This window comes from Citricoccus zhacaiensis, from assembly GCF_014645315.1.
GTDB classification, from domain to species: Bacteria; Actinomycetota; Actinomycetes; order Actinomycetales; family Micrococcaceae; genus Citricoccus; species Citricoccus zhacaiensis.
The window spans coordinates 113160-169773 of the sequence record NZ_BMLQ01000005.1 but is presented as its reverse complement, the minus strand read 5'-3'; the positions used below and the strand labels follow the sequence as shown (position 1 = coordinate 169773).

50 protein-coding genes and 3 tRNA genes (2 of these 53 only partly in view) are annotated in these 56614 nt (G+C 70.4%); 26 read left to right on the top strand and 27 right to left on the bottom strand.

All coding sequences use genetic code 11. The features are described from left to right. The 6 genes in view from IEX49_RS09900 to asd are tightly spaced (at most 38 nt apart) and all read left to right on the top strand, a layout consistent with a single transcriptional unit that may run on beyond the window. Nucleotides 1-1491, top strand: the 3' portion of a protein-coding gene (locus tag IEX49_RS09900) for a hypothetical protein (protein ID WP_188806003.1). 381 nt of this gene lie to the left of the window's left edge; 1491 of the gene's 1872 nt are visible here — the last part of the coding sequence; its start codon lies off the left edge, out of view; the stop codon is at nucleotides 1489-1491. After that, nucleotides 1488-1892 (top strand): GntR family transcriptional regulator, encoded by a 405-nt coding sequence (locus IEX49_RS09895; protein ID WP_188806002.1) that lies wholly within the window; start codon nucleotides 1488-1490, stop codon nucleotides 1890-1892. Before IEX49_RS09900 ends, IEX49_RS09895 begins: the two co-directional genes overlap by 4 nt. A 38-nt stretch (nucleotides 1893-1930) precedes the next feature. Continuing rightward, nucleotides 1931-2707 (top strand): thymidylate synthase, encoded by a 777-nt coding sequence (locus IEX49_RS09890; RefSeq protein ID WP_229672541.1) that lies wholly within the window; start codon nucleotides 1931-1933, stop codon nucleotides 2705-2707. Between the two features lie 22 nt (nucleotides 2708-2729). Further along, nucleotides 2730-3248: a dihydrofolate reductase gene (locus tag IEX49_RS09885; protein ID WP_188806140.1), complete on the top strand. Its 519-nt coding sequence runs from the start codon at nucleotides 2730-2732 to the stop codon at nucleotides 3246-3248. Then, nucleotides 3245-3466 (top strand): NF038396 family protein, encoded by a 222-nt coding sequence (locus IEX49_RS09880; RefSeq protein WP_188806000.1) that lies wholly within the window; start codon nucleotides 3245-3247, stop codon nucleotides 3464-3466. The genes IEX49_RS09885 and IEX49_RS09880 overlap by 4 nt, the downstream gene beginning before the upstream one ends. A gap of 10 nt (nucleotides 3467-3476) precedes the next feature. Further along, complete coding sequence (asd, locus tag IEX49_RS09875; protein WP_188805999.1) at nucleotides 3477-4634, top strand: aspartate-semialdehyde dehydrogenase; 1158 nt, start codon at nucleotides 3477-3479, stop codon at nucleotides 4632-4634. Here asd and IEX49_RS09870 read toward each other — a convergent pair. From IEX49_RS09870 to nirD, 9 genes are all read right to left on the bottom strand, one after another. Continuing rightward, entirely contained in the window at nucleotides 4631-5434 is an 804-nt protein-coding gene (locus IEX49_RS09870) for an SGNH/GDSL hydrolase family protein (protein ID WP_188805998.1), read from the bottom strand. The genes asd and IEX49_RS09870 overlap by 4 nt on opposite strands. A gap of 89 nt (nucleotides 5435-5523) precedes the next feature. After that, nucleotides 5524-6498: an NAD(P)/FAD-dependent oxidoreductase gene (locus IEX49_RS09865; protein ID WP_188805997.1), complete on the bottom strand. Its 975-nt coding sequence runs from the start codon at nucleotides 6496-6498 to the stop codon at nucleotides 5524-5526. Between the two features lie 70 nt (nucleotides 6499-6568). Next, on the bottom strand, nucleotides 6569-7690 hold the full coding sequence (locus IEX49_RS09860) for a UDP-N-acetylmuramate dehydrogenase (protein ID WP_229672514.1): 1122 nt from the start codon (nucleotides 7688-7690) through the stop codon (nucleotides 6569-6571). Further along, nucleotides 7687-8121 carry a MaoC family dehydratase gene (locus tag IEX49_RS09855; protein ID WP_188805996.1) on the bottom strand — a complete coding sequence of 145 codons (435 nt, stop codon included), beginning with the start codon at nucleotides 8119-8121 and terminating at the stop codon, nucleotides 7687-7689. The genes IEX49_RS09860 and IEX49_RS09855 overlap by 4 nt, the downstream gene beginning before the upstream one ends. Next, entirely contained in the window at nucleotides 8121-8570 is a 450-nt protein-coding gene (locus tag IEX49_RS09850) for an FAS1-like dehydratase domain-containing protein (RefSeq protein WP_188806138.1), read from the bottom strand. The genes IEX49_RS09855 and IEX49_RS09850 overlap by 1 nt, the downstream gene beginning before the upstream one ends. Before the next feature lie 68 nt (nucleotides 8571-8638). After that, the gene (locus tag IEX49_RS09845; RefSeq protein ID WP_188805995.1) at nucleotides 8639-11554 is read right to left on the bottom strand and encodes an esterase-like activity of phytase family protein; all 2916 of its coding nucleotides are present in this window, start codon (nucleotides 11552-11554) and stop codon (nucleotides 8639-8641) included. Between the two features lie 120 nt (nucleotides 11555-11674). Beyond that, nucleotides 11675-11914, bottom strand: coding sequence for a hypothetical protein (locus IEX49_RS09840; RefSeq protein ID WP_159552438.1), 240 nt, complete (start codon nucleotides 11912-11914; stop codon nucleotides 11675-11677). After that, nucleotides 11863-12639: a sirohydrochlorin chelatase gene (locus tag IEX49_RS09835; RefSeq protein WP_188805994.1), complete on the bottom strand. Its 777-nt coding sequence runs from the start codon at nucleotides 12637-12639 to the stop codon at nucleotides 11863-11865. Before IEX49_RS09835 ends, IEX49_RS09840 begins: the two co-directional genes overlap by 52 nt. Further along, complete coding sequence (gene nirD, locus IEX49_RS09830; protein WP_188805993.1) at nucleotides 12636-13022, bottom strand: nitrite reductase small subunit NirD; 387 nt, start codon at nucleotides 13020-13022, stop codon at nucleotides 12636-12638. The genes IEX49_RS09835 and nirD overlap by 4 nt, the downstream gene beginning before the upstream one ends. 185 nt (nucleotides 13023-13207) lie before the next feature. On the opposite strand from nirD, the gene nirB reads away from it, so the two are divergent. The 3 genes from nirB to IEX49_RS09815 are packed head-to-tail and all read left to right on the top strand — an operon-like array spanning nucleotide 13208 to nucleotide 17786. Beyond that, nucleotides 13208-15814, top strand: coding sequence for a nitrite reductase large subunit NirB (gene nirB / locus IEX49_RS09825; protein ID WP_188805992.1), 2607 nt, complete (start codon nucleotides 13208-13210; stop codon nucleotides 15812-15814). Continuing rightward, a complete protein-coding gene (gene cobA / locus IEX49_RS09820) occupies nucleotides 15811-16647 on the top strand; it encodes a uroporphyrinogen-III C-methyltransferase (RefSeq protein ID WP_188805991.1) in 837 nt (278 codons plus the stop codon). Before nirB ends, cobA begins: the two co-directional genes overlap by 4 nt. Further along, on the top strand, nucleotides 16644-17786 hold the full coding sequence (locus IEX49_RS09815) for a uroporphyrinogen-III synthase (RefSeq protein ID WP_188805990.1): 1143 nt from the start codon (nucleotides 16644-16646) through the stop codon (nucleotides 17784-17786). The genes cobA and IEX49_RS09815 overlap by 4 nt, the downstream gene beginning before the upstream one ends. Here IEX49_RS09815 and IEX49_RS09810 read toward each other — a convergent pair. The 6 genes from IEX49_RS09810 to IEX49_RS09785 all read right to left on the bottom strand — a co-directional run bounded on the left by IEX49_RS09810 (nucleotide 17758) and on the right by IEX49_RS09785 (nucleotide 25377). Then, nucleotides 17758-19368, bottom strand: coding sequence for an FAD-dependent oxidoreductase (locus tag IEX49_RS09810; RefSeq protein ID WP_188805989.1), 1611 nt, complete (start codon nucleotides 19366-19368; stop codon nucleotides 17758-17760). The two genes, IEX49_RS09815 and IEX49_RS09810, sit on opposite strands and share 29 nt — an antisense overlap. Further along, nucleotides 19365-21626 (bottom strand): molybdopterin oxidoreductase family protein, encoded by a 2262-nt coding sequence (locus IEX49_RS09805; protein ID WP_188805988.1) that lies wholly within the window; start codon nucleotides 21624-21626, stop codon nucleotides 19365-19367. The genes IEX49_RS09810 and IEX49_RS09805 overlap by 4 nt, the downstream gene beginning before the upstream one ends. Continuing rightward, the gene (locus IEX49_RS09800) at nucleotides 21619-23028 is read right to left on the bottom strand and encodes an MFS transporter (protein WP_188805987.1); all 1410 of its coding nucleotides are present in this window, start codon (nucleotides 23026-23028) and stop codon (nucleotides 21619-21621) included. The genes IEX49_RS09805 and IEX49_RS09800 overlap by 8 nt, the downstream gene beginning before the upstream one ends. Nucleotides 23029-23181: 153 nt before the next feature. Continuing rightward, nucleotides 23182-23255, bottom strand: a tRNA-Met gene (locus tag IEX49_RS09795). 56 nt (nucleotides 23256-23311) lie between these two features. Continuing rightward, nucleotides 23312-23383 (bottom strand) — tRNA-Thr (locus tag IEX49_RS09790). A 101-nt stretch (nucleotides 23384-23484) separates the two neighbouring features. Continuing rightward, the gene (locus IEX49_RS09785) at nucleotides 23485-25377 is read right to left on the bottom strand and encodes a DEAD/DEAH box helicase (protein ID WP_373286714.1); all 1893 of its coding nucleotides are present in this window, start codon (nucleotides 25375-25377) and stop codon (nucleotides 23485-23487) included. A 373-nt stretch (nucleotides 25378-25750) separates the two neighbouring features. Between IEX49_RS09785 and IEX49_RS09780 the strand changes: the two genes are divergently transcribed. Beyond that, nucleotides 25751-26332 (top strand): hypothetical protein, encoded by a 582-nt coding sequence (locus tag IEX49_RS09780; protein ID WP_188805986.1) that lies wholly within the window; start codon nucleotides 25751-25753, stop codon nucleotides 26330-26332. A gap of 43 nt (nucleotides 26333-26375) precedes the next feature. On the opposite strand, the gene IEX49_RS09775 is transcribed toward IEX49_RS09780, so the two are convergent. Further along, nucleotides 26376-27089: a FadR/GntR family transcriptional regulator gene (locus IEX49_RS09775; protein WP_188805985.1), complete on the bottom strand. Its 714-nt coding sequence runs from the start codon at nucleotides 27087-27089 to the stop codon at nucleotides 26376-26378. A gap of 123 nt (nucleotides 27090-27212) precedes the next feature. Here IEX49_RS09775 and IEX49_RS09770 point away from each other — a divergent pair, with 123 nt between their 5' ends. Genes IEX49_RS09770 through IEX49_RS09755 form a run of 4 tightly spaced genes read left to right on the top strand, consistent with a single transcriptional unit; the run spans nucleotide 27213 to nucleotide 32121 of the window. Further along, nucleotides 27213-28583, top strand: coding sequence for an SLC13 family permease (locus IEX49_RS09770; protein ID WP_188805984.1), 1371 nt, complete (start codon nucleotides 27213-27215; stop codon nucleotides 28581-28583). A gap of 29 nt (nucleotides 28584-28612) precedes the next feature. After that, nucleotides 28613-29788, top strand: a complete 1176-nt coding sequence (locus IEX49_RS09765) for a CaiB/BaiF CoA transferase family protein (protein ID WP_188805983.1) — start codon at nucleotides 28613-28615, stop codon at nucleotides 29786-29788. Beyond that, entirely contained in the window at nucleotides 29785-31317 is a 1533-nt protein-coding gene (locus IEX49_RS09760) for a carboxyl transferase domain-containing protein (RefSeq protein WP_188805982.1), read from the top strand. The genes IEX49_RS09765 and IEX49_RS09760 overlap by 4 nt, the downstream gene beginning before the upstream one ends. Nucleotides 31318-31338: 21 nt before the next feature. After that, the gene (locus IEX49_RS09755) at nucleotides 31339-32121 is read left to right on the top strand and encodes a sulfite exporter TauE/SafE family protein (RefSeq protein WP_188805981.1); all 783 of its coding nucleotides are present in this window, start codon (nucleotides 31339-31341) and stop codon (nucleotides 32119-32121) included. Here IEX49_RS09755 and IEX49_RS09750 read toward each other — a convergent pair. Both IEX49_RS09750 and IEX49_RS09745 read right to left on the bottom strand, forming a co-directional pair. After that, the gene (locus IEX49_RS09750) at nucleotides 32118-33305 is read right to left on the bottom strand and encodes a cystathionine gamma-synthase (protein WP_188805980.1); all 1188 of its coding nucleotides are present in this window, start codon (nucleotides 33303-33305) and stop codon (nucleotides 32118-32120) included. The two genes, IEX49_RS09755 and IEX49_RS09750, sit on opposite strands and share 4 nt — an antisense overlap. Nucleotides 33306-33316: 11 nt before the next feature. Further along, nucleotides 33317-34795, bottom strand: coding sequence for a cystathionine beta-synthase (locus IEX49_RS09745; protein ID WP_188806137.1), 1479 nt, complete (start codon nucleotides 34793-34795; stop codon nucleotides 33317-33319). Nucleotides 34796-34936: 141 nt separating this feature from the next. Between IEX49_RS09745 and IEX49_RS09740 the strand changes: the two genes are divergently transcribed. Continuing rightward, nucleotides 34937-35923: a DNA-3-methyladenine glycosylase family protein gene (locus tag IEX49_RS09740; RefSeq protein ID WP_229672512.1), complete on the top strand. Its 987-nt coding sequence runs from the start codon at nucleotides 34937-34939 to the stop codon at nucleotides 35921-35923. Here IEX49_RS09740 and IEX49_RS09735 read toward each other — a convergent pair whose 3' ends face one another. Then, entirely contained in the window at nucleotides 35924-36322 is a 399-nt protein-coding gene (locus tag IEX49_RS09735; protein WP_188805978.1) for a thioredoxin family protein, read from the bottom strand. It abuts the gene before it with no gap. A gap of 232 nt (nucleotides 36323-36554) precedes the next feature. Between IEX49_RS09735 and IEX49_RS09730 the strand changes: the two genes are divergently transcribed. Next, the gene (locus tag IEX49_RS09730) at nucleotides 36555-37052 is read left to right on the top strand and encodes a hypothetical protein (protein ID WP_188805977.1); all 498 of its coding nucleotides are present in this window, start codon (nucleotides 36555-36557) and stop codon (nucleotides 37050-37052) included. A gap of 44 nt (nucleotides 37053-37096) precedes the next feature. On the opposite strand, the gene IEX49_RS09725 is transcribed toward IEX49_RS09730, so the two are convergent. After that, nucleotides 37097-39355: a tannase/feruloyl esterase family alpha/beta hydrolase gene (locus IEX49_RS09725; RefSeq protein WP_188805976.1), complete on the bottom strand. Its 2259-nt coding sequence runs from the start codon at nucleotides 39353-39355 to the stop codon at nucleotides 37097-37099. 345 nt (nucleotides 39356-39700) lie between these two features. On the opposite strand from IEX49_RS09725, the gene IEX49_RS09720 reads away from it, so the two are divergent. Further along, nucleotides 39701-40633 carry an NADP-dependent oxidoreductase gene (locus IEX49_RS09720; RefSeq protein ID WP_188805975.1) on the top strand — a complete coding sequence of 311 codons (933 nt, stop codon included), beginning with the start codon at nucleotides 39701-39703 and terminating at the stop codon, nucleotides 40631-40633. Nucleotides 40634-40691: 58 nt separating this feature from the next. Here the strand turns inward: IEX49_RS09720 and IEX49_RS09715 are convergent. Then, a tRNA-Tyr gene (locus IEX49_RS09715) sits at nucleotides 40692-40773 on the bottom strand. 284 nt (nucleotides 40774-41057) lie between these two features. Here IEX49_RS09715 and IEX49_RS09710 point away from each other — a divergent pair. Next, on the top strand, nucleotides 41058-41546 hold the full coding sequence (locus IEX49_RS09710) for a YajQ family cyclic di-GMP-binding protein (RefSeq protein ID WP_115931970.1): 489 nt from the start codon (nucleotides 41058-41060) through the stop codon (nucleotides 41544-41546). Nucleotides 41547-41574: 28 nt separating this feature from the next. After that, nucleotides 41575-42063, top strand: coding sequence for a hypothetical protein (locus tag IEX49_RS09705; protein WP_188805974.1), 489 nt, complete (start codon nucleotides 41575-41577; stop codon nucleotides 42061-42063). 53 nt (nucleotides 42064-42116) lie between these two features. Here the strand turns inward: IEX49_RS09705 and htpX are convergent, their stop codons facing one another. From htpX to IEX49_RS09680, 5 genes are all read right to left on the bottom strand, one after another. Continuing rightward, nucleotides 42117-42986 carry a zinc metalloprotease HtpX gene (htpX, locus tag IEX49_RS09700; protein ID WP_188805973.1) on the bottom strand — a complete coding sequence of 290 codons (870 nt, stop codon included), beginning with the start codon at nucleotides 42984-42986 and terminating at the stop codon, nucleotides 42117-42119. Between the two features lie 103 nt (nucleotides 42987-43089). Next, nucleotides 43090-44391 (bottom strand): MFS transporter, encoded by a 1302-nt coding sequence (locus IEX49_RS09695; protein WP_188805972.1) that lies wholly within the window; start codon nucleotides 44389-44391, stop codon nucleotides 43090-43092. Further along, a complete protein-coding gene (locus IEX49_RS09690; protein ID WP_229672510.1) occupies nucleotides 44391-45788 on the bottom strand; it encodes an FAD-dependent oxidoreductase in 1398 nt (465 codons plus the stop codon). Before IEX49_RS09690 ends, IEX49_RS09695 begins: the two co-directional genes overlap by 1 nt. Nucleotides 45789-46007: 219 nt before the next feature. After that, the gene (locus tag IEX49_RS09685) at nucleotides 46008-46307 is read right to left on the bottom strand and encodes a hypothetical protein (RefSeq protein WP_188805970.1); all 300 of its coding nucleotides are present in this window, start codon (nucleotides 46305-46307) and stop codon (nucleotides 46008-46010) included. 120 nt (nucleotides 46308-46427) lie between these two features. After that, nucleotides 46428-46793 (bottom strand): hypothetical protein, encoded by a 366-nt coding sequence (locus IEX49_RS09680; RefSeq protein ID WP_188805969.1) that lies wholly within the window; start codon nucleotides 46791-46793, stop codon nucleotides 46428-46430. 276 nt (nucleotides 46794-47069) lie between these two features. On the opposite strand from IEX49_RS09680, the gene IEX49_RS09675 reads away from it, so the two are divergent. Genes IEX49_RS09675 through IEX49_RS09645 form a run of 7 tightly spaced genes read left to right on the top strand, consistent with a single transcriptional unit; the run spans nucleotide 47070 to nucleotide 55983 of the window. Further along, nucleotides 47070-47495 carry a hypothetical protein gene (locus tag IEX49_RS09675; RefSeq protein WP_188805968.1) on the top strand — a complete coding sequence of 142 codons (426 nt, stop codon included), beginning with the start codon at nucleotides 47070-47072 and terminating at the stop codon, nucleotides 47493-47495. A gap of 1 nt (nucleotide 47496) precedes the next feature. Beyond that, nucleotides 47497-48849, top strand: a complete 1353-nt coding sequence (eccD, locus tag IEX49_RS09670; protein WP_188805967.1) for a type VII secretion integral membrane protein EccD — start codon at nucleotides 47497-47499, stop codon at nucleotides 48847-48849. Further along, on the top strand, nucleotides 48849-49946 hold the full coding sequence (locus IEX49_RS09665; protein ID WP_188805966.1) for a CpaE/TadZ family protein: 1098 nt from the start codon (nucleotides 48849-48851) through the stop codon (nucleotides 49944-49946). The genes eccD and IEX49_RS09665 overlap by 1 nt, the downstream gene beginning before the upstream one ends. Beyond that, a complete protein-coding gene (eccCa, locus tag IEX49_RS09660) occupies nucleotides 49943-54013 on the top strand; it encodes a type VII secretion protein EccCa (RefSeq protein ID WP_188805965.1) in 4071 nt (1356 codons plus the stop codon). The genes IEX49_RS09665 and eccCa overlap by 4 nt, the downstream gene beginning before the upstream one ends. Beyond that, nucleotides 54010-54951, top strand: a complete 942-nt coding sequence (gene rarD, locus IEX49_RS09655; RefSeq protein ID WP_188805964.1) for an EamA family transporter RarD — start codon at nucleotides 54010-54012, stop codon at nucleotides 54949-54951. Before eccCa ends, rarD begins: the two co-directional genes overlap by 4 nt. 22 nt (nucleotides 54952-54973) lie before the next feature. Beyond that, nucleotides 54974-55501: a hypothetical protein gene (locus tag IEX49_RS09650; RefSeq protein WP_188805963.1), complete on the top strand. Its 528-nt coding sequence runs from the start codon at nucleotides 54974-54976 to the stop codon at nucleotides 55499-55501. Continuing rightward, nucleotides 55498-55983 (top strand): HIT family protein, encoded by a 486-nt coding sequence (locus IEX49_RS09645; protein WP_188805962.1) that lies wholly within the window; start codon nucleotides 55498-55500, stop codon nucleotides 55981-55983. The genes IEX49_RS09650 and IEX49_RS09645 overlap by 4 nt, the downstream gene beginning before the upstream one ends. Nucleotides 55984-55999: 16 nt before the next feature. Here IEX49_RS09645 and IEX49_RS09640 read toward each other — a convergent pair whose 3' ends face one another. Further along, nucleotides 56000-56614, bottom strand: partial view of a polyprenyl synthetase family protein gene (locus tag IEX49_RS09640; RefSeq protein ID WP_229672538.1) — the 3' portion only. 417 nt of this gene lie beyond the right edge of the window; only the last 615 of its 1032 coding nucleotides appear in the window; its start codon lies beyond the right edge, outside the window; the stop codon is at nucleotides 56000-56002.

Sequence of the window (56614 nt, the reverse complement as noted above, 5' to 3'; positions counted from 1 at the left end):
GCGCAGTACACGTGGCCCCGGCAGACCGGCGCCGTGCGCATGGCCCGTCTGAGCGACCGCCGCGCCACCGACCTCCTCCCCCGCTACCTGACCGGCGCCACCGCCGTCATCATGCTGGCCTCCGCCGGGTTGGTGGCGCTGGCCTGGCAGACCCCGGCGGTGGAGGCGCGAGAGATCACGGAGACGTGGAGTGAGACGTGGAGCGACGAGTACGGCGGCTCGGAGAGCAGCTGGTTCGAGCCGGGATCCCGCGGCGGTGAGGACATCGCCCCCTGGCTGCTGCTGGCCCTGGTCCTGGCCGCCGTCGGCTTCGTGATCGTGCTGCGGATCATCGCCCGGCGCCCCACGCTGACGGGCCTGCATCCCCTCGACGACGACCTCGTGCGGCGCATCGCCGTCAACCGCGCCCTGCGCACCGTGGCGGTCATGATGCTGGGCATCGGCGCCGCGGGGTTCAACGCCTGGGCGAATGCTGACGCATCCCTGGCCCGCCAGGCTGAGGATCGCTACTCCACCCCCTTCATGCCCTGGCTCGGTCTGGGCTCGATTCTCGTGATGCTGGTCCTGCTCTTCTGGCGGTCACCATTCGTCTCCGAGCTCGGCTCCCACACGGTGCAGCACCCGGAAGCGTACGACGCCGGCCCGTCGCCTCGGCCCGCTCGCGCACCGTCCCCTCCGGGTACCGCCCGCGCCGTGCTGCGCCTGCGCCTGGACGGGGCCACCCTGGCCTGGATGGTAGCGGCACCGATCGCGGCGCTGGTCGCGTTCTTCCAGTGGGCCATTCCCCACACCGGCTCGTCCATGGACGGGTCTGCCGGTCCAGCCTGGGGGTCCGCGTGGGACACGTGGTCGATGCTGCTGTGGTCCGCCGTGCCGTGCGCGGCAGCCCTGGTCATCCTGGGCTTCACCGAATTCGGCGTCCGCCGGGGGCACAGCCCGTCTCGGGAGCCGGCCACCACCGGCAGGCCGTCCCGCTGGCCGGTCTACGCCCTCGGCGTGTCCGTGCTCCTGGCGGCGGTGTGGTGCGTGCTCTGCCTGACCACGACGTGGCAGCAGACCGAACTGGCCATCGCCCTGGCCATGACGACCGCCGTCTTCACGCTGACCGCCGTAGCCCTGGCCCGGATGGCCCTGCACCGCCCGCCCCTCGGCCATGCCACGCCCGAGCAGGATGCCGCAATCCGTGCCGGCGGGGCCAACCGACTGCTGGCCGTCGGCGCCGCGGGCGTTTTGTCCGTCACCGGTGCCGCCCTCCTCGCGGGCGTCCAAGTCTGGCACGGCTTTATCAGCACCAGCATCGTCAACCTCGCCGTCCATGACCTGCCGGGCGGCCTGCTCCTGATCCGCACCCTCATCGTCTTCGCCCTGTTCGGGCTCATCACGGCCTGCGTGATGGCCCCGGCCCCCGACGTGCCCGGGGTCCGGCTCCGGCCCCGCCAGGCCGAGCGGGAGGCCGAGCGGGAAGTGACCTCCGAGATCCCCCGCACATGAGCGCTGAGATCGTCCTCGACCTGTCCTCACCGGTGCCGCCGTTCGAGCAGTTGCGGGCGCGCATCGCCGCCCTGGTCGATGACGGATCCCTCACCCCCGGCTCCCGACTCCCCTCGGTCCGGGCGCTGGCCGCGGACTTGGGGATCGCCGTCGGGACCGTGGCCCGGGCCTACCGGGAATTGGAGGCGGCCGGGTACGTGGTGTCCCGGCGCCGGCACGGCACCACCGTGGCAGAGTCGCCCCCGGGGCAGGACGTCAGGGAGGCGCGGACACAGCGGGACTGGCCGGCCGACGTCGTGCAGGCTGCCGAGGACCTCGCGCGCCGGGCGAGGGCGGCGGGACTCAGCCCAGAGCAGACCGTGGAGCTGGTCCAGGACGCGCACCGTAGACTGGGGCAGTGAGCATCTCCACCCCGTATGAGGACCTGCTGGCCGATGTCATGGCCACCGGCGCCGCCAAGGCAGACCGCACCGGCACCGGGACGCGTAGCGTGTTCGGCCGGCAGCTGCGGTTCGACCTCAGCGCATCGTTCCCACTGATCACCACCAAGCGCGTGCACTTCAAGTCCGTGGCGCTGGAGCTGCTGTGGTTCCTGCGCGGCGACTCCAACGTCCGCTGGCTGCAGGAGCGCGGCGTGAAGATCTGGGACGAGTGGGCGGACGAGGACGGTGAGCTGGGCCCGGTGTACGGCGTGCAGTGGCGGTCCTGGCCCACTCCGGACGGCGGGCAGATCGACCAGATCGCGAAGGTCGTGGACTCCCTCCAGACCGCCCCGGACTCGCGCCGCCACCTGGTCACCGCGTGGAATCCGGCAGAGGTGGACCAGATGGCCCTGCCCCCGTGCCACGCGATGTTCCAGTTCTACGTGGCCCCGCAGGAGAACGGCCCCGGCAAGCTCTCCTGCCAGCTGTACCAGCGCTCGGCGGACCTGTTCCTCGGGGTGCCGTTCAACATCGCCTCCTACGCCCTGCTGACCGTCATGATGGCGCAGCAGACCGGGCTGGAACCGGGCGATTTCGTCTGGACCGGCGGCGACTGCCACATCTATGACAACCACGTGGACCAGGTCACCGAGCAGCTCTCCCGGGAGCCGTTCCCCTACCCGCAGCTGAGGCTCCGCCGGACCCCGGAGGACATCTTCAGCTACGCCCTCGAGGACTTCGAGCTGGTCGACTACCAGCACCACCCGACGATCAAGGCCCCCATTGCCGTCTGACAGTACCCCCACCCGCATCGGCATGATCTGGGCCCAGACCCCGGATCGTGTCATCGGCGCCGACGGCTCCATGCCGTGGCACCTGCCCGAGGACCTCGCCCACTTCAGGGACCGCACCCACGGCCACCCGGTCATCATGGGCCGGCGCACCTGGGACTCGTTCCCGGAGAGGTTCCGGCCCCTGCCGGGACGGACGAACATCGTCGTCTCCCGTCGCCAGCAGTCGGCGGACGCCATGCGGGCGGCGGGCGCCGTCGTCGTCCCCGGGTTCCAGGAGGCCCTCGAGGCCGCGAGCGAGGCAGACGGACTGGACCTGATCTGGGTGATCGGCGGGGCCACGCTGTACGAGCAGGCGCTCGATGTGGCGACCCTGGCCGAGATCACCGTGATCGAGACCGACGCCGCCGGTGACACGTACGCCCCCGCACTGGACGGCCAATGGACGCGGACCTCTCTCGAGGAACACCGCACCGACTCCGGCACCGGGTACCGCTTCGAACGGTGGGAACGCGCCCAGGACGACCACGAGGACCACTCATGAACCAGCTGCTGAACAAGACCACCCTGACGTTCATCGCCTTCGTCGCCTGCCCGATCCTGGGCCTGGTGACCGCCGTGATGGGCCTGGTCATGATCTTCACGGACAATGTGGTGATGGGGGTCGTCTTCCTGGTGGTGCTCACCCAGGTGTTCATCTTCGGCGGGCTGTGGGCCACCCTGAAACGCAAGTCACTGACCGAGGACAGCTCCGGCCAGTAGACTGGGGGGCATGCTTTCCCCAGATTCAGCACTCCAGACCGCTTCCGACTCCGCCGCCAACCCCACGGTCGGCCTCATCGGCTGGCGCGGCATGGTCGGCTCCGTCCTCCTGCAGCGGATGGCCGAGGAGGGCGACTTCGACCGCCTGAACCCGGTGTTCTTCTCCACCTCTGCCGCCGGTCAGGCGGCGCCCCGCGACTCCGGCACCCTGCAGGACGCCTATGACATCGAGACGCTGGCCAAGCTGCCCGTCATCCTCACCACCCAGGGCGGCGGCTACACCTCCGAGGTCTACCCGAAGCTGCGCGCCGCCGGCTGGGACGGGATCTGGATCGACGCCGCCTCGACGCTGCGCATGGAGGACTCCTCCATCATCGTGCTCGACCCGGTGAACCGGAACGTCATCGACGCCGGCCTGGCCGCGGGCGTCAAGGACTTCGTGGGCGGCAACTGCACCGTCTCCTGCATGCTCATGGGCCTGGGCGGACTGTTCAAGGCCGGCCTCGTGGAGTGGGGCACCGCCATGACCTACCAGGCGGCCTCCGGCGGCGGTGCCCGCCACATGCGTGAGCTGCTCACCCAGTTCGGCGACCTCCACGGCGTGGTGGCGAACGAGCTGGCCGATCCCGCCTCCGCCATCCTCGAGATCGACCGCAAGGTCACCGCCGCCCAGCGTGACGGCTCCCTGGACGCCTCCCAGTTCGGCACGCCGCTGGCCGGGTCCCTCATCCCCTGGATCGACGCGGACCTCGGCAACGGCATGTCCAAGGAGGAGAAGAAGGCCGGGGACGAGACGAACAAGATCCTGGGTCACTCGGCAGCCCAGCGGGTGCCCTTCGACTCCCTCTGCGTGCGCATCGGCACCCTGCGCTCGCACTCCCAGGCCCTGACCCTGAAGCTGACGCGGGACGTCCCGCTGGACGAGATCGAGCAGATCATCGCCGCAGACAACGAGTGGGTCTCCGTGGTGCCGAACACCAAGGAGGCCTCCATGGCGGACCTGACTCCGATCGCCGCCTCCGGCGCCATGACCATCCCGGTGGGCCGCCTGCGCAAGATGGAGATGGGCCCCGAGTACCTCTCCGCGTTCACCGTGGGCGACCAGCTGCTGTGGGGCGCCGCCGAGCCGGTGCGCCGCATGCTGGCGATCGCCACCGGGAACCTCTAGGGTTTACGTCGCTTGCGGTACGTCTTCTTCATGCCGTCCGCCGGCAGGAAGGGCTCGGGCCATTTGGGCTGCAGCTCGTCGCCGAGAGTGATCCCCCGGATCCGGCGGCCGAACATGGGCAGCACCCACTGGCGCAGCCACTCCACGTCCCGGTTGACGGAGTGGAGCAGCCCCACCCGCTCGCTGGGCCCGAAGGGCTCGAACTCCAGCTGGTGCCGCACTCCCAGGATGTTGAGGATCTGGATGGCCATGTAGCGGTGCCCGGCGCGGTTCATGTGGAGCTTGTCGATGTCCCACATGCGGCGATCACCATAGGCGTCCCACGCCCAGTAGTCCACGAGCGTGACGGAGTCCGGGTACTGGCGGGCGAGCCGGCGCACGTTGTCGTTGAAGGCCCAGTTCCGGCGCTTGAACGGTTCCAGCAGGGGATGCAACGGGACGTCGAACCCCGTGAAGAGGAGCACCTGCGCCCCGGAGGACACGAGGCGCTCGACCGCCCGCGTGTAGTTCGCCAGGACCAGGCCGAGGTCCTGGCGCACCTCGAGGAGGTCGTTTCCGCCCGCATAGAAGCTGATGAGGTCTGGATGCATGTCCAGGGCCGGCTCGATCTGCTCCTCGACGACACCGGCGAGGCGCCGGCTACGGATCGCCAGGTTCGCGTAGCGGCTGCTCGGATCCGCCTTGGACAACTGCTTGGCCACCCGGTCCGCCCAGCCGCGCACCCCGTTGGGGTGCCGGGGCTCCCAGTCCCCGACCCCTTCGGTGAAGGAGTCGCCGATGGCCACAAACAATCCGCCCATGGTCGGTGACGATAGGCACGCCACCGGTCAGCACCGTGACCAGCCGGTGACGGCCACGTGAAGCGCGGCCGAAGGTTGCCACACACGTCCTACAGCCGCTCCATCACCAGTTCCGCGTTGAGCCGGGCCGCGGCCATGGTCCCGGCGGCCGCCGCAGCGCCGACCTGGGCCGAGAGGTCCGCTACGTTGCCGGCGGCCCAGACGCCGGGAACACCCGTCCAGCCAGTGGCGTCCACCGAGATGAAGCGGCCCATCGGGTTCTGATCCATCCGGAGCCCCAGGTCCTCGAAGACCTCGCTCCGGGCCAGCATCCGTGGCGCCACCACGATCACCTCGGCCGGGACCACGGTGCCGTCCGCCAGCCGGATCCCGGCCACCCGTCCCTCCCGGACCTCGACGCCGGCAGCATGCCCCTCCACGACCTCGATACCCAGGGTCTGCAGCGTCCGGGCGCCCTCCGCGTCCACGGGGCCGGAGTGGGCCAGGAACGTCACGTCGTCACTGAGCTGGCTGAACAGCATGGCCTGATGCACCGAGTTGGGGCTGGTCCCCAGCACCAGAATCGAATGGTCCCGGACCTCCCATCCGTGGCAGTAGGGGCAGTGGATCACGTCCCGGCCCCAGTGCTCGGCCAGGCCCGGGACCTCCGGCAGCTCGTCCACGAGACCCGTGGCGATGAGCAGGTTGTTGGCCGTGAGGACCATCCCCGCTGAACCCGCTGGTCCCGCCGACCCCGCCAGAGTCGCCTCGAAACGTCCGTCCTCCAGCCGGCGCACCGCGGCAATCTCCCCGTCCAGGACCTGTCCCCCGTATCCGGTGACCTCCTGGCGCCCTGCGGCGAGCAGCTCGGCAGGGCTGACGCCCTCGCGGCCCAGCAGGGCATGCACGCCGTCAGCGGGGGCGTTGCGCGGGTGGCCGCCGTCCACCACGGTGACGGAGCGCCGGGACCGGGCCAGGGTCACGGCGGCGGCGAGGCCGGCCGCACCGCCGCCGGCGATGAGGACGTCCAGGGTTTGAGGACTGCGACGGGTATCAGGGATATCAAAGGTCTGGTTCTGGTTCATGACACCATGATCGAACCCATGCCCCGATTGGCAATCATTCTTGCCGAATGGCAAATCCGCCGAGAGCGAGTTAGAGCTCACACCCCACGAGCACCGGCTCGGGGTGCAGGCGTACGCCCCATTGGGCCTCGACGCCGTCCCGCACCGTGCGCGCGATGGCCAACAGGTCCGCCGTGCTCGCAGTGCCCCGATTGGTCACGGCGAGCGTGTGCTTCGTGGACAACGACGCGCGGGCGCCGGCGATGCCCTGCTCGTCCGGTCCCAGCCCGAAGCCCTTGCCGAAACCGGCGCGGTCGATGAGCCATGCGGCGGAGAGCTTGACCAGCTTCTCTCCGTCCTCGTCCTGCCCGGCGCCGTAGGCCGGGGCGTCGGCGGGCAGGTGCGCCCGGACGGACGCGGGGACGATGGGATTGGTGAAGAAGGAACCCGTGGACCAGGTGTCCTGGTCCTGAGCGTCCAGGACCATGCCCTTGCCGGCCCGTAACCGCAGCACCTGGTGGCGGACCGTCTCCAGTGGGGCGGACTCCCCCTCGTCCACGCCGAGGGCCTGGGCCAGCTGGGCGAAGCGGACCGGGGCGATGCTGCCCGAGCGGTGCAGCCGGAAGTCCACGGAGAGCACCACCCAGCGGGGAGTGGAGTCCAGCATGCTCCGCTTGATGACGGAGTCCCGGTATCCGAACCGCAGGTCCTCGTGGCTCAACTCGACCAGCTCGTCCGCCTGGCGGTCCCAGGCCTGGACGGACACCAGGGTGCGGGAGACATCCGAGCCATAGGCGCCGACGTTCTGCACCGGGGTGGCACCGGCGGAGCCCGGGATGCCGGAGAGCGCCTCGAGCCCCGTCAGGCCCTGGGCCACCGTCCAGGCGACGGCTTCATCCCAGTCCTGACCGGCGGCCATCCGAACAACGACTGAATCTCCTGTCTCTTCCACAACCTGGACCCCGTGGAAGGCGAGCTGGACCACGGTGCCGGGGAAGCCGGCGTCGGCCATCAGGGTGTTCGAGCCGCCGCCCAGGATCAACAGGGGCGTGCCGGCAGCGTCGACGGCCCGGATGGCCTCGGTGGCCTCCTCAGCCGACCCGGCCGCGACCCACCCGGCGGCGGGGCCTCCGACCCGGCTCGTGGTGTACTCGGCCAGGCGGACGCCCGCCTCGATCTCCGCAGGCCCCGAGGTGGCCACCCGCCCACTCACGCGGCGGTCCCCTCCGAGACCCGGACGACGGCCTGCGCCTTGGTCAGGACCTTGGCGTCCCCGTGCCCGGCATCGGTGACGCTGAGGTCGATCCGGACCGTGCCGGCGTCGTCATCGATCTTGCCGACCTTGCCGGAGACGGTCAGGGTGGCGCCCCCGGCCTCGTCCACGGGGACCATGGCGGAGAAGCGGGTCTGATAGTCGAGGATGGCGCCGGGGTCCCCGCACCAGTCGGTGACGAGCTGGACGGCGGCGCCCATGGTCAGCATGCCGTGGGCGATCACGCCCGGCAGGTCCACCGAGCGGGCGGTGGACTCAGACCAGTGGATCGGATTGAAGTCGCCCGAGGCCCCCGCATAGCGGACCAGGTCGGCACGGGTGAGGGTGACGGTGGTGGAGCCGATCGAATCGCCCTTGCTGAGCTCGGTCATCAGGCGTCCTCTCCGCGGACCAGCAGGGTGGACCGCACGGTGGAGACGGCTTCGCCGCCGGTGGTGGTGATCTCGGTGGCGGTCGTGACCATGGTGTGGCCGCCCAGCGACTTGACCGATTCGACCGTGGTGGCCCCGAGAAGCTCGTCGCCGGCCACGGCCGGGCGCCGGTGGGTGAAGCGCTCGTCCGCGTGGACCACCCTCGAGAAGTCGATGCCGGCGTCCGGATCGGCCACGACGGCTGCCTCGGCCCTCTGCGCGAGCGTCACCAGGAAGGTGGGCGGGGCCACCAGGTCGGCGTAGCCGAGGTCCCGGGCGGCGGCGAGGTCCGTGTGCGCGGGGTGCGTGGCCTGGACGGCCGCGGCGAACTCGCGGATCTTCTCCCGCCCGACGACGTAGGGCTCGGTGGGTGGATAGGTCCGCCCCTGCAGGTCCGGGTTCACGCCCACTGCGGTACTCCTCAGGTCCGGTGACATCGACTGACAGCCTACCGTCCGGCGCCCCTCACCCAGGCCCTTCAGTCCTCCTGCACGAGGTCGTGCTGGTACATGACCTTGGCGACCTCGCCGCGGCTGATCGGCTCGTACGGGCGGTAGTCACCGTCCCGGTAGCCGTTGACCAGTCCCTCGGCGGCGGCCCAGGAGATCGCCTCGTAGTACGAGCCGGTCGCCGGCACGTCCGGGAACACCGAGGCCTCGGGAGCGGTGAAGCCCTCAGGATCCACTGCCCGGTAGAGGAAGGTCACGAACTCCGCCCGCGTCACGTCCTGGCCGGGGCGGAAGTTGCCGTCCGTGTAGCCCTTGGAGACCGGGGCGCCGTCGGAGTCGTCAGCGGCCCAGGCGATCGGGGTGAAGTGCGGGGCGCCGGCGGGCACGTCCGGGAACACTGCTTCCGCCGGGTCGGTGGTGTAGTCCGGGGCCAGGTAGCGCTGCAGGAAGGCCACGGACTCCCCACGGGTGATCTCGGCCGCCTTGCGGTAGGTGCCATCGGTGTAGCCGGTGGTCACCCCGGCGGCCTGCATCCACCGCACCGGTGCGTAGTACACCGAACCGGGCTGATTGTCCGAGAAGTCCGCCACCGGCTCCCCGGAGTCGCCGAAGACGTCCGCGGCCGGGCCGAGGTTCAGGAAGACGGTCTCGCCGGTGGCGTCCTCCACCCCGTCGTTGTCCGTGACGGCGTAGACGTTCCCGTTGCCAGCGATCGCCAGCCCCTCCAGCTTCTCCTGGGTCCAGCCGTTGAGGTCCTGCAGTTGGGGCAGCACGTCGACGGCCTCGGTCTTCTCGAGCACGGGAATCTCCTCGGCCGCAGCGCCGCCCTCCGGCACGTCCACGGTGAACACCTTCTTCAGGGCCGCGTCCGGGCCGTTGAGCTTGTCCCGCTCGATGACGGCCAGGGTGTCCTCGTCCACCGCGGTGATCTCACTGAGGCCAATCCAGTCACCCTCGACGTCGGTGGACTCGAGCTCGTAGCCGAACCACTCCCACTCACCGGTGGCCACCGTGAAGCGGCCGATGCGGGCGAAGTCCTCGCCGGCGGCCTCGCGCTGGACGGCGGTGTAGAGCACGGCGTCCTCACCGGAACCGAGGCCGGTGACGCCCTCGAGGCCTTGGCCCCTCAATCCTGCGGCAATCTCGGCGGGCAGGTCGACCGAGGTGAGTTCCTGGCCCTCGGCGTCCACGTGGACCAGCCGGTTGCCCTCGGAGCCGACCTCACCGTCGGCGATCGCGGTGCCCTCGACGGCCAGCCAGAACGTGCCGTCCGCATCGGCCCACAGGCCTTCGATGTCGTACCCGTGCTCCAGGGTGAGCTCGGAGGTGATGGTGGCCGGGCCGCCGTCGTCAGCGGTGGTGGTGTCCACCGTGTAGATCCGGGACGGGGACAGGAAGTCATCCGGTGCCGCATAGAGCTGGTCCTCCTCGCCCGGCACGGCGGACAGGGCGCCCAGGGCGGACCAGGTGATGGGTTGACCCTCCGTTCCGGCCGGCCCGGCCGCATCGGCGGACTTCAGGGTCGGGACCGCCGCGGGACCGTCCCCGAGTTCGAAGACCTGGACGGTGGCGCGGACGCCCACCTCGGCGTCGTCCTCCTCGGAGGAGACCACCATGAGGTTGCGCTTTGGGATGGCCAGCAGGCCCTCGGGGCCGTTGGTGGAGGGCATCAGCTGGGTGAAGACGGGGTTGGCCGGGTCGTTGACGTTGTACACGGCCACGAAGTTGCCGCGCTCGGAGCCGACGAAGGCGTAGGTGGTGTCCCCGTAGGTCTCCACGGTCAGGCCCTCGGGCTCGGAGCCCTTATTCTCGGAGCGGTGCTCGGGGAACTGGCCGTAGCGGTGGGCGAGGTTCTCGAAGGAGTTGCCGGCATCCCAGACCACATCGCCGAACTCCGCGGACTCCGGATCGGCGTTGAAGACGGTCCAGCCGCGGCTGCCGCCCTTCCAGTCGCCCTCGTTGGCGGTGGCCACGTGGTCGTCGCCGATCCAGCCGATGGCGTCCGGCTCTCGCACGGCGTCCGTGATCGAACCGTCCAGGGACAGGTTGCCGTCCTCGGCGGTGTCGATGCCCTCCACGGAGACGGCGCCGGCGCTGAAGTGGTCGATGACCTCGCCCGTGGACGCATCCAGGATGACGACGCCGTTGTTCTCCTGCAGGGTCAGGGCGGCCTTGGTGCCGTCCGGGGAGAACTTGATGTACTCCGGCTCCGGGTCCTCGGGGGTGTCCAGGCCGGCCAACCCGGTCAGGTCCGTGTACTGGATCGTCTCGGCGGTCAGTGCGGTGATGTCCTGGGCGGACAGGTCTATCACGGCCAACTCGCCGGCGGGCAGCTGCGGCAGCCCGCCGTCCACGTCCTCCCGGTCCTCGTCGCGCTGGTTCTCCACGGCGATCATCGCGGTGGTGCCATCGGGCGAGACGTCGATCGAGTCGGGCTGGCCCTTCAGCTGAACGCCGTGGATCAGTTCGAGGGTCTCCGGGTCCCAGTACTCGACCTTGCCACTCGGGTGGGTGAAGTCCTCGGAGGTGTCCGTGACCACGATGATGAAGGCCTCGGTGGCGTACACGGAGGTCGGGGATCCGTCGGTGGCCTTGAACCCGGCCGCCTGCGGGTTCTCCGGGTCGGTGATGTCCACGAAGCCGATGCCCCCGGCCTCGGCATCGGTGTGGATCACGGTGTTGCCGTCCGCGGTGACGGTGGAGATCTCGGCGACCGTGGGGGCGGACGGGTCCGCCTCGGGGTCCGCGGCCAGCTGGTTCTCGAAGGCCGGCAGGGTGGCCAAGCGGTGGAAGGACTGGCCCTCAGCGGTCTCGCCGGCGGGCGCAGCGGCTTCTGCTGGGGCCGCGTCTGCAGACGCGGCGAAGGTCGGGGCGGCAAAAGCGCCGGTCAGCACGGCGGAGAGGCCGAGTGCCACGGCACCGGACAGGCGGCGGTGAGTGCTCATGTCGGGGATACCCTTTCGGGGGACGGGAGGGGACCTCACCATCCAATCCCCCGCGCCCCCTCCTTCCGTGGCCGCCAGGAGTCCACCGGGTGAACGCTGGGCCAGCGGACGGTGACGGGACTAGCGTCCGGCCTGCCGCGCCTGCCGGTGGCGGCGCTGGGCGTCCCGCGCGCGCAGCACCTGCGCCACGAGGTGGGTGACGAGTCCGAAGCCGATGAGGCCGATCGCGGCCCACTGGATGGGCTGGACCTGCACCCCGCCGCCGATCAGCGCCAGCACGATGCCGAGCAGGATGAGTCCCGTGCCGGTCAGCAGGGTGATGCGATAGGCCTTCGAGCCGTTGTCCCAGGGATTGAACACCGGTCCACCGTATCCCTGAATCGCCTCAACACGAGATCCACGAGCTCTTCGGGCACCGGGCCGGCCTGCCCCAGCAGCGGAATCGTGGTGGCCTCGGCCCCTGCAGCGGCGGCCTCGGAGACCAGCAGCGACTGGAAGTATCCGGGCGCCATGAGGTAGCTCAGCACCAGAACCGGCCGTCGAGGTTCCCGAACACACAGGTTCCCGACGGCGGCCGCGACCCGGGGCTGCGCGGCCGAGAGGTAGGCCTCGGCCACGGGCGTGCCGAGCCGTTCGGCCAGGCGGTACGCGACGTCGCGGCAGTCGGCGACGGCGCCGGCGTCGGTGGATCCGGCCGCGCCGAGGACCACCTGGTGGTACCCGCGCACGAAGCCGGCGTCCACGGCCCGGCGCGCGAGCAGGTCGACGAGGAGCTCGTCCGGACCCAGCGCGGGGGCCACGGGAATCCCCTGGGCGGCCTCCCGGAGGTCCACCTTGACGTGGTAGCCGCCGGACAACAGCAGGGGCACGACGACGGCGCTCCGGTCCGCCGGCAGGCCCACCAGGACCTCCCCCACCTGCGGCGTCTGGACGTCCACGTGCGTCAGCAGGACCTCGACCTCGGCTTCGGCCTGCTGCCGGACGGCCCGGGCGAGGGCGGCGATCCGCGCCTGTCCCACCGGGTCCGCGGTCCCGTGCGAGACGGCGACGAGGGTGAGGGGTTGGTCATGACTCTGCTCCGTCATGCGGCCTGCTCATGGCATCCGACGGCGACGATCCCGTCCCGCACCCGCACGGGAAAAGTGGCCAGTCTCAGCGCCGGATCGGTGAGGCACTCCCCCGTGGCCAGGTCGTAGACCTGCTTGTGCAGGGGCGAGGTCAGGGTGGGACGGCCGCCCCGCGAGCCGACGATCCCGCGGGCCATCACGTGTGCCTTCGCGTACGGATCCCAATGTGAGACGGCGACAACCTCGTCCGAGGGCAACCGCACCACGGCGACCTGCTCGTGGTCCACGAGGGCCGCCTCCGCCCACAGGGGCTCGAGCGCCTCGAGCAGGCAGACCGGCTGCCAGTTCGTAGCGGAGTCAGTGGAGGCGTGAATTTCGGGGTACACAGCGGTGAGTGTCATGGACCCACCGTAGGAATCGGTTGTTTCCATGAGTCTCGCGGGATGTTTCGCGCGTGCAACGTTGTGCTCTCCCCGCCCCCGGCCACCGGTGTGAGACCCACGTCATGCAGCCGTTACACGAGGGACACGGCCGGGAAACCGCTGGCTCCTAGCGTGAATGGCCTACGACGCAAGGGGATGGACTCATGACCGTGCAACCCGACCAGCAACCCTCTGGGCGAACCACCGGGCGATCCACTGAGCGGCCGACCGCCAGGACGATCGCCGTGATCGGCGGCGGCCCGGCTGCCCATCGGCTGGTCGAGGCCCTGTTGGCCCGCAGCGGGGATGACCTCCGGATCGAGGTCTTCGCCGAGGAGCCCTGGGCACCCTATGACCGGGTGGCGCTGTCCCGGCGGTTCACGGATCCCCAGGACGCACTGGCCCTGGAGCCCCTGCCCACCGGGGACGCCCGCCTCGAGCTGCATATCGGCTGCCGGGTCACCGGGATCGACCCCGAGGCGCGGACCCTCACGGCCCTCACGGTCGGCAGCACCGGGAAGGCCGCCGGAGACGAATCCGTCCTCTCCTGGGACGAGCTCGTCCTGGCCACCGGCAGTGACGCCGCCCGGCCGGCGATCCGCGGAGCCGAGGACATGACCGTCTACCGGACCATCGAGGACGTGGACCGGTTGCGGGAGCACGTGGCGGACCTGGCCGAGCGGCTCGGGCGCACGCCACGCGCGGCGGTGATCGGCGGCGGCCTGTTGGGCCTGGAGGCCGCCGGCGGGTTGCGGGTGCTCGGCGCGGACGTCACCGTGGTCCACTCCCGGACCTGGGTCATGAACGCCCAGCTGGACGAGTTCGGCGGACGGACGCTGAACCGGCTGCTGCGCGGTCAGGGATACGTCCTGAGGCTCGGCGAACGCCCAAGCGCCCTCGAGAGGACGACCCGGGGAGAGCTCCTGCGCTTCCCCTCCGGCGAGGACCTGGAGGTGGACCTGGTGGTGGCGGCCACGGGGATCACGGCGCGGGACGAGCTCGGGGCAGGGATCCTCGAGCTCGGTCCACGGGGCGGGTTCGCCATCGACGAGCGGTGCGCCACCTCGGCGCCGCACGTATGGGCCATCGGCGAGGCCGCCAGTTTCGAAGGCGAGTGCATGGGCCTGGTGGCACCGGCCAACACGATGGCTGAGGTGGTCGCCGATCGGCTGTGCGGCGGGACCGGCACGTTTCCCGGCTTCGACACGGCGGCCAAGCTCAAGCTCTCCGGGCTGGACGTGGCCAGCTTCGGCGACGGCTTCGCTTCAGCCCCCGGCGCCCTCGAGGTCGTCTACGCGGACCCCACCGGTGGCCTCTACCAGAAGCTCGTGGTCTCCGAGGATGCCCGCACGCTGCTCGGGGGGATCTTCGTGGGCGATGCGGCCCCCTACGCGTCCTTGCGGCCGCTGCTGGGGCGGGAGCTTCCCGGGGAGGCCGGGGCCTTCCTGTCCGCCGCCGGTAACGGGGCGCCCGTGGACCTGCAGATGCCGGACGACGCCCAGATCTGCTCCTGCCGGGACGTCAGTGCCGGCGATCTGCGCGCCGCCGTGTGCGGCGGGTGTCCGGACCTCGGGGCACTCAAGGCGTGTACCGGCGTCGGGACCCAGTGTGGTTCCTGTCTTCCTGCGGCCCAGAAGGTCATGGAGCAGCAGATGGCCGAGCTGGGCATGGAGGTCTCCACGGCGCTGTGTGAGCACTTCGCCCTGTCCCGGTCCGAGATGTTCGAGGCCGTCCGCACCACGCGGCTGACCACGTTCAGCGAGATCGTCGCCCGTTTCGGCACCCCGGCGGACCCGTCCGTGAACCTCGGCTGTGACCTCTGCAAGCCAGTGGCGGCCTCGGTACTGGCCACGCTCCATGGGGAGTACATCCTCGGCGGGGACCGCGGCGGCCTGCAGGACACCAATGACCGCGCCCTGGCGAACATGCAGAAGGACGGTACCTACTCGGTGGTTCCCCGCATCCCGGCCGGCGAGATCACGCCCGCCAAGCTCGCCGTGATCGCCGAGGTCGCCGGGGACTACGGGCTCTACACCAAGATCACCGGCGCCCAGCGGATCGACCTGTTCGGGGCCCGCCTGGATCAGCTGCCGGGCATCTGGGAGCGCCTGGTGGCGGCCGGGTTCGAGTCCGGCCAGGCCTACGGCAAGGCATTGCGCAACGTGAAGTCCTGCGTGGGCTCCACGTGGTGCCGCTTCGGCGTGCAGGACTCGGTAGCCATGGCCATCACGCTCGAGGAGCGGTACCGGGGCCTGCGCTCCCCCCACAAGATGAAGTTCGGGGTCTCCGGCTGCGCCCGCGAGTGTGCCGAGGCGCGCGGCAAGGACGTCGGCGTCATCGCCACGAGTGAGGGCTGGAACATGTACGTGGGCGGCAATGGCGGCGCCACCCCGGCCCACGCCCAGCTGCTGGCCAAGGACCTCGACGATGAGACGCTGCTGCGGTATATCGACCGGTACGTGGTCTACTACATCCGCACCGCCGAACGGCTCCAGCGCACCGCCCGGTGGATGGAGGAACTGCCCGGGGGTCTCGACCACGTCCACGATGTGGTGGTCAAGGACACCCTTGGGATCGCCGCTGACCTGGAGCAGGTCGTGGCCGAGCACCTGGAGACCTACCGGGACGAGTGGGCGGCGACCCTCGAGGACCCCGAACGGCTGCGCCGGTTCCGCGGCTTCGTCAACGCGCCGGACGCACCGGGCGAACCAGAGGCCGGCCCCGTCGTGGTGGCCGGCCCCCGGATCCCGGTGCGGGGAGGCCAGCGATGAGCCCGGCAACGGGTACGGCGACGGAGACGGAGTTCGCCCCCGGCAGCGTGGCCCTCGTCGGCGGTGGCCCGGGTGCGGCCGACCTGCTGACGGTGCGGGCGTTGCGCCTGCTGCGGCAGGCCGACGTCGTGTACTTCGACCGGCTGGCCCCGACCGAGGACCTGGCCGTCTGGGCCCCCCGGGCCCGGCTGGAGGACGTCGGCAAGCGGCCCGGGCACCACAAGGTGCCGCAGCCGGAGATCAACCGGCTGCTCGTGGCCTCGGCGCTGGCCGGGCTGCGCGTGGTCCGCCTCAAGGGCGGGGACCCCTTCGTGTTCGGCCGCGGCAGCGAGGAGGCCGCCGCCTGTGAGCAGGCCGGGGTGCCCGTGACCGTGGTCCCCGGCATCACGTCCGCCGTGTCCGTGCCGGCCGCGGCGGGGATCCCCGTCACGGCCCGCGGGATCAGCAAGTCCTTCACGGTCGTCTCCGGCCACGATCCCCTCAGCGAGGAGGAATTGGCCGGGCTGGCCCAGCTGGGCAGGCAAGGCGGGACGGTGGTGGTGCTCATGGGCATCGGCACCCTGGGCCACACCGCCGCCGGCCTGATGCGGCACGGGTTGGATGCCCGGACCCCGGCAGGTCTTGTGGAACGTGGCTGCACCCCTCAGCAGCGGGTCTGTCTGGCTCCGATAGACCAGATCCTGCTGGCCTCGGCGGTGGAGGGCATCGCCTCACCGGCCGTGCTGGTCATCGGCGAGGTGGTGCGGCTGGCCGCCGGGGCGGAACTGCCTTGGTCCGGGCTGACAGGTTTGGCGGGGTTCACTGGGCTGACCGACCTTGTGGACAACGCATGAGCGAGCCGGCCACCGTGACCTCCGTGGCGCCGGTCCTGCCCCCGACGCTCGCCGGCTTCCGGATCGGCGTCACCTCGGACCGTCGCAGCGAGGAGCTCATCAGCGCCTTCGAGCGCCGTGGGGCCGAGGTGATGCACGCCCCGGCCCTGCGGATCGCCCCGCTGACCGAGTCCGTGACCCTGCACCGGGACACCCGCCGTGTCATCGGGGCCCTGCCGGACTACGCCGTCATCACCACGGCGTACGGGATGCGCCGGTGGATGGAGGCCGCGGACGCCTACGGCCTCGGCACGGACCTGCACCGCACCCTCGCAGCCGCCGCCATCCTCGTCCGGGGTGCCAAGGCCCGCGGTGCCGTCCGAGCCGCCGGGCTCGACGACGTCGGCTCACCCGAGGACGAGCGAACGGCATCCGTGGTGGACCTGCTCCTGGCCCGGAACCTGTCCGGTCGCACCGTGGCGTTCCAGCTGCACGGGATGCTGGACCATCACCAGGTCGCCCGGCTGGAGAGGGCCGGTGCCCGCGTGCTGACGGTGATGCCCTACACGTGGGCCCGGCCCGCGGAGGACTCGGCGCTCCTGCGGATGATCGAGGCCGCCATCGACCGCCAGCTCGATGTGCTCACCTTCACCGCGGCCCCGGCAGTGGAGGCCTTCCTCGCCGTCGCGCAGCAGTACGGCCGGCTGGACCCCCTCCTCGAGGCGTTGCGGACGGATGTGGCGACGGCCGTCGTCGGGAAGGTCACCGCCGGGCCGCTGCACGAGGCCGGACTCCAACCGCTGATTCCCTCACGGTGGCGCCTCGGGGCGATGATCCGGTTGGTGTGCGATCACTTGGAGCAGCAACAGGTCCTGCGCATCCGGACCCAGTGGGGGCCCGTGGAGATCCGCGGTGCGCAGGTGCACCTGGTGGATCACGCGGCCGATCCCGTTCAGCTTGCCCCGGGGCCGATGGCCCTGCTCCGTGAACTGGTGGACGCCCAGGGAGCGGTCCTCTCTCGCGGGCACCTGCTGGAGGCCCTGCGCCAGTGCGAATCCGAGCATGCCCTGGAGATGCTGGTCTGGCGGCTGCGCCAGCAGTTGCCGGTTCCGGGGCTGGTGGCCACCGTGGTCAAGCGAGGCTACCGGCTGGCTGTCTGACCGGCGGTCCCGCCAGCAGCTCCTCGATCCGGCCCCGGCACGTCCCGCAGCCGGTTCCCGCACCGCAGCGGCCGCCGACCTCGTCCACGGTGGCGCACTCCACGGCCGCCTCGTGGACCTGTCCGGCCGTGGCCCCCGAACACCGGCACAGTACGTCCTCCGGTCCCAGCTCGCGGTCCGCGGCGGCGTGCTCCATTGCCAGCAACGCGGAGCGGTCCGCCACGGGCAGGGTTCCGGTGAGGGCGTGCCTCGAGAGTTCCGCCGCCGAGCGGGGCAGGCCGATGGACACGAACCCCAGCAACCGGGTCCCCTGCGTGACGATACGCAGGTACTGTCCCGCCTCCGGGTCCGCCCAGGTGGACACGCTCGGGCCCTGCGGGTCCCACGGGTCTGCCGTGAGATCACCCGCGCAGGCCACGGACAGCGTGTGGGACTTCACCACGATGGGGTCCAGGCGGCCGGTGGGGGCGGGAGTGGGGGTTGGAGTGGGCGTGAGGACGGGACGGCCAGCGGCATCGCGTTCCACCGCGGCCGGGACGCCAGCCTCGGCCAGGAAGGCGCCGGCGGCGGCACGGGCCTGGTCCCACCCAGGCCCGATGAGTCCACTCGGCCGGGACCCCAGGACCGCGGCGCAATCGCCCACCGCGAAGACGGAGGGATCATCCGGGCAGCGTCCGTTCCGGTCCACCACGATCCCGCCGCGGGGCAGTGTGTCCAGTCCGGCGGCCGCGGCGAGCTCGTCACGGGGGCGAACCCCCGTGCACGCCACCAGCAATGCGGCCGGGATCCGGCGCCCCTGGGTGGTGCGGATCGCGGTGAGGTGGGGGACGCCGTCGTGCACTGTGGCCCGGTCCTGTGCGCGGGCGGCGACCACGAGTTCCTGCACCCCGCAGTCCGGCCGGACCTGGATGCCGGCGGCGAGGAGCTGGCGCAGCAGCAGCCGGCCGGAGTCGGGATCGAGTTGACCTCCCAGGGGGACGTGGCCGCGGTGCAGCAGGGTGACCGCGGCACCGACTTCGGCGAGCGCCAGGGCCGCCTCCACACCGAGGACGCCGCCACCGAGCACCACCACCGGCTCGGCGTCCCGGACCGCCTGGTGCAGGCGCCGGGCCTCGCCCAGGTCCCGCAGCGCCATGACGCCGACCGGATGGTCTCCGTCGCCGTGGGCCGGGACGGAGATGCCCCGTCCCACGGTGCCGGAGACCGGGAAGTCCGGGATGACGGCGTGGGCGCCGGTCGCCAGCACCAGCCGGTCATAGGGAACTGAGGGGCCAGGGGTTCCCGAGGTTCTGTCGAGAAGCACCGTCTTCCGGTCACGGTCGAGGGCCACCACCCTGACCCCACAACGGACCACGACGCCGGCCAGCTCCTCGTCCTGCACGTCGAGCAGGGCCAGCGCGGCACCATCGACCCGGCCGCTGGCCACGTCCCCCAGGCGGATCCGCTGGTACGCCGGGACGGGCTCCTCCCCCAGGACGGTCACGTGGGCCGCACCCGCCTCCAGGGCTGGGCGCAACTCCTGGATGAGCCGGGCCGCCACCGGCCCGCCACCCACCACGACGATCCGCAGGGGCCCGCTCATGACCGTGCCCCGTCCACGGATGGCGCAGGGTGCAGGGTCACGGGGGTGTTCTTGAACTCCGGCATCTGGCTCAGGGGATCCAAGAGACCGGCCGTCAGCCGGTTCGCGGCGCCCCGGCCGGCGAAGTGGAAGGGGACGAACACCGTGTCGGTGCGCAGGCCGGAATCGAACACCACGCGGGCCTGCATGCTCCCCGACGTACTGCGCAGCTCGGCGTGGGCGCCCTCGACGAGCCGGAGCCCGACGGCCGTGGCGGGGTGGACGCTGACGGTGGCCTCGGGGTGCATGCCGAGCAGGTCCGGCACCCGGCGCGTCTGGGCCCCAGACTGGTAGTGCTCCATCAGCCGCCCGGTGGTCAGGGTGAGCCCCTGGGCCGAGGGAGGCTGCGGATCTCGGACATGGATCGGCCCCAGATGGGCCCGGCCGTCCGGGTGGCCGAAGGACTCCGTGAAGACCCGGGGGGTGCCGATCACCGGTTCGCCGCTGACGGTGATCTCCGGTGGGCCGGGGTGGGTGCCGGGGGCGTGTTCGTCCAGGGGCCAGTAGGCGGCGACCTCGCCGAGACGGTCCCAGGCCACGCCGGCGTAATCCGCCCGGGCGCCGGCCGTGACCCGGCGGATCTCCTCGAAGACCTCGGCGGGTTCCGAAACCAGCGGCACGGTGCTGCCCAGGCGGCGGGCGAGCTCCGCGAGGATCCAGAGCTCCGAGCGGGCCCCCCTCGGTCCGTCCACGGCCCGGGAGCGGCGCAGCAGGCGGCCCTCGAGGTTGGTCAGGGTGCCGTCCTCCTCCGCCCACTGCAGGACCGGCAGGACGACGTCCGCGAACTCCGCCGTCTCGGACCGGAAGAAGTCGCAGACCACCAGCAGGTCCAGGGCCCGCAGCCCCTCCTCGACGTGCTGGACGTCCGGGGCAGAGACCGCCACGTTGGCACCGTGTACCAGCAGGGCCTTCACGCCGTGCTCCGTCCCGAGGGTATGGAGCAGCTGGGTGGCCGGCAGGCCGGGTCCGGGCAAGGCGTCCGCCGGGATGCCCCAGTGCCGGGCCGTGGCCTCGCGGTCGGCCGGGTCGGTGATGGAGCGCAGGCCGGGCAGCTGGTCCGCCTTCTGGCCCATCTCCCGTCCGCCCTGGCCGTTGCCCTGACCCGTGAGGGTGCCGTAGCCGCCGTGCCGGGTTCCGGGCAGGCCGAGGAGCAGGGCCAGACTGATGGCTGCCTTGGCGGTGTCCGTCCCGTCCCGGTGCTGTTCCACGCCGCGGCCGGTAAGGATGAAGACCGGGTCCCCACCTGCCTTCGACGCGCGGGCGGCCGCCGCCAGGTGCCTCGCCAGCCAGCGGATGCGCCCGGCCGAGATCCCGGAGACGCTCTGGCTCCGTTCCGGCCACCAGTCGGCGACGGACCGGCGGAACGACGCCAGTCCGGTGGTCCGGCGGGACAGGTAGTCCTCGTCCGCGAGTCCCTCGGCGAGGAGGACGTGGGCCACGGACAGCAAAAGCGGCAGATCCCCGCCGGGAGCCGGGGCGAGGTGGTGCCCGGCGCCGTCCCCGGTGAGCTGCGCGGTGGCCGAGCGGCGGGGGTCCACCACGATCAGTCCGCCGTGACTTCGGGCTCTCTCCAGGTGCTGGACGAAGGGCGGCATGGTGTCCGCCACGTTGGATCCCAGGAGCAGCACGGTGCAGGCCGCGTCCAGGTCCGTCAGCGGGAACGGCAGGCCCCGGTCCAAGCCGAGGACCTCGGTGGCGGCCTTGGCGGCGGAGGCCATGCAGAACCGCCCGTTGTAGTCGATCCGGGAGGTGCGCAGCGCGGTCCGGGCGAACTTGCCCAGCGTGTAGGCCTTCTCGTTGGTCAACGAGCCCGAGCCGAAGACCCCGATGGCGTCCCGGCCGTGGCTCTGCTGGAGGGCCGTGATCCGGGAGGCCACGAGGTCTAGAGCCTCGTCCCAGGTGGCTTCGCGCAGGGGTGCACTGTCCCGGTTCGCTCTGCCAAGAGAGGCGCCGTCCCGGATCAGCGGGGTGGTGAGCCGGTCCGGGCGGTCCCCCAGCAGGGCGGCGGAGGTGGCGCCCTTGCGGCAGAGCCGGCCACGGTTGGTCGGGAACTCGGCGCCCGTGACGGTGACGGGATTGGTGGAGGGGCTGGTGGCGGGGCTGGGCTCGAGCGTCAGGGTCATCGCGCACTGGAGCGCGCAGTACGGGCAGTGGGTGCGGGTGGCTGTGGCTGCAGGGGTCGGCGCGGAGATGGGCGCGGGGGTGGCCAGCTCAGACATTGGCGCGGGCCAGTGCCGTGCCGGGGCGGCGGTAGACGAGGTAGGTGAACACGGCCAGTCCCAGGTACAGGGCGGCGAGGACCCAGAAGGCCGCGTCGAAGGACCCGTTCGCGCTGTGCGAGGCCCTGAGCACCTGCGGGATCAGGAAGCCGCCGAAGCCCCCGACGGCCCCGATCAGGCCCAGGGCGGCGGAGGCTTTGCGTTCATGGCCGACCGGGTCCCCGGTGGGGACGGTCAGGCGGAAGACCAGCGGGATCATCCGGTAACTGGAGCCGTTGGCGATGCCGGTGAGGGTGAACAACGCCAGGAACAGGCCCAGGTAGAGCCAGAAGTTCTGCCACGGCAGGGTGAGCACCACAGCGGCGGTCACGGCTGACATCGCGATGAAGCAGCCTAGGGTGACGCGGGCCCCGCCGCGACGGTCGGCCAGCCTGCCGCCGAGAGGCCGGGCCAGGGAGCCGACGAGCGGCCCCAGGAAGGCCATCGAGATGGCGGCGCCCCAGAGGTCCAGGCTCGTGAACGCCGGGAACATGAGCGAGATGAGGGTGGGGAACACAGAGCCGAAGCCCATGAACGATCCGAAGGTCCCGATGTAGATCACGGCGATCAGCCACAGGTGGGGCTCACGCAGGGTGGACAGGGAGCCCTTGAGGTCGTTGCGAGCATGGGACAGGTTGTGCATGTAGCGGTGCGCGCCCCAGGCGGCGAGCAGGATGAACGGGATCCAGATCAGTCCGGCCATGGGCAGGTTCGGACTGAAGGTCCCGAAGGCCAGCAGGGTGACGGCGAGGGGAACGAGGAACTGGGCCACCGCCACGCCAATGTTGCCGCCGGCCGCATTGAGCCCGAGGGCGGCCCCCTTCTCCCGGGCCGGGAAGAAGAAGGTGATGTTGGCCATGGAGCTGGCGAAGTTGCCGCCGCCGAAGCCGGCGAGGGCGGCCACGACGTAGAGCACCCACACCGGGGTCTCGGGGGTGGACAGCGCGAGGGCGAGGGCCGTCGTCGGGATCAAGAGCAGCAGCGCGGAGATGACGGTCCAGTTGCGGCCGCCGAACAGGGCCACGGTGAAGCTGTAGGGCACCCGCAGCACCGCCCCGACGAGCGGCGGCAGGGAGACGAGCCAGAACTGCTGTGAGGTACTGAGGTCGAAGCCGGCGGCGGGCAGGAAGACGACCGTGACGGACCAGAGCTGCCAGACGGCGAACCCGAGGAACTCGCAGAACACGGACCAGTGGAGGTTGCGCCGGGCGGCCGGCCGTCCGGGGCCGTTCCAGAACTCCGGGTGTTCCGGCTGCCAGTTGCTGATCCAGCGGCCCGGGCCCAGCACGAGCCGGTCCGTGGGCGGCGCCTCGGCCGTGTCAGTGGTGGGGTCCGTGCTGGCTGCTGTGCGGGTGATGGCCATGGCGCCACCCTGCCAAGTGGGTGTTTCCGTCAGCGTCGCCGGGAGATTTCCGCGAGGGAAAAGGAATCTCACCGGGTGCCGGGAACAGGGTGAGAAAACACGGTGAGACGAAAGAGGACCCGGATCCTCGCCGAGGGTCCAGGTCCTGTTCCGTAGCGGCGGGGGGACTCGATCCCCCGACCTCACGATTATGAGTCGTGCGCTCTAACCAGCTGAGCTACGCCGCCATGGAATGAGTCAGCCCGTGGCCGCGACATCTCGCAACGCACGGGCTCTCATTCAGAGCCCCGACCGGGAATCGATCCCGGGACCTCAGTCTTACCAAGACTGCGCTCTACCACTGAGCTATCGGGGCAACGACGTGAAACTCTACCAGCGATTTCCGCACGAATGAAATCGAGGTGGTTCCACGGTCGTTCGGCCGGTTTTCACCGACCAATTACCGGTCAGTATCCGTCAGTACCGGTCGCGCGAGGGCTTCTCGAAGGACTTCCGACCGCCCTTGAATCCACCCTTGCCGCCACCCTTGTGACCGCCGTAGCCGCCCTTGTGGCCACCCTTGTAGCCGCTGCCACCGGAGCGGAAGGGCTTGCCCTCGCGCTCGGCGTTCGTCGGACGGCCGGTATCCTTCTGGATCTCGATCGGGCGGCCGTTGATGGTGGTGTTGCCCAAGGCATCCCACTGCTGACTGGTCAGGTCCGCCGGCAGCTCCACGAGGGCGTGGTTGGAGCGGATGTCGATGTGGCCGATCTGGCTCGACTTCAGCCCGGCCTCGTTGGCCAGGGCGCCCACGATGTTGCCCGGCTGCACGCGGTCCTGACGGCCCAGAGCGATCCGGTAGGTGGCATTGCCCTCAGCCGGGCCGCGCTGCGGGCCGCGGGAGCCGCGGCCGTCCCGCTCGGAGCGGTCGTCCCGGCCGCCGCGGTCCATCCGGGCCGGGGGCATGTCCTGCTCCTCGGTCAGCAGCGGCCGGCCGCCCTGGGCCATCTTGGCCAGGGCCGCAGCCACGTCCTCGGCGGTGACGTCGTTCTCCGCCACGTAGGAGTCGATGAGCTCACGGAAGACGTCCAGGTCGCCCTCGGAAAGGGTCTCGGTGATCTGGGCGCTGAAGCGGCCCATTCGGGTCTTGTTGACGTCCGCCACGGACGGCATGGGCATCTGCTCCACGGTCTGGCGGGTGGCCTTCTCGATGGCGCGCAGCAGGTACTTCTCCCGCGGCGTCATGAACAGCACGGCGTTGCCCGAGCGTCCGGCGCGGCCGGTGCGGCCGATGCGGTGCACGTAGGACTCCGTGTCATGCGGGATGTCGTAGTTGAACACGTGGCTGATGCGCTCCACGTCCAGGCCGCGGGCGGCCACGTCCGTGGCCACCAGGATGTCCACCCGGCCGGCACGCAGGTTCTCCACGGTCTTCTCACGCTGGTTCTGCGCGATGTCGCCGGAGATGGCGGCGGCGCGGAAGCCGCGGGCGTTGAGCTTGGTGGTGAGCTCCTCGGTGGCGTTGCGGGTGCGGACGAAGGCGATCACGCCGTCGTGCTCCTCGGTCTCGAGGATGCGGGTCATCGCCTCGAGCTTCCACTGGTGGGTGACCTGCATGAAGCGCTGGCGGATGTTACCGGCCGTGGTGTTCTTCGCGGCGACCGTGACCTCGACGGGGTTGTTGAGGTACTTGCCGGAGATCCGTTGGATGGCGCGCGGCATGGTGGCGGAGAACAGCGCGGTCTGCTTCTGGTCCGGGGTGGCGGACAGGATCTGGTCCACTTCCTCGGCGAAGCCCATGCGGAGCATCTCGTCGGCCTCGTCCAGGACCATGTACTGCAGGTTGGACAGGTCCAGGGATCCCTTGGACAGGTGATCGATCACGCGACCCGGGGTGCCGACGACCACCTGGGCGCCACGGCGCAGGCCGGAGAGCTGGGGGCCGTACGGGGCACCGCCGTACACGGGGAGCACGGTCACGCCCTTGATGTGCTTGGCATAGGTGGTGAAGGCCTCGGCAACCTGCAGGGCCAGCTCGCGGGTCGGGGCCAGCACGAGGATCTGCGGGGTGCTGGCCGGGCCGTTGACGTCAGCGGTCTCGGCCAGGCGGGACAGGGCCGGCACAGCGAACGCGGCGGTCTTGCCCGTGCCGGTCTGAGCCAGGCCCACCACGTCACGGCCGCTGAGCAGCAGCGGGATGGTCTGGGCCTGGATCGGCGAGGGGTTCTCATAGCCGAGGTCGGAGATGGCGGCGAGGACGCGGCCATCGATGCCGAGATCAGCGAACGCGGGGACACCCGACTCTGCCGACTCGGTGTTCTCGCCGTTCTCGGTGTTCTGGATGGTTTCGTTTTGGGCGTGTTCAGACACGGTATTTCCTCACGGGGATCGGTGATTGCGGCCGGTTGGGTGCCGCAACGCATCGGATTGGTTCTCTCCGGTGCTCCCCGTGGCGTGGTCCAACATCACGCCCGTTCCATTTCTCCTGGCGGTCCCCGCCCTGCCGGTTCCGTTGGCGTCCCGGGCCGCAGGGGCGGCACAGTTCAGCAGCGGAGGAACGGAAGGGGGTTGAAGGACCGGCCGCCCGCACAGCCGACACGTTGCCGAAAGCGGGCCACACAACTTGATGCCTTGCTGCAGTATTCAACAGCGGGGCATGCACAGGGGATTTGACCGGAATGGTCCCACAAGTCTAACGCATCACGGCGGCGGAGGGATCGGGCCGAACAGTTAGGCTCATCACGTGCCCGAGCAGACCCCTGGACCGCAATCCCCTGGCCCACAGCCCCACCATCGTTTCGCCCGTGCCGCAGGCCGTGCGACCCGTTCCTTCCTCGATGCCTCCCGGGACGACGCCGAACGCGTCCGCGCAGAACGCCAGGAACAGGAGGACCGCCGCGCGGCCGAGCAGCGCGCCGCCGCTGAACGCCAGGCCGCCACACCCACCACCTTGAAGGTGGCCCGCTGGTGGTGGGCCATCGCCACCGCGGTCTTCGCCCTGGTGGCCACGGCCTTCCTCCTGTCCGGGCTCAAAGCCCCGGCCGGCGCCGCCGGCGGACTCGACCTCGCCACGCCGGAGGCCACTGCCACAGGCCAGTTCGTCCTGGCGGGGCTGGCCGGCGTCCTGGCCGTTGCCACCGGCACCGGCGCCATCCAGCTGCTGCGGTCCCGGCGCAGCGCGGTCGGCCTGCTGACCGGCGTGGCCGTGATCGTCGGGGTCCCCCTGATCGTCCGCGGCCACCCCCTGCTCTTGACCCTCGCCCTGGTGCTACTGGCCGGGGCCGCCCTGCTGTGGTTCCCGCCGCTACGGCGATTCCTGCGCTGAGATGTTGAGATGTTGAGCCGCTGAACTGCTGAGCCGCCGGTGATCAGCCCGCGGCGTCACGGAGCAACGGGACATCGGAGACCACGTCGATATGCCGCTGCATCGCCTGGGCCGCCTCGTCCGGATCGCCCCGGCGAATGCCCTCCGCAATAGCCCGGTGCGCCTCGAGGGAGACTTCTGGACGCCCAGGCTGCCCCAGGGACTCAATGCGGGTCTCCCGGATCCTCTCACTCAAGAAGTCCATCATCTGCGCCAAGACCCCGGAATGCGCAGCCTGGGTGATGGCCCCGTGGAACCGCTCGTCGCCACCCACTCCCCGGCCACCCTGCTCGATCTCGCCGGCCATCACCTCGATGGCCGCGTCAATTGCCGCCAGGTCCTGCTCCGTCCGTCGCTCGGCCGCCAGGGCCGCGAGCTTGACCTCGACAGTGCTCCTGGCCTCCACGATCTCCGGCAGCAGGCTTCGATGGTCATTCAACTGCCGCAGCAGCGTCGTCGCATTGGGGCGGTAGACCAGCACTGCGCCGGTGCCATGGCGGACATCGATGACGCCGAGCACCTCCAGCGCCACCAGGGCCTGAGCCAGGGTCGCCCGGGAGACGCCGAACTGTTCGGCCAGGTCGCGTTCCGAGGGGAGCCGATCGCCGGGCGCCAAACCCTCCTCGTCGATGAACTCAAGGATCCGCTCCATCAGCTGCTCGTACAGCCGGGCACGCGTGACACGGCGCGGCCCGTGGCCTCTGTCCTGTTCCGTCATCTGCGACCTCCCGCGCGCTCGTCCGTGAGTTCGTCACAGCATATTGACAACCGGCTCATGAGTCTAGGAGGCTAGGCCACTAGCAGAGTGATCCACCTCACACGCCCTCTGGAAGGCATCCCTATGTCAGAACCCATCATCGCGATCATCATCCTGGCCGCCATGTTCATCCTCGCCACCGTGCTGCCCATCAACATGGGCGCGTTGGCGTTCGTAGGCGCCTTCGTCCTCGGGGCTCTCTTCCTGGGGATGGAGGCGGACGACATCATGGCCAACTTCCCCGGAGGCCTCTTCCTCACCCTCGTCGGCGTCACCTATCTCTTCGCCATCGCCCAGAACAACGGCACGATCGACCTGCTGGTCAGACGGGCCGTGAAACTCGTGGACAACCGGGTCGCTCTCATCCCGTGGGTCATGTTCACCCTCACCGCGGTCATCACGGCCGTGGGCGCGCTCGGCCCGGCCGCGGTGGCCATCATGGCCCCCATCGGCCTCAACTTCGCCGCCAAGTACAAGATCAACCCCCTGATGATGGGCATGCTGATCGTCCACGGCGCCCAGGCCGGAGGCTTCTCCCCCATCGCCGTCTACGGCGTGATCGTCAACGGCCTGATCGCCGACGCGGGCTTCGCGTTCAGCCCGACGGCCCTGTTCCTCAGCTCCCTGATCTTCAACGCAGTCATCGCCGTCGTTCTGTTCCTCGTCCTCGGCGGCAGGTCCCTCGTGGGAACGCGGGTTTCACAGTTCGCCGAGTCCGTCTCGGACGCCCGCCTCCACGCCTCTGTGGGTGCCCGCGCGGCCGGCGTCGACTTCAAGGGCTCCGGCAGTGGGACGTACGGCCCCCGAGACCCGGCCGGCGACGGCCCGTCCTCCTCCTCATCCTCCTCGCAGACGGTCACGTTCCCCCAGGTCGCCACCATGCTCGGCCTCGTGGCCCTGGCCGTGGTGGCTCTCGGCTTCCAGGTGGACATCGGCTTCGTGTCCATCACCATCGCGGTGGTCCTCGCGCTGCTCTCGCCGAAGGCCCAGAAGGGAGCGGTCAACAAGATCAGCTGGCCGACGGTGCTGCTGATCTGCGGCATGCTGACCTTCGTCGGCACGCTCCAGGAGGCCGGGACCATCACGTACGTCTCCGACGCCGTCGCCCAGATGGGCATGCCGCTGCTCGCCGCCCTGATGATCTGCTACATCGGTGCCGTGGTCTCCGCCTTCGCCTCCTCCACCGCCATCCTCGCCGCCCTGATCCCCCTGGCCGTCCCCTTCCTCGATTCCGGGTCCGTCAGTGCCATCGGCGTCGTCTGCGCCCTGGCGGTCGCCTCCACGGTGGTGGATGTGTCCCCGTTCTCCACGAACGGCGCCCTGGTGCTCGCGAATGCGCCGGAGGGGACGGACTCCGACCGCTTCTACAAGCAGATCCTCACCTACGGGGCGATCGTGGTGGTCGTCGCCCCGCCGCTCGCCTGGCTGACCATGGTGGCCCCCGGATGGATGTGAGCCGGCACCGCCCCGGAGAGAGGAATCCTATGACCACCACCGCAGGACCGCTCAGCGGCTACACCGTCCTCGACCTCACCCGGGCCCTGGCCGGCCCCCACGCCGGGATGATGCTCGGCGACCTCGGCGCGCGGGTGATCAAGGTCGAAACCCCCGGCACCGGCGACGACACCCGGTCCTGGGGCCCGCCGTTCGTGGGCCCGGAGGACGACCCCCAGGCCACCTACTATCTCTCCTGCAACCGCAACAAGGAGTCCATCGCCCTGGACCTCAAGAGCGAGGACGGCCGGGCCACCCTGGTCGAGCTCGTCCGGCGGTCCGATGCCCTGTTGGAGAACTTCCGCACCGGTGTGCTGGACCGGCTCGGGTTCCCGGTGGAGGCCCTGCACGAGATCAACCCCCGGCTCGTCATCCTCTCCATCACCGGGTTCGGCCATGACGGCCCCGAGGCCACCCGCAGCGGTTATGACCAGATCGTGCAGGGCGAGGCCGGGCTGATGTCCCTCACCGGGTCCGGGCCGGACGACCCGCAGCGCGTGGGCGTCCCGATCGCCGACCTGCTCTCAGGAATGTACGGGGCCTATGGCCTGCTGGCGGCCCTCCTGGAACGCGAGCGGACCGGGAAGGGACAGGTGGTGAGGACCTCACTGCTCGCCGCGGTGGTCGGCGTCCACGCCTTCCAGGGGACCCGCCAGACCGTGGCCGGGCAGACCCCGCAGGCCCAGGGCAACCACCATCCCTCGATCGCCCCCTACGGCCTCTTCCACTGCCAGGGCGGAAGCGTCCAGATCAGCGTCGGCAACGAGCGGCTCTGGAGGACGTTCTGCACCACCGTCGGCCTCGATCCCGAGGACCCGGACTTCGCCACGAACGCGCTGCGGGTGGAGCACCGGGACCGGCTCATCCAGGTGATCGAACAAGCCTTCAGCACCCACCCGCCCGCCGAACTGCTGGAACGGCTGGAGGCGGCCGGCATCCCGGCCGGGAAGGTGCGGTCCCTGGACGAGGTCTACGCCTGGGACCAAGTCGAGGCCCAGGGCCTGCGCCTCACGGTGGACCATCCCCTCCTCGGCGGCATCGACCTCCCCGGCCCCCCGCTGCGGTTCTTCGACGCGGCCTCGGGGCAGGAGACCACGAAGCGGACCCACACCGCGCCGCCACTGCTGGACCGGGACGCCGAGGCCATCCGGTCGTGGCTGGCATGACCGGCACCGAGGTGAGGCTGCGGCGGTCCGCGGCACAGCTCCTGGCCCTGGTGCTGGACGAGGGGACCTTCACGCCATGGGATCGCCCGGCCGAGCAACCTGCCACCAGCCCCCGGTACGCCGCCGAGCTGGAGAAGGCTCGCCGCGCCACCGGAGCCGACGAGTCCGTCACGACCGGCCGGGGGCTGATCCGCGGCCGACCGGTGGCCGTGATCGTCTCCGAATTCGGCTTCCTGGCGGGCTCCATCGGCCGTGCCGCATCGCGCCGCATCACTGACGCCGTCCGACGCGCCACCGAGGAGGGCCTGCCCCTGCTCGCCTGCCCGGCCTCCGGCGGCACCAGGATGCAGGAGGGCACCCCCGCATTCCTGTCCATGGTGGACATCACCCAGGCCATCCACCGGCACAAGGACCGGGGCCTGCCGTACCTGGTCTACCTCCGGCACCCCACCACCGGCGGCGTGATGGCCTCCTGGGGGTCACTGGGCCACGTGACTCTCGCCGAGCCCGGCGCCCTGCTCGGCTTCCTCGGGCCCCGGGTCTTCGAGGCCCTCAACTCAGAGCCGTTCCCCAGCGGGGTGCAGACGGCGGAGAACCTCCACCGCCGGGGGATCATCGACGGCGTCGCCGCCCCCGAGGACCTTCCGGACCTGTTCGACCGGGTGCTGCGCATCGTCGCCCCGGCGCCCCAGTCCAACCAGTCCAGCCGGTCCGGTCCGGCCTGCCCGACGCCGGCCCCGGCCAGCGCCGCTGCCGGCCCCGGGACCACCTCCACCTGGCACTCCATCGAGCGGTCCCGCCACCGCGGACGGCCTGACCTGCAGCGCCTGCTGGAGGAGGGCGCCGATGACGCCGTGGTCCTGCACGGCACGGGGCAGGGCGAGGCCGATCCAGGGCTGACCCTCGCGTTGGCCCGCTTCGGCACCCAGCCGTGCGTCGTCGTCGGGCACCAGCGGCCTGGCCCCGGGGAGCGGGAGATGGGCCCGGCCTCCCTCCGGCAGGCCCGGCGGGGCGTCCAGGTGGCCCAGGAGCTGCGACTGCCCCTGCTCACCGTCATCGACACGGCCGGAGCGGAGCTGTCCCGCGAGGCCGAGGAGGGCGGGCTGGCCGGTGAGATCGCCCGGACCCTCGCCGACCTGATCGGGACCCCGGTGCCCAGCGTGTCCGTCCTCTGGGGACAGGGCGCGGGCGGTGGGGCCTTGGCCCTGGTGCCCGCCGACCGGGTCATCGCCGCCGAGCATGCGTGGCTCTCGCCCCTGCCCCCGGAGGGAGCCAGCGCGATCGTGCACCGGGATACCCTGCACGCCCCCGAGCTGGCGGAGGCACAGGACGTCAACGTCGCCGCACTGCACCGGATCGGACTCGTGGACCACGTGGTGCCGGAGGAACCGCCCGCCGAGCACGACCCGCACGGTTTCTGCACGGCCATGGCCTCGGCCATAGAGTACGAGCTGTCACGGGCGGTCTGCCTTCCCGACGCCGACCGGCTCGGTTTGAGGGCCGCCAGATTCCATCAACTGGGCTGCTGACGCGGCCGGAGGGAGGCGCCGGTGGACGTGCTGACGGCACTCGCGATCCTCGCGGCCGGCCTCGGAGGTGGCCTGGTCGTCACCGCCATCGGGGCCGGCTCCCTGGTGACCTTCCCCGTCCTGCTGGCCGTCGGCCTGCCGCCCGTGGTGGCGAACGTCTCCAACACCATCGGGCTCGTGCCGGGGAACATCACCGGCACCTGGGGGTATCGCCACGAGCTCGTGGGCCAGCGCGGCCTGGTCATCGGCGTCGCCGCGACCACCGCCGTGGGCGCGGCGGCCGGGGCCGCGCTGCTCCTCTCGCTGCCCTCTGAGGCCTTCTCGCGGCTGGCACCTTGGCTGATCCTGCTGGCCGCCACCCTGGTCGGCGCCCAGCCCGCCATCTCCGGGGTGCTGCGGCGGCGGGCGAGGCGCCGTGGGGACGCGCCCCGCGGCACCAGCACCCGCCTACCGGCGCCCCTGGCCTGGGTGTCAGCGGCCATCGGCGTCTACGGCGGCTACTTCGGGGCAGGCCAGGGAGTCATGCTCGTGGCCTTTCTCGCCCTGGGACTGGAGCAACGGCTCCAGACCATCAACGCCCTGAAGAACGTGGCCGTGCTGGCGGCCAACGTGGTGGCCGCCCTGATCTTCGTCTGGATCGCTCCCGTCGACTGGGCCGCCGTCGGACTCCTGGCGATCGGCTCCGTGGTCGGCGGCTGGCTCGGCGCCCTCATCGGGCGGCGACTGCCCGGACCGGTCTTCCGGGTCCTCGTGGTGCTCTTCGGCTACGTCGTCGCCCTCCGGCTCCTGCTGGACGCTGCCTAGAGCGAGGCGATGGCGCGGTCCAGGTCGTCGATCAGATCGGCCACGTCCTCGATGCCCACGGACAGGCGCACCAGGTTGTCCGGCACCGCGAGCTCGGTGCCGGCCACGGAGGCGTGGGTCATCTCGGCCGGGTAGTTCATCAGCGACTCGATCCCGCCCAGGGACTCCGCCAGCTGGAACAGCCGGGTGGTCTCGGCGACCTGCTTGGCGGCCGCCGCCCCGCCGGTGAACTGCACCGAAACCATGCCGCCGTAGCCGCGCATCTGGCGGGACGCCAGCTCATGGCCGGGGTGGTCGGGCAGGCCCGGGTACAGCACCCGCTCCACGCCGGAGACGCCCTGCAGGTGCTGGGCGATCGTGGCGGCGTTCGCATTGTGGCGGTCCATGCGCACCCCCAGCGTCTTGAGCCCCCGGGTGGTCAGATAGGCGTCCAGCGGCCCGTTGACCGCACCGGCAGCGAACTGCTGGAACTTCACCTTCTCGGCGAGCTCCGGGTCGTTGACCACCACGGCGCCGCCGATCACATCGGAGTGCCCGCCGATGTACTTGGTCGTGGAATGGACCACGACGTCGGCGCCCAGTTCCAGCGGCAGCTGCAGGTACGGCGTCGCGAAGGTGTTGTCCACCACCAGCAGCGCCCCGGCCGCGTGCGCCGCCTCCGCCAGTGCGGCGATGTCCGAGACCTTCATCATCGGGTTGGAGGGCGTCTCCAGCCACAGGATCCGGGTAGCGGAGGCGTCGGTGGCCGCCAGTGCCTGTTCCACAGCGGAGGCGTCTGCCATGTCCACCACGGTGTGGGTGACGCCCCAGGGGCCCAGGATCTTGTTGATCAGGCGGTAGGTGCCGCCGTAGACGTCGTTGCCCATGACGATGTGGGCGCCAGGGCCGGCCACGGCGTGGATCAGGGCATTCTCGGCGGCCAGGCCGGAGCCGAAGGTGAAGGCGCGGGCCCTGCCATCCACGCCGCCTTCCAGGGCGGCCAGCTGCTCCTGGAGGGAATCACGGGTGGGGTTGGTGCCGCGGCCGTAGTCATAGCCGTGGCGCAGCTGCCCCACGGCCTCGGGGGCATAGGTGGTGGAGAGGTGCACGGGTGGCACCACGGCGCCATAGACCGTCTCGTGGGCCTGGCCGGCGTGGATGGCGCGGGTGTTGAAGCCCTCGTAGCGGGGGGTCTCGTTGGTCATGTCCAGTCCTTTCAGCGGGCCACGCGGGCCAGCAGGTCGTGCAGGGTGACGATGCCCGTGACCACGCCGTGGTGGGTGGCCATCACGGCGTGGGCGGAGCGCAGAGCCTCGCGCACGGTGGAGAGCGGGGCGTTGACGTTGACCTTCGGCAGGGGGGCGCCGACGTGGTCGAACACGGTGTCCGCGGCGGTCGCCCGCCCGGTGGCCAGCAGGTCGGTGAGCGTGGCCACGTCCACGGCGCCCAGGATCTCGCCGACGCGCAGGTCATCCCGGGGCGCGCCGACCACGGGCAGGGCGTCCACGCCGTAGCGGTTCATGGTGGAGATGGCCTCGGCCAGGGTGGCGTCCTTCGGGGCGGTGACCACGGACGGCAGGGCGCCGGGCAGCCAGGCGGACTTCTCCCGCAGGAGGTCGGCGACCGTCGCGTTCCACGCGGAGGGCGAGGACACCGCGGGGCCCGAGGGGCCGGCGTCGTGCGCGGTGTTAGTGGTGGGCTCCGCGGGCAGCACCGAGTCCTGCCGGGTGATGGCGAAGCCCATCTCGTCCATCCAGCCTTCGTTGAAGATCTTGCCGAGGTAACCGCGGCCGGAGTCCGGCAGGATGATGACCATCACGTCGTCCTCGCCGAGGTCCTGCGCGGCCCGGAGGCCTGCGACGACGGCCATCCCGGAGGATCCGCCCACGAGCAGGCCCTCCTCGGCCGCGAGGCGGCGGGTCATCTCGAAGGAGGCGGCGTCCTCCACGGCGAGGACCTCGTCCGGGACGGAGGGGTCGTAGTTGCCGGGCCACATGTCCTCCCCCACGCCCTCCACGGAGTAGGGCCGGCCGGTGCCGCCGGAGTAGACGGAACCGTCCGGATCGGCGGCGATGACCTTGACGGGGCCGGAGGCGCGGTCCGCGGAGACCTCCTTGAGGTAGCGGCCCGTGCCCGTGATGGTGCCACCGGTACCCGCACCGATGACCACGTGGGTGAGCCGGCCGGCGGTGTCCCGCCAGATCTCCGGGCCGGTGGTCTCGTAGTGGGACTCGGGGGCGGAGGGGTTGAAGAACTGGTTGGGCTGGTAGGCCCCCGGGATGTCCCGTTCGAGGCGGTTGGCCACCCCGTAGTAGGACTCCTCGGACTCGGGGGCCACGGAGGTCTTGGTGACCACCACCTCGGCGCCGTAGGCCCTGAGGACATCCCGCTTCTCCTCGCCCACCTTGTCCGGTGTGACGAACACGGAGCGGTAGCCCTTGAGCTGGGCGACCATGGCCAGGCCGACTCCGGTGTTCCCGGAGGTCGGCTCCACCACGGTGCCACCGGCGGAGAGCTTGCCCTCGGCCTCGGCGTTCTCGATCATCTTCAGCGCGATGCGGTCCTTCACCGAGCCGCCCGGGTTCAGGTACTCGGGCTTGACCAGGATGGTGGCCCTGAGCCCCTCGGTGACCCTGTTCAGCTTCACCAGCGGGGTGTTGCCGATGAGGCCGAGGACGTTCTCGGCGTAGGTCATGCCGTGCGGGTGGCCGGATGGGGTCTCTGGAGTGCCGGCGTTCTCGGGCTGCGCGTTCATGGGCTCAACGGTACCGCCGGGGCCGCCTTGGGCGGCAAGAGCATGAATCCGCGTGACCACTCAACGCGGGACAATGGCAGGGTGTTAGGTTCCCTGCCCGCCCCGGACGCCACCCTGGTGCTGGAGCCCGGCGTCCCCGTGGACGTGCGCCTGACCCTGGGCGTCCTGCAGCGCGGACATGCCGATCCCACCGTGCAGTCCCGTCCCGATGGGGTCTGGCTCTGCTACCGGGTACCGAGCTCGGGCGATCCGGTGACGGTGCTCGTCCGGCCGGCGCCCTCGGCGCTGGTCCCGGGCCCGGTCCCGGTGCTCGCGTGGGGCCCAGGCGCCGAGACAGCTGTGGCGGACGCGCACCGGCTGCTGGGGCTCGACGACGACTGGTCGGCCTTCGACGCGCTCCTCGCCCCGCGCTCAGCGGGGGCCTCGGGGGCAGCCGTTCTTCCGCATGCGGTGTCGCAGGCCCGCCGGGCGAACCCCGGGCTGCGCCTGCCGGCCACGGGGAGAATGGTGGACCAGCTGCTGACCGTGGTCCTGGAGCAGAAGGTCACCCATGACCAGGCCCGGTCCGGGTGGCGCTGGCTGGTGCGGGGCTTCGGCGAGGCGGCTCCGGCTCCGGCGCCGCCGGGCATGTTGTTGCCGCCGACCGCCCACGCCGTCCGGCGCATCCCCAGTTGGGCGTGGCACGCCGGCTGGGTCCAGCCTGCACAGTCGAGGGCGATGCTGCGGGTGGCCGAGCGGGCGAGCGCCCTGGAGCGGCTGGCCGGCTTACCCGCGGGTGTCGCCGCCCAGATGTTGACCGCCGTGCCGGGGGTCGGCGTCTGGACGGCCGCGGAGACCGTCCAGCGGACCCACGGGGCCCCGGACACGGTGGCGGTGGGTGACTACCACCTGGCCCATCAGGTGGGCGAGGCGCTGACCGGCCGGCGCACGGACGATGCCGGGATGCTGCGGCTGCTGGAGCCGTGGGCCGGTCACCGGCAGCGCGTGGTCCGGCTCATCGGCCTGTCCGGCATCCGGTTCAGCCGGTTCGGCCCGCGGCTGGCACCGGCGGACCACCGGCGGCGGTAGTCAGTTCTGGTCGGAGTTCTGATCTGAGTTCTGATCGGGATTCTGGTTCTGGGCGACCTGCTCGCGGACCTCGTCCATGTCCAGTCCCTTGACGGCCGTGACGAGCTCCTGCAGCTGGGTGGCGTTGACGGCGCCGGGCTGGGCGTAGACCAGGACCTTGTCCCGGAACGCCATGAGGGTCGGGATCGAGGTGATGTTCGCGGCGGCGGCAAGGCCTCGCTCGGCCTCGGTGTCGACCTTGCCGAACACGATGTCCGGGTGCTCGCCCGACACCTGCTCGTAGACCGGGGCGAATTGCTTGCAGGGTCCGCACCAGCCGGCCCAGAAGTCGACGAAGACGATGTCGTTCTCGGTGATGGTCTGTTCGAATCCGGCTTCGGTGATCTCGATGGTTGCCATGCCTTCCACCCTAACCGCCGCCGGCGGTGCCGCGGGAGCCTGGTCCACAGGCGACGGCGGCCCCCTCCTCCACAGCCTCCACCTCCCTCGCGCGTTTCCCACGGTTGGCCCACGGAACCCTGATGCGGGGCCGGCTGGCTTCCTAGCGTCGGATCATCCGGTCAGCAGAAGCGTCGGATCATCCGGTCAGCAGAAGACCGTCCCATTGGATCGATCAGCCGAGGAGCACCCGATGTCGCACGACGCCCCGCAGCAACCCCGCCGTTCCGAGCAGCGCCGGTCCCCACAACTCCCGAGATCGGCACCCCATCCCAAACACGGCCCGTCCGGACCGGGGCGCATGGCCCCCGGACGGCGCACGACCGTCATGGTGGTGGTGGACCGAGAGGAGGCGGAGCAGGCGCTGCGCGAGTCCATGGAGTGGGTGCAGGCGTTCGAGCGGGACTGCGGACTGGTTCTGGACACCGACGCCACGGAGCTCTATGGGGTGGCACTCGCGGTGGACCTCAAGGACTCCCTCCAGCCGCCCCGGGACGGCTCCGTGGCCGACTATCTCGATTTCATCTGCGTGGACGGCCGCTGGCTGGAGCCCGGGCACTGCCCGGCCGCCCCTCCCGATTCGAACGGGGCCCCGGCCTGGGCGTGGGCCTATTACGAGTCCGTCATGGGAGCACCGGATCACGCCTATTGCACCATCTGGGACCTGATGCCGCTGCCCGTGGCCGCATGATGGGTGCGGCCACGGGCAGGAGCTGAAGGGACAGCAGGGACTACTCAGTCGCCAGTGACGAAGGCGTCATAGCGTTGCAGGAACGCCGAGATGTGGCCACGGCTCACCGGCGCGGTCTGGTTGTAGTTGCCATCCGTGTCCCCCAGGGAGATGCCCTCCGAGGCGAGCCAGGTGATGGCCTCATAGTTCGAGCCACCCACGGGCAGGTCCTTGAACGGGGAGATGGCCGGCGCATGGTGATCCGGTGCCTCGAGCCGATACAGCAACGTGGCGAACTCCCCGCGCGTCACGGAGGTGCCCGGACGGAAGGTCCCGTCCGCGTACCCTCGGGTGATCTCCTCGGCCGCAGCCCAGGCGATCGCGGCGAAGTGTCCCGAGTTCTCGGAGACGTCGGAGAACGGGGACTCCTCGGGTGCGTCGAAATCGGGCTGAATGTACCGGTAGAGGAAGGCTGCGGTCTCTGCCCGCGTGACGGCCTGGCTCTTGCGGAACGTCCCGTCGGCGTACCCCAGGGACAGCCCGGTCCGAGCCATCCACTGCACCGGGGTGTAGTACGGCGAGCCTGGGAGGTTGTCCGAGAATTCCGGCACCTCGGGGCCGGCGTCCTCCACGCACTCGAAGCTGGCAGCAGACTCGGTGTCCCCACCCGTGTAGGTGGCCACCGCGGGGTAGATGCACAGCGGGCGGGAGCGCTCGCTCGACCAGTCTTCCGGAACCTGCTCGTTGGCCGGGTTGACCCAGGCCTCGAGCCTCTCCGGCTGCTCGCCGTCCTCCACCCAGCTGACGAGGGCCGCGAGCGCATCGTGCTGGTCCGTGGCCGGACCGCCGGAGACGTGCCCCATGCCCGGCACCTCGTAGTACTGGACGAAGTCGGAGGCGTCACCGCCGTGGGCCTCGTTGAGCTCCCGGTACCAGGCGGAAGTGTCGTCCGAGGAGAACACCCCGTCCGAGGCACCGTGGATGACCATCATCTTGCCGCCGGAGGCCTTCAGATCGTTGAACTCCAGGTCCGGCGGAGTCATGAACTCCATGGCGCTCTCGGTGTAGATCCCCTCGGTGGCGTAGATCGACGCGTTGGCCTCGTCGATATCAAGGTTCAGCACGAAGTCCCGCAGGGCCTGGTCGTTCAGGGCCGGGGCGTAGGGCAGGGTGGAGAAGATGTACCCCACGGCCACGGAGTCCCGTGAGATCGGTGAGTCGAATTTCCAGCTGCCCCATCCCGGCTGCACCAGGCCCGGATCATAGGGGAAGGAGCTGTAGACGGCGGTGCCGTCGCTGGTGGTGGCGCCGTCGAACACGGTCGTCACCACGGCCTTCTGCTCCTCGCTCAGGCACGTCCCGTCCCGGTCGGCCTCACATGTGGGGACGTGGTCCGCCACGGAGAAGATCTCGCCGCACCCAGCCTGGTCCTGGACCAGCCCGTCGGCCAGGCCGTCCAGATCGTCGCACTGGGCCAGGATGGCCTCCGCCAGCAGCACCCGTTCCGGCGGGGTGAGGGCCGAGTTCAGATCGTCGCTGGTGGCCACGGTGTTCCACTGCTGCGCGCCCCACAACTGGGCCACCGCCGCCTGCGGGAGGTTGAAGCCGGGTGCCAGCGCGAGGAAGCCGTCGTACTCGTCGGTGTAGCGGGAGGCGCCCACCATGGTGTGCCGGCCGCCGTTGGACCCGCCCGTCAGGTAGGAGTACTCCGGCGCGCTGCCGTAGGCCTCCTCCACGAGAGCCTTCGCCATCGGGGTCAGGGTGCCCACGGCCTGGTAGCCGTAGTCCAGCCGGGCCTGCGGGTCCAGACCGAAGGTGGGGTTCTGGCTGCCGGAGTGGCCGGCGTCGGAACTGATGACCGCCATGCCCATCTGGAGACCGCTCTCGCCGCCGCCCACCCGGCCCAGAGCGGTGCTGACGGAGCCGTCCAAGCCGCCGTTGGCCTGGTAGAGGTACTGCCCGCTCCAGTCCTTCGGCAGGCGCATCTCGAAGCCGATGGCATACTCCTCGCCGTCGACAGGACTGGTCCGCTCGTTCATCTGACCCGTGACGAGGCAGTGCTCACCGATGTCCTCACCCCGGTTGGTGAGGGTGCCGGCGGCTACGACCTCAGCGCCGGTGATGGTGGTGGACTCGAACTCGAATCCGGACAGCGCCGCGCAGTCCGGGGCAGCTGCGGACGTGCCGATGCCCACGGTCGCGGTGGATGTGGCGGAGGCGGCGGGGACGGAGGTGCCGGCCAGTGCCATTCCGGACGAACTCAGGAGGAGCCCGACGGCGGCGGCACCGGCGACCGCGGCTCGGCGGAGGGGAACTCGGCTCATCTCAGCACCTCCCCAGCCGGCTCGGGCGGCGCTCGGGGACGGCCCGGCCGCGGGCGGTCTGGTCGGGAGCGGGGCGGTCGGGAGCGGGGCGGTCGGGAGCGGTTTGGTCAGGGGCGTGACCATCAGGGCGTTCCATGGGGATGTCCTTTCAGGAAGGGGATAGCACCCGCTGGCCAGCACCTCTCTGAATTGTGATGTAGGCCACAGTGCGAGTGGTGGACACATCCTATGGACATCCAGTTGTCAAAGACAATGGTCGATTCCGTCAACGGTCTTTCCGGGCGCATGGCGGCGTGAGTCACACTGTGACGGAATAATCCTCAGGTTGATCCGGTTGCGCCGGTTATGCGAGCCATTGGAATCCATGACCCAGGAACACCGGACGCCCTGCACGTCGTCGACCTGCCCCAACCTGCCGTTGAGGAGGGAGAAGTACGGATCCGCGTCCATGCGGCCGCCGTCAATCCGACGGACACCCTGCTCCGATCCGGGCAACGGGACCTGTCCCGGCAGCCTCGACCCCTGGTCCCCGGAATGGACGTCGCCGGGATACTGGAGGAGATCGGACCCGGCACCGAGACCCCGCTCCGCGTGGGTGACGCCGTCATGGCGATCGTCGTGCCGCGCGGCACCCACGGCGCCTACGCGGAACAGGTGGTCGTGCCCGCCGAATCCGTGGCCGCCGCACCACGAGGCGCCGGCCACGTGGAGGCCAGCACCCTGCCCATGAACGGCCTCACCGCACGGTTGGCTCTGGACACCCTCGGCCTGCCGTCCGGCAGCGTCGTCGCCGTCACCGGGGCCGCTGGCGCCATGGGCGGATACGCGGTCCAGTTGGCGAAGGCTGACGGGCTGACCGTCGTCGCCGATGCCGCGGCAAAGGACCAGGAGCTGGTCGCCGGCCTGGGGGCCGACGTCGTGCTTCCCCGCGGCGAAGGATTCGCCGACCGAGTCCGTGAGCGGTTCCCCGACGGCGTGGACGGCGCCGTCGACGGAGCGATGCTGCACGCCGCAGTTGCCCCCGCCGTCCGGGATGATGGCACCGTCATCACCATCCGGGGCTACGACGAGCCGGGCGAACGTGGCGTCAGGTTTCAGCCGATCATGGTCGCGGACTACGCCCGGGAACAGCAGAAGCTGGACACGCTCAGGCAACAGGCGGAGGACGGCCTGGTGAGCCTGCGGGTGGCCGCGTCCCTGCCGAAGGAACAGGCCCCGGAGGCCCACCGACGCCTGGAGGCCGGCGGCGTCCGTGGACGCCTGGTGCTGACCTTCTGAAGATCCCGGAAACGAGAAAACCGCGGGAGTCTGGTGACTCCCGCGGTTTTCCGCAGTGTGGCAGATACTGGATTCGAACCAGTGAAGGCAATGCCAGCTGATTTACAGTCAGCCCCCTTTGGCCGCTCGGGTAATCTGCCGGGGCCCCTCCCGTGCGAAACTGGTTTGAACCAGTCTGTTCGGTCGGCGACACCTCACTTTACCGGAGCCGGGCCAGGATTTCGAATCGGAGCCTTCGCCAGCTTCTCTGCCTGCATTTCTACCGGCTTTCCGTTGGCTGCCCCGCCCGCTTCTCCGCGCTGGAGTTCGGGCACCGCCACGGTATGCCACGGCACCGGGGCCCACCGGTAGGCTGTCCGCGAGGAACGTCCCACCCGAGTCCACCGCACTCTCATCGCGGCGGACACAACAGTGAAGAGGAGCCATGGCCAGCGATTCGACGTTTGATGTGGTCAGCAAGGTCGACAAGCAGGAGATCAGCAATGCCCTGAACCAGGCCCAGAAGGAGATAGCCCAGCGCTATGACTTCAAGGGCGTGGGCGCGGAGGTTGATTTCAGCGGCGAGTCCATCCTGATGAAGGCCGCCTCCGAGGAGCGCGTCAAGGCCGTCCTGGACGTCTTCCAGTCCAAGCTGGTCAAGCGCGGCATCTCCCTGAAGTCCCTCGAGGCCGGTGAGCCCTACGCCTCGGGCAAGGAGTACCGCATGGAGGCGACCATCAAGGAGGGCATCGACCAGCCCACCGCCAAGAAGATCACCAAGCTGATCCGCGATGAGGGCCCGAAGTCCATCAAGGCCACCATCCAGGGCGACGAGCTCCGCGTGTCCTCCAAGTCCCGCGACGACCTGCAGGCGACCATCGCCATGCTCAAGGACTTCGAGGACGCCGACCTGCAGTTCATCAACTTCCGCTGAGAAGCCCGTTCGACCGACCGAGGACACCATGCTCTACCTGATCACCCCCGACGGCTTCGTCAGCACCCTGCAGGCCACCCTCGGCGACGTGCTCGTGGACGCCCGCCGTGGACGGCCACTGTCCCGGCAGCCCTGGGTGGCGCAGGATCCCGGCCTCGCGGGCATCTCCGCAGAGATGGTCCTGGCCGTGGCCCTACGCCACGGCCTCGACGGGGGCATCGGCCTCGTGGTGCACGGAGGCTTCATCGATCAGGTCCTGGAACCAGAGCGGTTGCGGGCTGCGGAGCGAAACCAGAACCGGATCGCCGCGCAGCTGGCCTCGATCGCGCCTGAACCGCGCTTCGAGGACCGCGACTGGCACCGTCAGCAGCGGGCCATCGCCGAGGAGGCGCGGCAGGCGGCCGGCGGTTCGATCCGTCAGGCTGAGAAGGCGGCCGAGGAGTTGCTGTCCGCTCCGGTGAAGGACCACCTGGCTCGCGCCTGGGAGCGCGCCGGCGGGCTGCTGCCCACGTCCTGACGATGGCCCGCGGCCGGCCGGGTCAGTTGACCCGGGGCAACTGAGCCGCCGCGTCAGGCCTGGCCCAACTCCCGGGCCATGCCCTCGAGGCGCTTGACCCGCTCATTCATCGGCGGATGCGTGGAGAACATCTTCTGCACGTTCCGGAACGGGTTGGCGATCATCAGGTGTGCGGTGTTCTGCAGCCGCTGCTCGGAGGGCAGCGGGGCGGCCTGGATGCCGTTCTGCAGTTTGTAGAGGGCCGAGGCCAGGGCGAGAGGGTCTCCGGTGAGCCGGGCACCGTCCTCGTCCGCATCGTACTCCCGGGTCCGGGAGATGGACATCTGGATGAGCGAGGCCGCGATCGGGGACAATAGTGCCAGCGCGATCATCGCCAGGGGGTTCGCACCGCGGTTGTCCCGGCCGGCTCCGAAGAACAGCATGAATTGGGCCACCGAGGTGATGACCCCGGCGACGGCGGCCGCCATGGAGGACGTCAGGATGTCCCGGTTGTAGACGTGCATCAGCTCGTGCCCGAGCACCCCGCGCAGCTCGCGTGCATTGAGCATCTGCAGGATCCCCTCGGTGCAGCACACGGCGGCATTCTGCGGATTGCGGCCCGTGGCAAAGGCATTGGGTGAGGCGGTGGGCGCCACGTAGAGCCGCGGCATCGGCTGCTGGGCCGCCTCGGAGAGCTCGCGGACGATCCGGTACATCTCCGGCTGCTCCTGCTCGGTGACCGGATAGGCGCGCATGGAGCGGATCGCGATCTTGTCACTGTTCCAGTAGCTGTAGGCCGTGGACGCCACACCGATGACGGCGAAGACCCCGATCCACACGGCCCGGCCGGTCCCGGCCGCGATGACACCGCCGATCGCCAGCAGCACGGCGAACAATCCGGCGAACAGCAGGGTGGTCTTCAGTCCGTTGTAATGCCGGTGCATCCGGGGGCGGTCCTTCCAGGGGCGCGGGAAACTCAGGGACGGTCGATGACGCGTCTGTGGGTACAATGTACGTCACCGGCCGGGAATTCCGGACGGCAGGTCCTCAGGGAACGGGGCGGCGGGAGTCGTACTTCAGGAAGCCGGGCTGCCAGCGCATCAGGGCGCTGACTCCGAGTACGCAGAGCACTCCACCGGCCATGAGCGTCACCGGCTCGGTCAGCAGCTCGGCGGCGCTCCCGGTCAGCATCTCCCCCACCCGCGGCCCACCGGCCACCACCACGATGAACACGCCCTGGAGCCGCCCTCGCAGATGGTCCGGGGTGGCCGACTGCAGGATGGTGTTGCGGAAGACGGAGGAGACGGAGTCGGCGCAGCCGGCCAGGGCCAGGCAGGCCGCGGCCGCCCACAGGTAGTGCTGGGGCTCGCCGCCGGAGGCCCCGGCACGGGCCGCCAGATAAACCACCACGCCGAAGCCGGCCACGGACAGCCCCCAGGCGACGATGGCCCAATATACCGCCGCCCCGTGCCGGACGATGCGCGTCAGCGGCCCGGAGAACAGCCCCGTGAGAAAGGCGCCGAGGGCCATGGCCGCCAACAGGATCCCGACGGCGGCCTCGCCGCCGCCCAGCACCACCGCGCCGATCGCCGGCAGCAGCGCCCGCGGGAAGGCGGTGGCCATCGCGACGATGTCCGCGATGAAGGTCATCCGCAGGTTGGGGCGGGACCCGAGGAAGCGGAACCCCTCCACCACGGAGCCCCAGCCGACCCGGCGCCGAGTCCCGGCAGCCTCCTCACCGTCCTGCCGCTGCGGCGGCAGGGAGGGCAGGCGCCACACGGCATAGAGAGCAGCCAGGAAGGTCACCACGTCCACGGAGTACGTCCAGGCATAGCCCACCTGGGCCACCAGGACGCCGGCGAACAGCGGCCCGACCATCATGGCCACCGAGAACGTCATCATGTTCAGGGCGTTGGCGGCCGGCAGCAATTTGAGGCCCACGAGTGCGGGGATGATGGCCCCGCGGGTGGGCTGATTGATGCCGGAGGCTCCGGAATGGACGGCCACCAGCACGTACAGCACCCACACGTTCTCCAGCCCCAGCCAGGCCTGGGCCGCGATCAGGACGGCGGTCAGCCACAGCACGGAGGAGGAGGCCAGGGCGAGCTTGCGCCGGTCCACGTGGTCGGCCACCGCCCCGCCATAGAGCCCGGCCACCACCAATGGCACCAGGGCGAACGCGCCCAGCATCCCGACGGCCAGCGATGAACCGGTGAGGTGGAAGACCTCGAGGCTGACCGCGACGAGGGTCAGTTGCGTGCCGACTGCCGAGAGCGAGTTCCCGATCCAGAGCCGCCGGTAGGCGGGGCTGACCCGCAGAGGGGTGAGGTCTGCGAGCAGCCGCGCCATCAGCCGCGGCTGATGCGGGTCATGTCCTCACGGGGAACCACTTTGACGCGCTCGCGCTGCACGGGACCGGAGCCGGTGGCGGTGGCACCGAGGCCGAGCTCGTGCTCGTCCAACTTCAGCCAACCCTCCCAGGTGGTGTATTCGATGCCGCGCGATTCCAGCAGGTCGATGACCGCCTGCTCGTCCGGGTTCGCCGCAGACCACAGGTCCGGCTGGTCCTCGAGCATGCAGCCGATGGTCTCCAGGGCGTCGCCCTTGGTGTGGCCGATCAGGCCCACCGGGCCGCGCTTGATCCAGCCGGAGGCATACAGGCCGGGCACCGGGATGCCGTTCTCGTCCAGGATGCGGCCGGCGTCGTTGGGGATGACCCCCTTGCGCTCGTCATAGCCGAGCCCGGGCACGGGGGAACCGTGGTAGCCGATGGCCCGGTACACGGCCTGGACCGGGTAGTCGATGTACTCGCCCGTACCCTTGACATTGCCGGTGCCGTCCAGCTCCATGCGCTCCATCCGCAGGCCGGCGACCTGGCCGGCCTCGTCCCCCTCGCCGCCGAGAATCTCTACCGGCTGCTGCAGGAAGTGCAGGTGCAGGCGGCGCGAGGCGCCGGAGTCCTGGTCCTCGACGAGCCAGTTGGTCAGGGTGCCGACCATGGTCTTGACCTGGTTGTTCGTCGCTGCCAACTGCTCCGAGGCCTCATCGAACTCGAAGTCCTCCGGATACAGCACGATGTCCACGTCCTTGGAGTGCGCCAGCTCGCGCAGCTCCAGCGGGGTGAACTTCACCTGGGCGGGCCCGCGGCGGCCGAAGACGTGCACGTCCGTGACCGGGGAGGCCTTGAGCCCCTCGTAGACGTTCTCCGGGATCTCGGTGACCAGTAGGTCGTCGGCATGCTTGGAGAGCATGCGGGCCACATCCAGGGCCACATTGCCGTTGCCGATCACCGCGACCTCCTTCGCGGTCAACGGCCACTGGCGCGGTACGTCCGGATGGCCGTCATACCAGGAGACGAAGTCTGCGCCGCCGAAGGAACCCTCGAGGTCCACGCCGGGAACGGGCAGGTCTGCGTCCCGGACGGCCCCGGTGGAGAAGACGATGGCGTCATAGTGCTCGCGCAGGTCCTCCAGGGTGAGGTCGGTGCCGAAGTCCACGCCGCCGAGGAAGCGGATGTCCCCGCGGTCCATGACCTTGTGCAGGGCCTTGACGATGCCCTTGATCCTCGGGTGGTCCGGGGCCACGCCATAGCGGATGAGTCCGTAGGGAGCCGGGTAGCGGTCGAAGAGGTCGATGCTGACCTCGAAGTCACGTTCGGCCTTGGTCAGCAGGTCTGCCGTATACACGCCGGCCGGTCCGGCACCGATGATGGCGAGGCGGAGGGGGCGGGTGGGGGCAGAGGTCACTGGTCGTCCAATCGGCTGGGCTCGGCGGTGGCGGGCAGGCCACCAGCGGACCATTCTACCGATGCCTCCGGAATACGCATGAGTGGCGTGATGGAATGCACGTTTCCGGCGGACGCGTGACCTGCCCTGGACGTCACGTCGACTCGTTAACGTCCAGGGGGCCGGCCCCACGTGGACCGGCCCCCTGATGCCACGCCACAAGGGGCGCGTCAGCTGTGGTCAGCCGCCCATGCCGCCGACGGCGACACCGGCCGCGCGAGCGGCTTCCGAAGCGGTGACATCGTTCTTCTCCATGAGGCTCTTGGCCTCGCGGACGAGGTCGCGGACCTGCTCGCAGGCGTTGAGCCACTTGGCCTCCACGGCGGAGAGGTCCTCCGAGGTGTTGGTGGCCTCGTAGTTCTCCTCCACGTAGGCCTTCTGCTGCTCGCGGTCGCCCAGGATGCCCTCGATGCGGTCGGCGATCTGGCCGACCTCCCACTCGTAGGCGGCTGATGCTCCGGCGTCATACTTGATAACCATGGTCTAGTCCTTTCGGGGTCCGGGTGTCCCGGCGAAATCTGAAGGGCGAAATCTGAAGTGGGTGTGGCAGTGAAGATCCAGCGGGCGATACCGCTCGGACGGAAGGCGAGACGGGGAAGATCAGGCCATGGAACCGCCGCCACCGCCACCGGTGCCGCCCCAGGAGAGCTCGAGGTTGTCGCCGCCGGCGGCGTTGGCGTCGTCCACCGTGGTCTCCTCGGAGATGCTGTACGCCTTGTACAGTTCGCCCTGGCCGGCGTTGATCAGGGACAAGGCCTCGACCAGGGTGCCCTGGCACTCGTTGACCTTGACCATGAAGTTGTTGTAGGCATTGGCACCGGAGCCCTTGAAGGTCTCCTTCAGCGAGACGACCGCCTTCTCGAGGTTCTGTACCTCGATGACCAGCAGCTCTCCGGAGTCACCGGAGTCACGGGCGGCCTTCTCGAACGTTTCCAGGCCCTCTGTGAGCTCTAGCTTGTCACTCATGTTCATCCCCTTGTGATGGTCAATGTCGGACCGGTGGTCCGTGGTTGGTGTGCCTGACGTGTGCCCTGTTCGGCAACCCGCCGGCCCGATGACTCCATAGTTCTGCCTGGGACGGACTCCGGTCAACCGGATCCGATGGGGAGAACTCCCCATGCGCATCCGGTGCCGTTGTTTCCGCCGCCGTCCAAACACTGGAATGATGTGGGAGGTCACGGCGCCGGGATGCGCCGCACCAGGACGAGCCCGGCGCGTACCGGGGGAAGGAGGGGACCGCCCATGGCCATGGATTTCGACTCGCAGCTCATCGAGTCGGTCGAGGTTCGGCGCAATCGGCTCAGCGCCTCCTTCCTGTTCGGGCTGAATCCCACGGAGCGCCGGTGGAAGGACCGCACCACCTCCTTCGTCTACGGACTGATCATCGCCGCCCTGATCTGCGCCTTCTGCGTGGCTCTCTCCTTCGTCATCAACATCCTCACGAACTACATCAACGATCGCAACGAACGCGAGCAGCAGCGCGAACAGCAGGAGCTGGAGCGGCAGCAGATGGAGCAGGACGGACAGGCCCAGGGCACCAGCCGGCACCCGGAGTCCTCAGGTGCCCCGGTCTCCCCCGCTGCCACGGCGCTGCTCGTGTCCCTGCCCGTCTCACAGCCTTCCGCTCCGCAGGCTGACGCCCTGCCGCCGACCCCCTGGAGGTCCTGACGTGCCCAACCCCTACACGCGAGTCTCCCTGGTCGGTCAGCGGCGCAACGCGGACCTCCTGCTGCCCTCGGACACTCCGCTCGGAACCCTGATGCCTCAGATCCTGGACGTGCTGGACGACCGGCCGGACGACTCCCTGGGGGCCAAGCTGCTGGTCCGGCCCGATGGCGGGGAGCTGCCCGCGGGACAGACGTTGGGGGAGACCGGCGTGCTCGACGGCGAGCGGCTGCGTCTGGTCTCCCGTACCGAGGCACCGCCCTCCCCGATCGTCTACGACCTCAATGACACCGTGTCAGACCACACGGAGGCCGTTCCCGGCCGGTGGTCCCCGGTGTACCGCTTCATCATCTGCGGCTTCCTGTCCGCCGTGGGATCCTGGTTCGCCATCACCGGGCTGCTGGAGGCGTTCGCGCCGGAGCAGCAGCACTGGATCGCACTCGGACTGGCCGCTGTGGCCTTCGTGGCGGCCACGACGGTCTCCGCCCCCGGGCGCCAACAGGCGGTGGCGGCCACCCTCGCGGGTGCCGGGACGCTCTTCGCCGTCACCGGGCTGGTGGGACTGGGGCTGCCGGAGCCGTGGTCCTTCATCGCGCTCGCCGGGCTGGCCGCCGTCGTGCAGGGGGTCCTGGGCTTCATCGTCAACCGGCCCCTGTCCATGTTCATCTCCGCCGCGGTGACCGGCGTGCTGGTGGCCGTCTGGGCCGTGGCCCCGGCGGTCTCCGTGTGGGCCATCGGGGACCGGAGCGCCGACCCGTTGGTCGGGGCGGCCGCCATCGCCGGCATCGTCACCCTGCTGGTGCTGGGGATGCTCCCCCAGATCGCCCTCGGCGTCTCCGGCCTGGCCGGGATGGACGACCGGCATGCCAACGGCGCGGCCGTGTTGCGCCGCGACGTGGCGACCGCCATCGATTCCGCGCACGGGGGTCTCGTCTCCAGCGCCATCGTGTGCGCGGGCTCGGCCGCGCTGTCCCTGTGGCTGGTGGGCGGGGACACCCTGGCCTACCCCTTCTCCCTGCCGCTGCTCGCCTGCCTGGTCCTCGGGCTGGGCCTGCGCGCCCGCTCCTTCCCCCTGGCCGCCGAGCGCATCCCGCTGTACCTGGCCACCGGGCTCGGCGTCCTCGCCCTGCTCCGGGTGGCCACGGGCTTCCTCCCGGACTACGAGAGCGCCTTCCTGGCCGCGCTGCTGGTGCTGGCCCTCGTGATCGGGGCCGGCCTGTCCGTCGACCTGCCTGAGCACTCGCAGGCCCGGATGCGCAAGACCGGGGACACCATCGAGGCCATCGCCCTGCTCGCCCCCATCCCGTTGCTCATCGGCTACTACGGGATCTACGCCACCCTGTTGGAGACCTTCTGATGTCCTCTGCGCCACTGGACCCCTGGAACGACGCCGGCCCCGCCCCCTCCCGGCCCCGCCCCGGTTCCGGCTCCGGCCGGACGGACGGCGGCGACGTGCAGTGGTCCAGCCGGTCCGACCTGCGGCGGGACGTCCACCGAGCCCAGGACGACCCCTCCACCGGGTTCGAGTCTGTAGCCTCCCGGGTGCAGCGTGACTACTCGCGCCGCCCGGCCTTGTCCCTGTGGACCCGCGGCTGGCGGGCCCTCGGCGGCCTGTGGGGCCACGACCGCAGCGGTGACCGGCTGGCGGCCTCGGGGAAGATCGTCCAGTCCCCCGTCACCACGGGGCGCCGCCTGGCCGTGGTCTCCCTGCGCGGCGGTGCGGGCAAGACCACCGTGACGGCCCTGACCGCCTCCACCTTCGCCGCCCTGCGCCCCGAGCCCGTGGCCGCCCTCGACCTGGACCCGGCCTGTGGATCCCTGGCCTTGCGCCTCGGCAACGGTCCCGCCCGCGGAGCGGACCAGCTCGCCGCCGACCTGGCGGCGCTGGACGCCACCACGTTCGACGCCGTGGCCTCCCGGATGTCCCTGGGCCGGAACGACCTGTACCACACCGGGCCCCGGGTCACCGGCGGGCCCCTGGGCGAGGCGGCCGCCACCACGCTGCTGTCCGGGCTGTCCCGGTACTTCCCCGTCACCGTGATCGACTGCCCCACCGGACCGGAGCACCCGGACACGGCGGCCGTCCTCACCCGGGCGCACGCCGCCGTCTTCGTGGTGCCGGCCGCGGCCGCCGCCGTGGACGAGGCCGCCGGCTACCTGCGCCATTGGCAGACCGATCCGTTCCTCTCCGCCATCCCCGTGGTGGCCGCCGTCGTGGGCACCGACCGGGACGCGGTGCTGGACCCGCTGGCCCAGGCCGCGGCCCTGACCCGCACCGGCGTGGGCGCCGTGGCCCTCCGTCACGACCGCCACATCGCCGGCGGGGTGGGGATCTCCCTGCCGCTGATCCGGCCGGAGAACCGGCTGGCCGCCGCGGAACTGGCGGCCCAGGCTCTCGCGGCGGCGAACTCCTCCGGTGCCCCGGCGCCGGCGGCGAGGGGACTGGCCTGGTGACGCAGAAGATCATCCACCGCCCCGCCCGCACCTCGGCACCGGCCCGCCTGTACCGGCCCTTCCGGATCGAGGGGCCCCAGCCACTCGACCCGGCGGCGGCCGAGGGCGAGAGCAACGCGGGCTTCCTGCGCATCATGCCGATGTTCGCGGCAGGCGCGTCCATGATGGTCATGATGACCTTCCGCCAGAGCCCCTTCGCGGCCGTGGGTGCCATCGCGATGATGCTCTCCCTCATCGTCGCCGTGGTGATGATGTTCTCTCAGCGGGGCAAGGCCGGCCGGCTGCGCAAGACGGTGCGGGACACCTATGCCCGGTACCTCGAGCGGACGCGGGTCAAGCTACGCGATGACGAGCAGCGGGCGCAGCTGGCGGCCCGGGCCTCCTCCCCACCGCCGGCGGCCCTGTTCGACATCGTCCGTGATCCAGCCAGAGTGTGGGAGCGGCGGCGCTACCACGAGGACTTCCTGCGAATGCGTCTCGGCTCGGGACGCCGTCCCACCCGGGAGATCGACATCTCCGTCACGGAGACCTCCACCGCGCTGCAGGACGAGTTCATGCTGCGTGAGGCCGAGGCCCTCAAGAGCAGGTTCGAGGTGGCCCCGGACATGCCGGTGACCGTTCCCCTCGACTCGGCGGGCAACATCTCCCTGGTGGGCCCACGGGACCTGACCCTCCAGGTGGTCCGCTCGCTGATGGCCGGCGCGGCGGCCCTGCAGTCCCCCGAGGATGTCAGGATCGCCCTCATCACGCCCCGGGCCACCCGCGCGGACTGGGACTGGCTCGAGCTGCTCCCCCACCTGGATGACAATGCGGCCAAGCACTTCACCGGCCCGGTCAAGCTGATCGTCCCGGACCCCGAGGCCCTGGTGGAGCTGCTGAACGAGGACCTGCAGTACCGGTCCAAGGTGGCCGGTGAGCACACCAAGTTCGGCGAGGAGACGCTCAAGGGCCCCGCCCTGCTCTCGCGGCTCATCGTGATCGTGGACCGCTACGGCCACACCTCCGAGGACCTGGCCTTCGGCGATTCGCACTTCAGCCTGCAGTCCCGCGGGATCACTGCCATCCACCTGTGCGAGAACCGGCTCCACGAGCCCTCCGAGGTGTCCTACCGGGTCACGCTGCACGACGGGCTGGACTCCCGGCGGAACGACGGACGTCCCGGCTTCCTGTTGGAGGACCGCACCCGGGACCAGGGGAACCCGGTACGCACCGAGGGGGTCCTGGACCCCCTGGACACCAGCACCGCCTCGGGGCTGGTCCGCGAGCTGGCGCCGCTGCGCCTGGCCCTGGACTCCCTGGAGCACACCGGCGCCGAGGCGGCGTCCTCCTCCTCATTCCTGCAGATGCTGCACCTCTCCCCGGCACTGGACCGGGCCGACGTCGAACGCAATTGGCGGCCGCGTTCCCAGGCCGACTTCCTCCGCGTCCCGCTGGGGCCGGATGACAAGGGCAAGCCCGTGCTGCTGGACCTCAAGGAGGCCGCCCAGCTCGGGATGGGCCCGCACGGGCTCTGCGTCGGCGCCACCGGCTCCGGCAAGTCCGAGATGCTGCGGTCGCTGGTGTTCGGCCTGCTGACCACCCACTCCCCGGACAGCCTGGCCATGGTGCTGGTGGACTTCAAGGGCGGTGCGACCTTCGCCCCGTTCGAGGGCGCTCCGCACGTCACCGGCATCATCACGAACCTCTCCGACGACCTGACCCTGATCGAACGCGTCTACGCGTCGCTGAACGGCGAGATCCTGCGCCGGCAGGAGGTCCTCAAGGCCGCCGGCAACATCGCCAACATCACCGACTACCAGATCCACCGTGACGAGGAGCGGTCCAAGGGCCGGGACATCGAGCCCCTGCCGCATCTGGTCGTCATCATCGACGAGTTCGGCGAGCTGCTCACCGCCCGCCCGGACTTCATCGACCTGTTCCTCTCCATCGGGCGCATCGGCCGCTCCATCGGCGTGCACCTGCTGCTGAGCTCGCAGCGCGTGGAGTCCGGCAAGCTCCGCGGCCTGGAGACCTACCTGTCCTATCGGATCGGCCTCCGCACCCTCTCCGAGTCCGAGTCCCGCACTGTGCTGGACACCCCGGACGCGTTCCACCTGCCGCCACTGCCCGGCTACGGCTACCTCAAGGTGGACACCACCGTCTACTCGCGCTTCAAGTCCGGCTACGTCTCGGGCCCGCTGGAGGACGAGGTCGTCGAGGAGCACGAGGTGACGCCGCAGGACGAGATCCCCGAGGTGCTCACCGCGCCCGAGTACTCCCTCCTCCTGGAGGAGCAGTCGCCGGCGTCCGGCCAGGATCAGGATCAGGCTCCGGCCCCGAAGAAGGACGGCCCGGCCCGGCGCACCACCGGACCGACCGTGATGTCCACGATGATGGACACCCTGCGGACCTACCCGCCGTCCGTGAAGCCGATCTGGCTGCCGCCGCTGCCGCTGGAGACCACCCTGGACCGGGTCGTCGGCGAGCCGAAGAACACCGAGGGCGGGCTGCGGCTGCCCGCCGGCGGGAACCTCACCGTGCCGGTCGGCCTGCTGGATGACCCGGCTCGGCAGTGGCAGGGCCTGTGGGAGATCGACTTCACGTCCGGTTCGGGCAACATGATCGTCCACGGCGGCCCCCAGTCCGGCAAATCGACGGCCCTGCGGACCATCGTGGCCTCCTTGGCGCTGACCCACTCGCCCCAGCAGGTCGGCATCTACTGCATCGACCTGCTCGGTTCCGGCCTGTTGCCGTTGCAGGATCTGCCCCACGTGGGCGGCGTGGCCATCCGGACCAACACCGAGGTCATCTCCCGGACCGTGGACGAGATCCTGGGAATGCTCTCCCACCGCGAACGCGTCTTCGAGAAGCACGCCATCGACTCGCTGCAGACCATGCGCCGGATGCACGCCGAGGGCCGGCTGCCCGAGCTGCCCAGTGCGGACATCTTCCTGGTGGTGGACGGCCACGGCCAGTTCCAGGAGGAGTTCGACGACCTGCTGCCCAAGATCGTCTCGATCATGACCCGTGGCGCCGGCTACGGCATCCACATCATCTCCTCCGTGAACCGGAACAACGAGATCCGGGCCACTCACCAGACCTACTTCACGCACCGCATCGAGCTGGCCCTGGCGGAGCCCGGCGACTCGCAGGTCGACCGCAAGCTGGCCGCCAACGTCCACCCCGAGGCCCCCGGCCGCGGCCTGACCCCCCTGAAGCTCCAGGGCCACCTGGCCCTGCCGCGGATCGACGGCCAGGCCGAGAAGGAGTCGGCGACGGAGGGCTTGAAGGACCTCGTGGAGCAGGTGGGCCGGTTCTCCACCGGTGCCGCCATGAAGGTCCGCGTCCTGCCGCCCGTGGTGGAGGCCTCCTCGGTCCCCACCTCGGACCAGAAGGGCCTGTTCCCGCTGGGGCTGCGCGAGCTGGACCTGGGTGTCCAGCAGCTGGACCTGGAACGCGCGGACCGGAACCTGATCGTCATGGGAGACGAGGAGGCCGGCAAGACCAACATGCTGCGCCAGGTGGTGCAGCGCTTCACCGCGAACCACCGGGACGACGAGCTGATGTTCGTGGTGTTCGACCCGCGCCGCGGACTGGGGGACGTCGTCCCGGACGACTACCTGGGCGGCTACGCCACCAACGCCGAGGTGGCCAAGAACCTGGTGGGCGCCGTGGTCAACGAACTCCGCAAGCGGCAGGACCCCAAGGAGGACCAGAAGACGGTACAACGCCAGACGCGCATCGTGGCCTTGATCGACGACTACGACGTCCTGACGGTGGGCGGCGGCCAGTCGCCCCTCGGCGGATTCGTCCCGTTCATCCCCATGGCCGCTGAGCTGCGGCTGAACTTCGTCCTGACCCGCCGCGTACGGGGCGCCTCCCGCGGCATGTATGAGACGTTCTTCTCCACTCTGCGGGACAACGGGACCTCGGCGCTGATCATGTCCGGTGACCGCCGCGAGGGCAACCTCATCAACGGACTCAAGGCCCGCAAGATGCCCCCCGGCCGCGGCCAGCTGCTGATGACGGGCAAGCCGGTGATGACGGTGCAGACGTTCTTCGGCGAGCTCGGCGACCGGCCGGAGTGACCGCGTCCGCTCCCACCGCCGGCCGCGCCCCGCGCCCCGTCACCCCGGCCGGGCTCGCCTACGGTGCCGGCGCGTACACGTTCTGGGGCGGGCTGCCGCTGTATATGGCAGCCACGGCCCCGGCCTCCGCCCTCGAGGTGGTCTTCGCCCGGATCGCCTTCACGCTCGTCACCTGCGCGGCGCTGCTCTTCGTCCTGCGGCGGTGGCGCGACGTCGGCCGGCAGCTGGGCAGCGGGCGGCGCCTGGGCGCCACGGCCCTGGCCTCCGTGCTCATCACCGGCAACTGGGCGATCTACACGTACGCCGTGATCTCCGGCCAGACCCTCGAGGCGGCCCTGGGGTACTTCATCAACCCGCTGGTCTCCGTGCTGGCCGGCGTCGTCCTGTTCGGGGAGCGGCTCCGACGGGCCCAGTGGGTGGCCGTCGGCCTGTCCGTCACAGCCGTGGCGGTCATGGTGGTCGGGCACGGGACGTTCCCCTGGCTCGCGATCCTGCTCGCCCTGACCTTCGGCGGCTATGGCGTGGTCAAGAGCCGGCTGTCCACCGCTGTCAGCCCGGTTGCCTCCCTGGGGGCCGAGACTATCCTGCTGTTGCCGGTGAGCCTGGCCGGGATGTGGTGGCTGGCGGCCTCGGACCAGATGACCCTGTTCTCCCACGGAGCCGGCCACTTCTGGATCCTGGTCCTGTCCGGGGTGGTGACGGCGGTCCCCCTCATCCTCTTCGGTGCCGGCGCCAGCCGGTTGCCCCTGACCCTGCTCGGGCTGCTGCAGTACATCAACCCGCTGATCCAATTCCTCATCGGCCTGCTGTTGTTCCAGGAGGCCATGAGCACCGGCCGGTGGGCCGGTTTCATCCTCATCTGGTGTGCCCTGCTGGTGCTCATGGTGGACTCGCTGCGGGCGGCCCGGCGGAATCCCCGGCCGCGCCACGGCCCGTAGGAGGGGACCCTAGACTGGGGGCATGCCCGCAGACTCCTCCGCTCCCGCCGTCTTCCTCTCGACCTTCCAGAAGCTCGTCCCCACCCACTTGGAAACACCCTGGGCCGAAGAGGACGGGCTCGGTGCCGGGGAACTGGAGGCCCTGCTGGCGGCCTCGCCCGCCGCCGAGGCCGCACGGGAGGCCAACGGTGAATCCGGGAGTGAATCCGACGGCGTGCCGATCCCCCTCTCCCTCTACGAGTTCCACCGTGCCCTGGGCAACTGCCCGGACCTGCTGGAGACCGATCACTTCTTCTTCGACGCCGATGAGTTGGAGATCCGGGACGGCTTCCTGATGTTCCTCGAGGACGCCGAAGAGAGCACCGTCTGGGGCCTGCCCGTGGCGGACGCCGAGTTGCCGGACCCGCTGGTCTGGCGCCGCTCCACCGGGGCGGACGCCGAACACGGCGTGTGGACGTGTGAGGGCGGGACCTTCAGCGAGTTCGCGGTGGACCTACTCGCCTGGACCTTCGAGGACCCTGAGGACCCCGACAACCCCGGCGACGAATGATCGCCTCCCACGCCCCCGAGGGCTATGTGTGCCCCTTCTGCGGCCTGGTGGCCGGTGACGTCTCCGATCCGGAGAACCGCTGCGAACTCGCCGACCTCGTCTACCAGGACGAGGACATCATCGTCTTCATCGCGGTGGACGGCTTCGGCGACCACGAGGGCCACGCCATGGTCTCCCCCAGCGGGCACTACGAGACGTTGTACGACCTCCCGGACCGGGTGCTGCAGCGGATCGGGCTGATGGCCCGCCAGGTGGCACTGGCCATGAAGCAGGCGTGGTCCCCGGACGGCATCTCCACCCGCCAGCACAACGAGCCTGCCGGGAATCAGCACGTGTGGCACTACCACCTGCACGTGTTCCCGCGCTGGCACGACGACCAGCTCTACCGGCACCTGCGCCACCCGGTGGCCCCGGAGGTGCGGGCGGCCAAGGCCCGCGAACTGGCGGCCGTGCTCGACGCCGGCCCCACCCGCCTGCCCTAGCTATACATCCTCTACGTCAGCTGTCGCGGTTGACCACGTAGTCGGCAAAGGCCACGAGGGCACTCTTGACCGGGGATTCCGGCAGCGGGGCCAAAGCCTCGACGGCATCCGCGGACCAGCCGCGGGTGATGTCCCAGGCCCGCTCGATCACCGGGTGCGCGGAGACGGCGGCCACCGCGGCAGCCAGTTGTTCGTCGGTGTCCAGGGGGCCGTCCACGAGTTCGAGGACCGCAGCCGCCGTCGCATCGGTCGGAGCGGCCTGGCGCAGCAGCAGCACCGGCAGGGTGGGCACCCGTTCCTTGAGATCGGTGCCCGGGGTCTTGCCGGAGGCGTGGGAGGTGCTGGTGAGGTCGATGACGTCATCGGCCAGCTGGAAGGCCATGCCGACCTTCTCGCCGTAGTCCTCCAGGATCTGCACGGTGGCCTCGTCACAGCCGCCGAAGTGGGCGCCCAGACGTCCGGCGGAGGCGATCAGTGAACCGGTCTTGCCGCCGATCACGCGCAGGTAGTGCTCCAGCTGGTCGTCCTGTTCCTCCGGGCCCACGGTCTCCCAGAGCTGGCCCATGACCAGCCGCTCGAAGGTGCGCGCCTGGATGGCCACGGCCTCGGGGCCGAGGGTCGCCATCAACAG

Bases quoted from the DNA above. Each gene is read 5' to 3' on its own strand.
- IEX49_RS09725 (WP_188805976.1), bottom strand. From the start codon at position 39,355: ATGAGCCGAGTTCCCCTCCGCCGAGCCGCGGTCGCCGGTGCCGCCGCC.
- IEX49_RS09650 (WP_188805963.1), top strand. From the start codon at position 54,974: ATGCCCGCAGACTCCTCCGCTCCCGCCGTCTTCCTCTCGACCTTCCAG.
- IEX49_RS09855 (WP_188805996.1), bottom strand. From the start codon at position 8,121: ATGACCGAGCTCAGCAAGGGCGATTCGATCGGCTCCACCACCGTCACC.
- IEX49_RS09705 (WP_188805974.1), top strand. From the start codon at position 41,575: ATGCTCTACCTGATCACCCCCGACGGCTTCGTCAGCACCCTGCAGGCC.
- cobA (WP_188805991.1), top strand. From the start codon at position 15,811: ATGAGCCCGGCAACGGGTACGGCGACGGAGACGGAGTTCGCCCCCGGC.
- IEX49_RS09665 (WP_188805966.1), top strand. From the start codon at position 48,849: ATGTCCTCTGCGCCACTGGACCCCTGGAACGACGCCGGCCCCGCCCCC.
- IEX49_RS09685 (WP_188805970.1), bottom strand. From the start codon at position 46,307: ATGGTTATCAAGTATGACGCCGGAGCATCAGCCGCCTACGAGTGGGAG.
- nirB (WP_188805992.1), top strand. From the start codon at position 13,208: ATGACCGTGCAACCCGACCAGCAACCCTCTGGGCGAACCACCGGGCGA.
- IEX49_RS09730 (WP_188805977.1), top strand. From the start codon at position 36,555: ATGTCGCACGACGCCCCGCAGCAACCCCGCCGTTCCGAGCAGCGCCGG.
- IEX49_RS09760 (WP_188805982.1), top strand. From the start codon at position 29,785: ATGACCGGCACCGAGGTGAGGCTGCGGCGGTCCGCGGCACAGCTCCTG.
- IEX49_RS09695 (WP_188805972.1), bottom strand. From the start codon at position 44,391: ATGGCGCGGCTGCTCGCAGACCTCACCCCTCTGCGGGTCAGCCCCGCC.
- IEX49_RS09810 (WP_188805989.1), bottom strand. From the start codon at position 19,368: ATGAGCGGGCCCCTGCGGATCGTCGTGGTGGGTGGCGGGCCGGTGGCG.
- IEX49_RS09870 (WP_188805998.1), bottom strand. From the start codon at position 5,434: ATGGGCGGATTGTTTGTGGCCATCGGCGACTCCTTCACCGAAGGGGTC.
- IEX49_RS09865 (WP_188805997.1), bottom strand. From the start codon at position 6,498: ATGAACCAGAACCAGACCTTTGATATCCCTGATACCCGTCGCAGTCCT.
- IEX49_RS09745 (WP_188806137.1), bottom strand. From the start codon at position 34,795: ATGACCTACGCCGAGAACGTCCTCGGCCTCATCGGCAACACCCCGCTG.
- IEX49_RS09645 (WP_188805962.1), top strand. From the start codon at position 55,498: ATGATCGCCTCCCACGCCCCCGAGGGCTATGTGTGCCCCTTCTGCGGC.
- IEX49_RS09675 (WP_188805968.1), top strand. From the start codon at position 47,070: ATGGCCATGGATTTCGACTCGCAGCTCATCGAGTCGGTCGAGGTTCGG.
- IEX49_RS09835 (WP_188805994.1), bottom strand. From the start codon at position 12,639: ATGACGGAGCAGAGTCATGACCAACCCCTCACCCTCGTCGCCGTCTCG.
- IEX49_RS09880 (WP_188806000.1), top strand. From the start codon at position 3,245: ATGAACCAGCTGCTGAACAAGACCACCCTGACGTTCATCGCCTTCGTC.
- IEX49_RS09815 (WP_188805990.1), top strand. From the start codon at position 16,644: ATGAGCGAGCCGGCCACCGTGACCTCCGTGGCGCCGGTCCTGCCCCCG.
- IEX49_RS09765 (WP_188805983.1), top strand. From the start codon at position 28,613: ATGACCACCACCGCAGGACCGCTCAGCGGCTACACCGTCCTCGACCTC.
- IEX49_RS09890 (WP_229672541.1), top strand. From the start codon at position 1,931: ATGGCCACCGGCGCCGCCAAGGCAGACCGCACCGGCACCGGGACGCGT.
- IEX49_RS09680 (WP_188805969.1), bottom strand. From the start codon at position 46,793: ATGAGTGACAAGCTAGAGCTCACAGAGGGCCTGGAAACGTTCGAGAAG.
- IEX49_RS09775 (WP_188805985.1), bottom strand. From the start codon at position 27,089: ATGACGGAACAGGACAGAGGCCACGGGCCGCGCCGTGTCACGCGTGCC.
- IEX49_RS09885 (WP_188806140.1), top strand. From the start codon at position 2,730: ATGATCTGGGCCCAGACCCCGGATCGTGTCATCGGCGCCGACGGCTCC.
- IEX49_RS09805 (WP_188805988.1), bottom strand. From the start codon at position 21,626: ATGTCTGAGCTGGCCACCCCCGCGCCCATCTCCGCGCCGACCCCTGCA.
- IEX49_RS09845 (WP_188805995.1), bottom strand. From the start codon at position 11,554: ATGAGCACTCACCGCCGCCTGTCCGGTGCCGTGGCACTCGGCCTCTCC.
- IEX49_RS09800 (WP_188805987.1), bottom strand. From the start codon at position 23,028: ATGGCCATCACCCGCACAGCAGCCAGCACGGACCCCACCACTGACACG.
- IEX49_RS09735 (WP_188805978.1), bottom strand. From the start codon at position 36,322: ATGGCAACCATCGAGATCACCGAAGCCGGATTCGAACAGACCATCACC.
- IEX49_RS09710 (WP_115931970.1), top strand. From the start codon at position 41,058: ATGGCCAGCGATTCGACGTTTGATGTGGTCAGCAAGGTCGACAAGCAG.
- IEX49_RS09750 (WP_188805980.1), bottom strand. From the start codon at position 33,305: ATGACCAACGAGACCCCCCGCTACGAGGGCTTCAACACCCGCGCCATC.
- htpX (WP_188805973.1), bottom strand. From the start codon at position 42,986: ATGCACCGGCATTACAACGGACTGAAGACCACCCTGCTGTTCGCCGGA.
- IEX49_RS09895 (WP_188806002.1), top strand. From the start codon at position 1,488: ATGAGCGCTGAGATCGTCCTCGACCTGTCCTCACCGGTGCCGCCGTTC.
- nirD (WP_188805993.1), bottom strand. From the start codon at position 13,022: ATGACACTCACCGCTGTGTACCCCGAAATTCACGCCTCCACTGACTCC.
- IEX49_RS09770 (WP_188805984.1), top strand. From the start codon at position 27,213: ATGTCAGAACCCATCATCGCGATCATCATCCTGGCCGCCATGTTCATC.
- asd (WP_188805999.1), top strand. From the start codon at position 3,477: ATGCTTTCCCCAGATTCAGCACTCCAGACCGCTTCCGACTCCGCCGCC.
- IEX49_RS09720 (WP_188805975.1), top strand. From the start codon at position 39,701: ATGCGAGCCATTGGAATCCATGACCCAGGAACACCGGACGCCCTGCAC.